Consider the following 57,300-nt stretch of genomic DNA (forward strand, 5'->3'; position numbering starts at 1 on the left):
GACTGAAGGTTTGAACCCCACGGCGCGCGGGCAGGCAGTCGCCCGTCCGCGCGCCAGACGTTTTTCGCGCTGGACAAGCCGTACACAACAAGTCGCGCGAGTGTGCGATGCGCGTGCCGCGCCGGTTGGCCAGACCAGGCCGGCAGCGCATTGAAGCGGTGTGCACGGCGGCGTGTGCCACGTTGCCGCGCCACATCATCGATTACTTCAATTGTCTGTAACTCATAGGATGACTAAGCGAATTGCAGTTGTGACAGGTGGAATGGGCGGCCTCGGCGAGGCAATCAGCATCAAGTTGCACGATGCGGGCTACCAGGTGGTCGTCACGTATTCGCCGAACAACACTGGCGCTGACCGCTGGTTGACCGAGATGCATGCCGCGGGCCGCGAGTTCCGCGCCTATCCGGTGGATGTGGCCGACCACGACTCGTGCCAGCAATGCGTGGAGAAGATCGTGCAGGACGTCGGCCCGATCGACGTGCTGGTGAACAATGCGGGCATCACGCGCGACATGACGTTCCGCAAGCTCGACAAGGTCAACTGGGACGCGGTGATCCGCACCAACCTCGACTCCGTGTTCAACATGACCAAGCCGGTTTGCGAAGGGATGGTCGAGCGCGGCTGGGGCCGGATCGTCAACATCTCGTCGGTGAACGGCTCGAAGGGCTCGGTCGGCCAGACCAACTACGCGGCCGCGAAGGCCGGCATGCACGGCTTCACGAAGTCGCTCGCGCTCGAAGTCGCGCGCAAGGGCGTCACGGTGAACACGGTGTCGCCGGGCTACCTCGCGACGAAGATGGTGACGGCGATCCCGCAGGAAGTCCTCGACACGAAGATCCTGCCGCAAATCCCGGCCGGCCGGCTCGGCAAGCCCGAGGAAGTCGCGGGCCTCGTCGCGTACCTGTGCTCGGAAGAGGCGGGCTTCGTGACGGGCTCCAACATCGCGATCAACGGCGGCCAGCACATGCATTGACGCGCGGCGGCCCGGGCGGCATTCGCGCGCGCCCGGGCCGTGCTCCCGCAGTATCCCGCGCCGGGGCAGCGTGCACGCGCGTTGCGCCGGCCGCGCATTCCGGAGGCGGCATGGGTGATACCTGGATGGGACTCGCGATCGGCGGATCGGCGCTGGGCGTCGCACTGACGATGACGATCGTGCTCCATTGGCTCGAGCGGCGCCGTGCGCGCCTGCTGCGGGACTTCGATCATCGCGACTGCTGGCTCGCGGCATACGGCAAGCGCGCCGCGAGCGGCGCGGTGCGGCGGGACCGGCGCGCGCGAGGCGGCCGGCGATGACGGTTGCCGCGTCGCGGCAGGGCGGCGCGGCGGAGTGACCGGAGTGACGATCAGCGGAAGCCGCGTACGGCATCCCGCTTTCGCCCGCCTCGTCGTCGTTCGTCGACGCTGACGCCGACGCCGACGCCGATGCGCGGTCGGGCGTGCGCGACACCGCTCACGAGCGCAGGAACGTCCCGCACACGCAGTCCGTCGCCCGTAATCAATCGCTCTTGCTGTCCTTGTGGAACACCCGCTTGGTCGTGCGCTTGGTGGCGTCCCAGCCTTCGCGCGACGCATGCGCGACGCCGTGGCCGACCGTCTTCGCGGCGCTGGCGGTGGCATGGCCGAAGCTGCGCGCAGCTTCGCCGGTCTTGTGCGCGGCTTCCTTCGAATCGCGCTTGATGTCCTGCTTCACTTCGGACATGTCCGCGTGCGCGATCGGGCTGATCAGCGCAAGAATGAACGCGGTGCAAATGAACTGACGACCTTTCACGACCTGATTCCCATAACAGTATTCAACGAGGATCCGCACGGCCGGCAGGCGGCGGACGAAGCGCGCCGGCCGCCGATGCGTCGAGCATCACCGCGGCGCGGCCGGTCAGCAGCACGCGCTCGCCGCAGCGGAGCGTGAAGCCGTACAGCACGGAGTTGCCGTCGCCGCTCAGGCGTTCGGCTTCGACGGTCAGCGGCAGGTCCGGCATATCGCTCGCGTCGAGACGATCGACGAACGCGTCGACGCTGCGCACGCTCGCGAGATAGCCGACGCGCGGGCGGTCCTGCGGCGCGCCGAGCAGCGCGCCATGCACGGCCATTGCCTGCGCCGCGTATTCGATTCCGCAGACCGACGCAAGCCGGCCCTGCGAGCGCAGCGGATTGTGCGGATCGCGGTGGCTCGTCGCCGTGCAGCGGATCCGCACAGCGTCCCACGTGTCGACCGTATCGAGCACGCACATTGCGCCGCCGTGCGGAATGTGCGCGGCGATCCATGCGTGGTCGAGCGGCGGCGCGAGGGTGCCCGTGGCCGTCATCGCGCGTGCTCCGCGACGGGTTCCGCGATGTGTTCCGCCATTGCGACGTCGACCTGCACCCGCGTATCCGCCAGATAGTCGAGCACGACGCTGGCCGAACGTCGCGCAGCGAGCGCGTCGAGCAGCGGCAGCGCGCGCGCGGCCGGATTGCCGACGCGCAACGCTTCGAGTTCGGGCGACGCGAGCGTCGTTGCGGGGGCGTCGGTGAGCTGCACGTCGATGCGTGCGAGCGACGACGTGCGCGAATCCGGCCCAAGCACCGGCGCGAGCACGATCGCGACGCCGAACGCGTCGACGATCGGCCGCGCCGCGTGCAGCGGTTCAGGATAGTCGGTGTCGTAGGCGATCAGCAGGCTCGGCACGCGATCGACCGCGACCTGGCACAGGCTTTCGAGCAGACCCGCGGCAAAGCTGCCGTCGTGCGCGCACAGCACGTTCGACGTCGCCATCGCGCGGGTCGCGATGCTCCAGTAGCCGGCCGGCGCGTTGTGCACGGAATTGTGGAAGCGCGTCGGCGACAGGTGCCGATCGTCGCTCGCGAGGGTTTCGCAGATCGCGTGGCAGTTGTGGCCGTCGCCGCCGGATGCGCTGAACACGGTTGCGAGCGTCGCCGCATCGCGCCCGCTCGCGGCCACTGCCTCGTGGCCGGCCGCGAGCGCGACGCGCACGACCGGGCCCGTGCGGCGCCGCTCGGCCGACGGCAGGCCGACGGGCGGCGGCAGCACGGTGCGCGCGTGCGCATAGGCCGTGCGGCCCGCGAGCACGTCGGCCGCGTCGGGCCAGTCGCTCAATCCCGGCCCGATCAGGCCGATGCTTTCGATGTAGGCAGTGAGTCTCATGGCGTCGGTCAGCGGTGCGCGCGGTCGGCGCGGCCGAAAATCAGGCTGCAATTCGTGCCGCCGAAGCCGAACGAATTGGTGAGGACGGTGCGCACGCGGGCATCGCGGCTCGCGAGCACGTAGTCGAGCGCGAGCGCCGGATCGGGATGCGTGGTGTTGACGCCGGCCGGCACGAACTGCTCGCGCAGCGCGAGTGCGGCGACGACCGCCTCGAGCGCGCCCGCGGCGCCGAGCGTGTGCCCGGTCGCGCCCTTCGTCGAGCTGCACGGCGTGCGGTCGAACAGCGCGTCGACCGCGCGGCTCTCGGCCGCGTCGTTGCTCGGCGTCGCGGTGCCGTGCAGGTTGAGGTAGTCGATGTCGCCCGCGCCGAGGCCGGCCGAGGCGAGCGCCTGCTCGATCGCGACGCGCGCGCCGAGCCCTTCAGGATGCGGCGACGACATGTGATGCGCGTCGCTCGATTCGCCGAGGCCGAGCAGCAGGATCGCGTCGTCGTCGAGCGCGGCGGGCGATGCGGGCGCGCGCTCGACAAGCGCGAACGCCGCGGCCTCGCCGATCGAGATGCCGTCGCGCGCGACATCGAACGGCCGGCACGGCCGGCGCGACAGCAGTTCGAGCGAGTTGAAGCCGTACAGCGTCGTCAGGCACAGCGAATCGACGCCGCCGACGACGGCTGCGTCGATCAGGCCCGCCTCGATCATGCGGCGCGCGGAGCCGAACACCTTCGCGCCGGACGAGCACGCGGACGAGATCGCCATCGCCGGGCCGCGCAGCGCGAAATACGCGCGCACGAACGCGGCCGGCGAATACGGGTTGTGCGTGTGCGCGTAGCGGAAGTTGGCAGGCAGCGCGCCGCTGTCCGGATCGCGGCGCTGGTAGGCGCGCTCGGTCTCGAGGATGCCGGCCGTGCTCGTGCCGATGAACACGCCGACGCGCGCCGCGCCGTAGCGGGACACGGCCGCCGCGACGCGCTCGCCGAAGCCGTCCTGCATGAGGCCGAGCTGCGCGAGGCGGTTGTTGCGGCATTCGAAATCGGCGAGGTCGGTGCGCACGGGCTGCGCGTCGACGCCATGCACGGCGCCGATCCACGTATCGAGGTCCGCGCGCTCGAAGTCGCACGGCGCGAGGCCGCCGCGGGCATTGCGCAGCGCGTCGAGCGTCGCGTCGAGGCCGCGGCCGATGCAGCTGGTGGCGGTGAAGTGCGAGATCAGCAGTGGTTTCACGAGGGTCGAATCCGGTGGCCGGAGCGGGCGCCGCAGCGGAGCTGGACGGGCGCGCCGATCGTGCTCAAATTTTATCAAACGGGTGATCCTGGACGGCCGGCTGGCCGACCGGCGCCCCGGGCGGCTCTGGCGCGAGCGCGGCGCGCAGCGTGGTCCAGCGCAGTTGCGCGTCGGCGGCCGCGCGCAACACCGCCGGCAGCACGTCGAGCACGACCGGCTCGCCGCGCGCATCGCGCGCCGCATGGCCGTCGTGGACGAGCAGGATGTCGCGCGGCGCGAGCCCCTGCAGCAGGCGGCGCGCGACCGTGCCCGCGTCGCGCGCACGCGTGTCGAAACCGCGCCGCGTCCAGGTCGCGAGCTGCAGGCCGAGTTCGCACAGCACCGGTTCGAGAAACGGATTGCGCAGGCCCGCGGGCGCGCGGAAGAACAGCGGACGCGTGCCGCTGATCTCGGTCAGCGTCTGCTGCGCGGCCGCGATCTCGCGCCGCAATGCGGCGGGCCCCGACAGCGAGAACGTATGCCGGTGCCGCTGGCTGTGGTTCTCGACCGCATGGCCGCGCGCGACGATCGCTTCGATCCACTGCGGGTGTCGGCGCGCGAGGTCGCCGATGCAGAAGAACGTCGCGTGCGCGTCGTACCGATCGAGCAGGTCGAGCACGCGCGGCGTGACGTCAGGATCCGGGCCGTCGTCGATCGTCAGCGCGATCCGGCGGCCCGCGCCGGCCGGCAGGCGGGTCCAGTTCGGGCCGAGCAGCGCGCTCTTCGGCCACAGGCCCGCCGCCGTCAGCGCGAGATGCGACGCGATCACGCCGCCGACGGCCCACGGCCACGCGGCCGGCTGCGCGACGACGGCGGCGGCCGCGCCCGCGTGCAGCGCGGCTGCGCCCGCGATCAGCGGCGTCGGCTTCCAGCGGCGCGCGTCGCCAGGTTGCCGCTGCGGCGGCGGAACGGATGACGGTGCGTTCATGCGTGGCCTCCGTGCGGACGATCGCCGGGCGCTGCGGCGGCCTGCGGGGCGAGGATCGCCGCGAACGCGAGTGCGAGGATCGCGCCCGGGCCGACGGTCAGCCCGAAGGTTTCGAGGAGCGGCACGCGCGACAGCGCGAGCAGGCCGAAACCGGCGACCGTCGCGAGGTTCGCGATCAGCAGCGACACGAGCGTGTACGGTGTGACGGACTGCGCGTCGCCGCGCTTGCAGAAGAACAGCGCATAGTTCGAGCCGACCGCGACGATCAGCAGCATCCCGACCAGGTGCAGGATCGTCAGCTCCACGCCGGCGAGCGCGAAGCCCGCGGCGACGACCAGCACGGCCGCGACGAGCGGCGCGAGCGCGCGCACGACGCGGCGCGGCGAGCGCAGCGCGATCAGCAGCAGCACGGCGATCGCCGCGAAGCCCGCGAGCGACAGCCGGATGTCTTCGTGCACATAGTTCACGTAAAGGCGGTCGGCCTCGGCCTTCATGTCGACGAAGAGGGCGTCGGGCACGCCCGCGCGTGCGACGGCGGTGCGGATCGGCGCCGCGTCGAGCCCCTTCGCGGGCTGCGCGGCGTCCGGCGCACGCAGCGCCAGCATCGCGCTCCAGCGGCCCGCGCGCTCGGTCAGCAGCGCATCGACGGCGAGTGCCATCGACGTGCCGCGCAGGTCCGCGCGCGTCAGCAGCGGCGCGTGGCGCGCGGTGTCGACATCGGCGATGAACGGCGCGAACAGGTCGGGCTTCACCGCGATCGGCTGGTTCGCGACGGCGTTGCGCATCCGCGCGGCGAGCACGTCCGCGTCCGGCAGGCTCGCCTGCCGCGCGCGTTGCGCGGCATCGCTCGGCAGGAAGCGTGCGGGGCTGTCGAAGCCCGCGAGCGCACCGCTGTCGACGAGCGGCTGCAGTTGCGCGGCGACTTTCTCCGCGCCTTCGAGCGCCGCCTGCTCGGTCGCTGCGGAAATCACGACGAGGTAGCGCACGTCGGGCGCACCGACGTCGGCGCGCAGCCGCGCGTCGAGCGCCTGCGCGCGCGCCGGCACCGGGCTCAGCGCGGCGAGCTCGCGGCTCCACAAGCCGTCGGCGTGCAGCGCGAGCGTCGCGCACGCGGCGGCCACGAGCGCCGCCAGCGGCCAGCGCAGCCGCGGCGCGGCGCCCGCCGCACGCGCGAGCACCGCGCCGATGCGCGACACGTCGCGGATCGCGACATGGTCGCCGCGCAGATGCGGCAGCACGAAGCGCGTGACAAGCGCGGCAGCCGTCAGCCCGGCGATCGAATACAGCCCGAGTTGCACGAGGCCCGGGAATCCGGAGAACAGCATCGACGCGAAACCGCACACGGACGTCAGCACGCCGAGGCGGATCGTCGGCCAGTACGCGGCGACCCACGCGCGCGTCGCATCGGCCGGGCGCGCGGCGCCGCGCGGGCCGGCCTGCGCCGATTGCACGAACAGGTAGATCGAGTAGTCGACCGCTTCACCGATCAGCGTCGTGCCAAAGCCGAGCGTCAGGCCGTGAACCGTGCCGAACGCGACGCTGACCGCCGCGATCCCGGCCGCGACGCCCGACAGCACCGGCAACAGCCCGAGCGCGAGCGTGCGCGGCGAGCGGTACAGCGTCAGCAGCAGCGCGACGATCAGCACGACGCTCGCCGTCGACAGCCGCTCGACGTCGTGCCGGATCGTGTCGCGTGTGTCGACCGAGAACACGCCGGGGCCCGTCATGGCGAGCGAGTACGCGGCCGCGTTCGGCACCGCGTGCGTCGCGGCGGCGAACGCGCTGCGCACCGCGTCGATCGCGCGCGCCTGTGCGTCGGTGTCGGAGCCGGCGGCGGCCGTCTGCGCGACGAGCACCGCGCGCGCGCCGTCGCGCGATGCCCACACGCCGTCGCGCACCGCCGGTTGCGCGCTGCTGTCGAGCTGGCCGACGAGCGCGGAGACTTCGCCCGTCGGGTCGCGCGGCAGCATCGCCTTCGCGACGAGGCCCGCGGACGAGCCCAGCAGATCGAGGCTGTCGCCGAGCGCGCCGTGCAGGCCGTCGGCGGTGAAGCGCTGCGGCGTCACGGCCGGGCTCAGCAGGTAGCGGTGGTCGAACACGAACTGCTGGTCGCGCGCATCGTTGGCGGCTTCGCCGTTGTTGACCGCCGCGAACTGCGGGTCCGCACGCAGCGTGCCGGCGATGCGCCGCGACAGCGCCGCGCGCGTCGCCGCATCGCCGCCGTCGATCGCGACGAGGATCAGCCGCGACACGAGGCCGTCGCGTAGCTGGTCGACGAGCACGCGCTGCCCGGCGCTCGGCGAGCGCGGCAGGAACGCGGACAGGTCGGCCGTGAAACTCGCGCGGCCGATCGCGAACCCGCACGCGAGCAGGCCGAGCAGCCACACGAGCACCGCGCGCCGCTGCAACACGTGCAGGCCGCGGGCGACGGGCGCGGGCCGGGTGCGTTCGTCCATCAGTTCGCCGGAACGGGTTGCAGCCGCATCAGCGAATGGTCGCCGTCGGCCTGGCGGATCGCGACGCTGCGCAATACGTCGCGCGTGCCGTCGAGGGTGATCGTGCTGACCACTTTCAGCATCCGCGTGTCGAGCGGCGTGAGCGTCAGCGTCCAGTCGTCGCCGCGCCCCGTCAGCGCGACCTTGTACACCTGTTCCAGCGCGAAGCGGTTGCCGGCGAGCGTCGCGCGGATACTGTCGATGAACGCGCCGAGTTCCGGATAGCGGGCGAGCGCGAGCGTGTATTTGCGGTTGTTGCGCTCGACGGTCAGCATGTCGCCGTCGACGACGAGATGTTCGGGCTTCGGGCTCAGCGTGTGCTTCTCGAGATGATCGGGCGCGACGAACACGAGCTCGCCGGACGATTCGAGCGGCTGCGCGGCGATCGACAGGTACTTCGTCTCGGTGAACGTCGCGCGCCCGGACTTGTGCTGCGCGAGCGTCGCCATCAGCGTGTCGAGGTTCCAGGTCGAACCCGTGTCGGCCGCGTGCGCGGGCGCGGCCAGCGCGACCGTGGCGGCGGCAGCGGCAATCGCGAGCGTGCGGACGGCGCGGCGCAGCGCGAGCGGGAAATGACGAAGGGGGCGAAGGGCGGTCATGCGTCAGAGGTCCCTCGTGGCGGACAGGTCGGCGCACGCGGGCGCATCGGCGCGGCGCGCGGCGGCGGCCTCGCCGCCCTGCCAGAAATCGAAATAGTTGAACCAGTTGTACGGCGCCGCGCGGCAGTACTTGTCGAGCAGCGCGACGTAGCGCGCGAGCGCGGCGTCGACGGCCGCCGCGCGGGCATCGCGCCGCACGTCGGAGAAGTCGGCGAGCGGCTCGAAGTGCACATCGTAGCGGTTGCCGTCGCGATAGAGGCCCGTCATGAAGATCACCGGGCGCCGCAGCATCGCGGCCATGTACAGCGGCCCGAGCGGGAACGCGGCGTGCGCGCCGAGAAACGGCAGCCGCCGCAGCGACGCGGCCGCGTCGTCGAGCAGCGTGCGGTCGGCGAGCATGCCGACCATGCAGTTCGCGTCGAGGCGCTCGCGCACCTTCAGCATCGAGTCGACCTGCCCGAGGCCGATCACTTCCGGCTTCGCGGCGGGATTCACGGCGGCAAGCGTCGCGTTGATCTTGCGCGCGTTCTCTTCATACATCGTGACGACAACGCGCAGGTCCGGCTGCGTGCGGCCGAGCGCGCGCACGACCTCGAAGCTGCCGAGGTGCGCCCCCATCAGGAAAGCGCCGCGGCCGCCGGCAAGCGCGTCGTCGACGAGCGTCTCGCCGTGCAGGCGGATGTCGAACAGGTCGAAGCGTTCGTTCATCAGGTAGATGCGGTCGTGGATCGTCGCCGCGAACGTGAACACGTGCCGGTACACGTCGCGCCACCGCGCGGGGCGGCCGAGCACGCGGCCCAGGTAGTCGCGCGACGCGGCGCACGCGGCCGGCGAGAACAGCACGAAATACGCGGCGACGAGATGCAGCACGGCGCGCGCGCGCCGCCGCCCGAAGCGCAGCGAGATCCACGTCATCGCGCGCAGCAACCCGGCGTTGCTGCGTTCCTGGCGTTTGGCCCATGCGGTGCGCTTCATGGCTGCACGGCATCCTGCGCGGCCGGCGGCGCGGACAGCACGCCGGTCGCGACGTCGCGGCGGCCGGCGCGCACCGTGAAGCGGATCGCGCCGCTCGCCGCCGCATCGAGTGCGAGATCGAGCGGCTCGCCGGGCGCGACCGGGCTCAGGAATTTCGCGGAGCCGAGCCGCCACGCGTGCAGCGGGCGGTTCAGCGCCGCGCCGATCGCGTTGATCGCATGGTCGAGCAGCACGACGCCGGGCACGATCGGATGGCCGGGGAAGTGGCCGGGCAGCGCCGGGTGATCGGCGGGGATCGTGAACGCGAGCGTGCCGGGATCGCCGGCATCGCGGCCGGACGCCGGCGGCGCGATGGCAGCGGCGGCAGTAACGGCGGTATCGGTGGCATGGGCGGCCGCAGCCTCGCGCGCGTGCTGCGCGACGAGCGCGGCGAGCACGTCGCGCGGCAGCTTGCCGGTTTCATTGCGCGGCAGCGCGTCCACGAACACGAGCGGGCGCGGGATGAACGCCGGATCGATCCGCTCGCGCAGCGCGCGCTGCAGGTCCGCCGCCGCGAGCGTCGGCGCGACGACGAGCGCGACGAGGCGCGTGACCGGTTCGAAGCCTGCCGAGTCGAACGCCGGCGCGGTGTCGTCGGGCATGAAGAACACGCCGTCCGCGACACCGGGAATCGCGTTGAGCTGATGGTTCAGGTACGCGAGCGACGTGCGCTTGCCGGCGATGTTGATGAGGTCCGCCTTGCGGCCGTGCAGCAGGAAGCGGCCGTCGCCGAGCAGCTCGAGCGCGTCGCCCATCGGTACGGGCGTCTCGACGTGTCCGCCGGACACCCAGACCGTCGGCCCGCTGTCGTCATCGGCGGGGTTGTCGCGGTCGTCGCGTGCATCGAGGCGGATCTCCGGAAACAGTTCCCACGTCGCGCCCTGCGACGTGCGGCGCGTCGCGATCTGGCCGGTCTCGGTGCTGCCGTAGATCTCGACGAGCGGCGCGCCGAGCGCGGCCTCCGCTTCGCATGCGAGCTTTTCCGCGAGCGGCGCGGTTGCCGACAGCACGAGCGCCGCGCGCGGCAGCGCGTGACCGGCAGACAGCAGCGCGCGCAGGTGGATCGGCGACGTGACGAGCACGCGCGGCTCCGGGACGGCCGCCAGTTCGTCGCGGATGTCGCTCGGGTAGAACGGCTGGCGGTTGCTGAACGCGAGCCCGCCGATCAGCGCGAGCAGCACGGTCGACTCGAAGCCGTACATGTGCTGCGCGGGCACCGTGCCGATCAGCGTGAGCGCACGGCCGTCGAGCAGCCCGAGGCGGTCGGCCGCCGCGCGCACGCAGCCGACCAGGAAGCCCCAGGTCTTGCGGTGCGGCACGGGCGCGCCGGTCGAGCCGGACGTGAACACGTAGGCCATGATCCGCGCCGCGTCGATTTGCGGCACCACGAACGGCGCGTCGTCCGAATCATCGCCGGGCCCGGCGTCCGGATACGCGAAGCGCGGCAGGTCGATCGCGCAGTCGGGCGCATCGTGCAGGCAGAACGCGTCGGGGGCGAACGTCGCGAGCTGGCGGACCATTTCAGGCGTGTGCGTCGACGGCAGCAGGCTGACCTTGCCGGCGACGAGCGCCGCGCACAGGCTGACGGTGAAGCGGTAGCGGTCGCGGCACACGTTGAACACGTGGCCGCCCGCGGGCAGCGCGGCGGCGACGCGGGCGACGTCGGCGAGAAACGCACGCACGGTGACGGGCGTGCCGTCACGCCAGGCGATCGTCTGGTCCGGCGACGAATGGAATACCAGCGGGTAAGTCGGCATAAATCGGCAAAAACGTAAACGGAAGCCGGCGCGGCCGCGATGCGGCGCCGCGCCGGCCGTGAATTCATTGTGAGGCCTGCGAGGCTTGTGGGGCCTGTGTTGTCGCGCGGTACGCACGCACCGCGTCGACCATGCGCGACCGCGGTTCGTGCGGCAGCGCGAAGCGCCGGCACGCATGCTCGGCGGCGAACATCACGCCGACGAGCGGCAGCGACAGGTAGTTCGCGAACGTCGACCATGCGACGATCGACGCGGTCGCGAACATCAGCGTCGACACGGCGGCGATCGCGACGAAGAACAGCGTCCATGCGACCGTGATCTGCCGCGTGTAGCGCGCGACGGCCGGCGTGACGGTGCCGTGGATCATCGCCGCGAAGCGCGTGCACAGCGGCACCTGGCCCGCCGCGAGCGTGCGGCCGAACAGCAGCGCCATCGCGAGGTTGAAGCTCAGGTGCTCCAGATACAGGCCCCATTCGAAATGCTGCGCGAGCGGCGCGCGCGCGGCCCACAGCGCCGCGGCGGCAAGCGCCCACGCGGGGACGAGCCAGCCGCGCCGCGGCGAGCGCAGCGCCGCGCCGAGCGCGAGCAACAGCGGCGGCACGAGCGCCATCGCGAGCCCGAAGCCGTGCGCGCCGGGCGTCGCGGCCGCGTAATGCGCGCCGGCCTGGTAGGCGACCACCGCGCCGAGCGCGGCGGCGCCGCGCGCGATGTGCTGCGGCGCGCTCATCGGCAGCCTCCGGGCGCCCGGCGCAGCCGGCCGTCACGCGTGGCGGCCGCATCGCGGCAGCGGACGGGCGGGCGGACCGGAACGGGAAAAACGGGCTGGCGCGGCATGGCTGGATACGTGGAAGCGAGTCGTGGGGCCCGACGCGGTCGTCGGGCTGTCAATCATCAGATGAATGGCGGCCGGAACGCACGTCCGGGCCGGCTTTCGTGCACGCACATTTTAGGGCCCCGGCCGCGGGTGTTCCGGACAGGCGGCGGCGGGTTTTGTAACCGATTGTATGGTGCCGCACACACGGTTCCACGGGGCCGATTCATAGCCATCCAAAGCGGCTCAAGCGTCTCGTGCGTTCGCGTCCCAAAATGGGCGCCGCCGCGTGCCCTGACGTCTGTAACCCTTTCGCGGTATACGTCCCGATACCCATCGTCTAGAATCCGCGTAACTTTTACCAAACGATCCCCAAATAACGCGGGCGGGGTAGCCGGAAGACGCCGGAGGGACGGAAGAATTTGCATGCGCCGCGCGTGCGCGTGACTGCCGTTTCCGGGCGCCTCCCGATGCCGTGAGGTGCCTGCTTGCAAGCATGATGAACGCACTGGAACAAGAGCTCGCCACCCTGATCGTCGGCGAACTGAATCTCGAAGACGTCCCGCTCGACACAGTGACCGCCGAGACGCCGCTGTATGGGGAAGGTTTCGGGCTCGACTCCATCGACATCCTCGAAATCGCGCTGCTGATCTCGAAGAAGTACGGCTTCGAGCTGCGCTCGGACAACCCCGACAACCAGAAGATCTTTGCGACGCTCGGCGCGCTTGCCGCCTACGTCGCCGCGCATCGCGCGAAGTGACGGCGTCGCGCGCGGACGCGGTCCGGCACGCACGGCGCGCCGGCGCGGCACGCGCCCGATGACGACGGCGCACGGCGGCGGTCGCGTTTTCGCCGACGCATCGATCAATGTGGAACGCGCATGGAGGGAGCTATTCGATGCGAGCGCTCGTGACGGGCGGCAGCGGTGCACTCGGGCAGGCGATCTGCGCGGCACTGGCGCAGGCCGGCCATGAAGTGTGGGTGCACGCGAACCGCCATCTCGCGCAGGCGGAGGCGGTCGCGCAGCGGATCGTCGCGGCAGGCGGCACCGCGCACGCGATCGCGTTCGACGTGACCGACGCCGACATGACGGGCGCAGCGCTGGCGCGGCTCGTCGACGACGCACCGGTGCAGATTCTCGTCAACAACGCGGGCATTCACGACGACGCGCCGATGGCCGGCATGTCGCGGCAGCAATGGCACAGCGTGATCGACGTGACGCTCAACGGCTTCTTCAATGTCACGCAGCCGCTGTTGCTGCCGATGATCCGCACGCGCCGCGGGCGGATCGTCAACATCGCGTCGGTCGCGGGCGTGACCGGCAACCGCGGGCAGGTCAACTACGCGGCCGCGAAAGCGGGGCTGATCGGCGCGACGAAGTCGCTGTCGCTGGAGCTCGCGTCGCGCGGCATCACCGTGAATGCGGTCGCGCCGGGCATCATCGAATCGCCGATGGCCGAGCACGTGTTTCCCGCCGATCGCATCAAGCAGCTCGTGCCCGCGCAGCGCGCAGGCCGTCCCGACGAAGTCGCGGGGATGGTCGCGTATCTGGTGTCCGATGCGGCGGCCTATGTGACGGGGCAGGTGCTGTCCGTCAACGGCGGGCTCGCATGACGGCGCGCATGTCGGCGACAGCCGATCGCACCGCGACGTCGTCGAACTTCGCGGCATCCTGAGGAAATCGAAGTGTCTGTGCATCCTGTCGACGCCGAACGGCGCCCGTCATCCATGTCGTCCGCGCCGGAACCGGTCATGCCCGAGTCGGGGGCAAGCGCGCCTGCTGCATCCGGAATGACCGCATCCCGATCGATCCCCCCTGAATCGGCCGCGCCGCTCACGAACGGCGGCCACCGTGCGCTCGGGCTCGTCCAGATGAGCGCTGCGCGGCTCGGCGCATGGCTGCGCGATGCCGATGCGCACGGCGACGCATTCGCGCGCGAATTTCCGGGCGCATTGGGCGCCGTGTGCATCGGCGCGGCCGCTGCCGATGCGCTCGCACAGGCGCTGGCCGACGCCGTGCCCGATCTGCCGCTCGCACCGGTGCAGATGACGCTGCTCGCGCCCGGCGCCGCGCCTGTCGCGCGCGATGACGCCGCCGTCTGCGAAATCTGGCACTGCGACGCGCGCGACCTGCGCAGCGTGCGCCGTGGCCCGCTGCACTACCGCTACAGCGAAGCGGCGGGGCTCGTGTTCGGCAGCATCGTCGTGCAGGAGACGGCCGACGCGCACCCGGACGGCGGCGGTACGCCGCTCGAGCGCGCGACGCACGACGCGTACCACGCGCTGTTCGACGTGCTCGACACGCTCGGGATGCCGCATCCGCTGCGGATCTGGAACACCGTGCCCGCGATCAACGCGGAGCAGTTCGGCATCGAGCGTTATCGTCAGTTCAATATCGGCCGCCAGCGCGCGTTCGACGCGTGCCGCCGCGCGCTGACGGGCGGCGTGCCGGCCGCGTGCGCGCTCGGCTCGGTCGCGCCTGTCGCGGGCGACGGCCCGCCGGGCGCGCCGCTCGCGATCCATTTCCTCGCGAGCCGCACGCCGGCCGATCCGGTCGAGAATCCGCGCCAGGTCAGCGCGTATCACTATCCGGCGCAATACGGCCCGCGCGCGCCGACGTTCGCGCGCGCGGCGGTCTGGACGGACGCCGCCGCCGCGCCGGTGCTGTTCGTGTCGGGAACCGCGAGCATCGTCGGGCACCGCACCGTGCACCCCGGCGACGTCGTCGCGCAAACGCGCGAGACGATCGCGAATATCGCCGCCGTGCTCGAGCAGGCCGCGCGGCAAGGGCACGACCCGTTTACGCTCGCCGACCTGACCTACCGCGTCTACGTGCGCGACGCCGCCGACGTCGACAATGCGGCCGCGATCGATCGCGTGCTGCGCGATGCGGCCGGCGCCGACGTGCGGCCGCTGTTCGTGCAGGCGGACGTCTGCCGCGCCGACCTGCTGGTCGAAATCGAGGCAAGCGCGGGCCACGCGGTGGAGCGGCTGTCGTGAAGCGCGAGGGCCTGACGATCCGCGAACCGTCGCCGCGCACGGGCGGCATCGACGAAGCATGCCGCCGGTCGCCGGCAGGTCATAAACTTTTGTCAGGATCACCGTCTCCGCAATCGGCCGTTCCCATGTCCACGCCTCGCGCCTCGTCCACCCATCTCGTGCTGATTCCGAGCTACAACCCGGGCTGCAAGGTCGATGCGACCGTGCGCAGCGCGCGTGCGCAGTGGAATCCGGTGTGGGTCGTCGTCGACGGCAGCACCGATGGCAGCACCGAGCGCCTGCAGGCGATGGCCAAGGGCGACCCCGGGCTGCGCGTGATCGTGCTGCCCGAAAACCGCGGCAAGGGCGCCGCCGTGCTCGCGGGGCTCGACGAGGCCGCCGCGTGCGGTTTCACGCACGTGCTGACGATGGATTCCGACGGCCAGCATCCGGCCAACCTGATTCCTGCGTTCATGGCCAGGTCGCAGGCGGCGCCCGACGCGATGGTGCTCGGTCTGCCGAAGTTCGACGCGGACGCGCCGCAGTTGCGCGTGCAGGGGCGGCGGCTGTCGAACGTCTGGGCCGACGTCGAGACACTGTGGGCCGGCATCGGCGATTCGCTGTACGGCTTTCGCGTGTATCCGGTCGCGCCGCTCGCCGCGATCATGCATCGCCAGCTCTGGATGCGCGGCTTCGACTTCGATCCGGAGGCCGCCGTGCGGCTGTGCTGGGCCGGCGTGCGCCCGATCCGCATCGAAGCGCCCGTGCGCTACTTCGGCGCGAACGAGGGCGGCGTGTCGCACTTCCATTACGGCCGCGACAACGCGCTGCTCACGTGGATGCATCTGCGGCTCGTCGCCGGCTTCGTGGTGCGGCTGCCGATGCTGGTCGCGCGGCGGCTGACCCGGCGCGGCGGGCAGACGGCCTGACGGGCAGACGAGCAGACGGCCTGACCTTCACCGCAGTTGATCCAGATCGTCTTTCCCCCGCATTTCCGATGCCTAGAATCCAGTTGCGCGCGACGCGGCTGCGGCGATGCCGTCGCAATGGCGCGTGCGCAACCGCCCGCGCGCAGGCAATCCCGACAACGTTCATTCGTCAGGGGGAATCGTCATGGCGACTTATGTGGTTCTCGCGAACTTCACGGACCAGGGCATCCGCACGATCAAGAGCACCCGCCAGCGCGCGGGGCAGGTTGCGGAAATGGCCCGGACTTTCGGCTGTGAAATGAAGGAGGTGTTCTGGACGCTCGGCGCATTCGATATCGTCACGATCATCGACGCGCCGGACGAGCAGAGTCTCACCGCCTTCGGCTTCGCGCTCGGCTCGGCCGGCAATGTCCGCACGCAGACGCTGCGCGCGTTCACGAGCGCCGAGGTCGGAGAAATCATCGCGAAGATGTAGCGCGCGAGCGGCGATCCTGCGCGCATGCCCGTTCCGCTCGCCGACGCACGCGTGCGTCGATGCGGCAGGCGATTTCGCGACATGCGCGCTCTTTTCCTTTCTTCCGGCGCCGCGCGTCGCGGCGTGTCGTCGTCGCGGGAGCCCGGCATCCGTCACGATACGCATCGCGTGCGTACAGTCCCGACTTGCTTTCACCCGATTACTGACTAAGGTTGAATGACGGTCAAAGGGCCGGAAGGGGTGACAGCCCGCGTCGCGCATGGGACGTGTCGCAGACCGGATGTCGCATCGCGCATTCCGCATGTGCGGGCGACACGTTTGTCCTGATCCCCGCAACGGCGGCGCGCCCGCCGGCGACGCGATCCGTCGCCGGAGCGGATGCGTGCGCCTCGGCGGCATCACTTCACCGAGCCGCGCCGCATCGACGGACGCCCCGTCAGGCTTCGCACCCTCGCGGAGGCGAGTCATGAGCACGGTCGCGCGTTTTCATGTCGACTACACGCAGTATCTGGGGCCAGACGGCAAGCCGGTGCAGCCGTTGCCCGAATTCGCGCAGGATCCCGCGGCGCTGCTGCCGCTCTATCGCGCAATGGTGCTGACGCGCGCGTTCGACGCGAAGGCCGTCGCGCTGCAGCGCACCGGCAAGCTCGGCACGTTCGCGTCGTCGGTCGGGCAGGAGGCGATCGGCGTCGGCGTCGCGAGCGCGATGCAGACGGACGACGTGCTGTTTCCGTCGTACCGCGACCATGCGGCACAACTGCTGCGCGGCGTCACGATGGCAGAGAGCCTGCTGTACTGGGGCGGCGACGAGCGCGGCAGCGATTTCCAGGTCGCGCGCCACGACTTCCCGAACTGCGTGCCGATCGGCACCCAGGTGTGCCACGCGGCCGGCGCCGCCTATGCGTTCATGCTGCGCCGCGAGCCGCGCGTCGCGGTGACGATCTTCGGCGACGGCGGCACGTCGAAGGGCGACTTCTACGAAGCGATGAACATCGCGGGCGCCTGGCAGGCGCCGCTCGTGCTCGTCGTCAACGACAACCAGTGGGCGATTTCGGTGCCGCGCACGCGGCAGACCGCCGCGCAGACGCTCGCGCAGAAGGCGATCGCGGCGGGCATCGACGGCCGGCAGGTCGACGGCAACGACGTGATCGCGGTGCGCCAGGTGATGCTCGAGGCGCTCGACAAGGCGCGCCGCGGCGGCGGCCCGACGCTCGTCGAGGCGCTCAGCTACCGGCTCGGCGATCACACGACTGCCGACGACGCGACGCGCTATCGCGATGCCGACACTGTCGCGCAGCAATGGGAGCGCGAACCGCTGATCCGGCTGCGCACCTATCTGACGCAGATGAAAGTGTGGGACAAGGAGCAGGACACAGCCCTCGGCAAGGTGTGCTACGCGCAGGTCGAGGCGGCCGTGCAGGAATACCTGGCGGTCGCGCCGCCCGATACGTCGGCGATGTTCGACCATCTGTACGCGACGCTGCCGCAGGCGCTGCGCGAACAGCTCGATACGGCGCTCGCGTTCGCGCCCGTCGCGGGGAACCATCATGGCTGACCTGAACCTGGTCGAAGCGGTCAATCGCGCGCTCGCGTTCGAGCTCGCGAACGATCCGTCGGTCGTCCTGCTTGGCGAGGATATCGGCGTCAACGGCGGCGTGTTCCGCGCGACCGTCGACCTGCAGTCGCGCTTCGGCGCGGAGCGCGTGATCGACACGCCGCTGGCGGAAGCGGGCATCGCGGGCACCGCGATCGGGATGGCCGCGATGGGGCTGCGGCCCGTCGCCGAGATCCAGTTCACGGGCTTCATCTATCCGGTCATCGACCACGTGCTCAATCACGCGGCGCGGCTGCGGCACCGCACGCGCGGCCGGCTGTCGTGCCCGCTCGTGATCCGCTCGCCGTGCGGCGGCGGGATCCACGCGCCCGAGCATCACTCCGAAAGCCCCGAGGCGCTGTTCGCGCATATTCCCGGGCTGCGCGTCGTGATGCCGTCGTCGCCCGCGCGCGCGTACGGGCTGCTGCTCGCCGCGATCCGCGATCCGGACCCGGTGATCTTCCTCGAGCCGACGCGCCTGTACCGGCTGTTCCGGCAGCCGGTCGAGGACGACGGCGAAGCGCTGCCGCTCGACACCTGCTTCACGTTGCGCGACGGCGGCGATGTCACGCTCGTGAGCTGGGGCGCGGCGCTGCAGGAAGTGCAGGCGGCCGCCGACCGCCTCGCGCAGGACGGCGTGATGGCCGACGTGATCGACGTGGCGACGCTGAAGCCGCTCGACACCGACACGATCCTCGCGTCGGTCGCGAAGACGGGCCGCTGCGTGATCGTGCACGAGGCGCCGCGCACCGCGGGCCTCGGCGCGGAAATCGCCGCGACCATCGCCGAGCGCGGGCTGTACTCGCTGCTCGCGCCGGTGCAGCGCGTGACGGGCTACGACGTCGTCGTGCCGCTGTTCCGGCTTGAAAACCAATACCTGCCGAGCGTGGAGCGGATCGTCAGCGCGGTCAGGAAGACGCTGGAGGCGTCGTGACCATGAAGATCTTCAAACTGCCGGATCTCGGCGAAGGGCTGCAGGAAGCGGAAATCGTCGAATGGCACGTGAAGACGGGCGACACGGTCGATACCGACCAGCCGCTGCTGTCGGTCGAGACCGCGAAGGCGATCGTCGACATCCCGTCGCCGCAGGCGGGCCGCATCACGAAGCTGTTCGGACAGGCGGGCGACCTCGTGCATCTCGGCGCGCCGCTCGTCGCGTTCGAAGGCGAGGGCGGCGACGCGGACGCGGGCACCGTCGTCGGCAAGGTCGAAGTCGGCGCGCAGGTCGTGCACGAAGCGCCGGCGGTGCTCGGTGGCGGGGTGGGCGGCGGCATCGGCGGCATCGGTGGCGCGGGCGGGATCAAGGCGATGCCCGCGGTGCGCGCGCTCGCGCGCAAGCTCGACGTCGATCTCGCGATGGTCACGCCGTCGGGCGCGGACGGCGTGATTACCGCGGCGGACGTGCAGCGCGTCGCGAAGGTGCTGGCCGAGGTCGGGCCGCCGGAAGTGCTGCGCGGCGTGCGGCGCGCGATGGCGCAGAACATGGCGCGCGCGCAGAGCGAGGTCGCGGCGGCGACGGTGATCGACGACGCCGACATCCACGCATGGGCGCCGCACACCGACGTGACGATCCGGCTGATCCGCGCGCTCGTCGCCGGCTGCCGCGCGGAGCCGGGGCTCAACGCGTGGTACGAGGGGCACACGGGGCGGCGGCACGTGCTCGCGAAGATCGACGTCGGCATCGCGGTCGACCTGCCCGAAGGGCTGTTCGTGCCGGTGCTGCGCGATGTTGCGCATCGCGACGCCGCGGATCTGCGCGCCGGGCTCGACCGGATGCGCGACGACATCCGCGCGCGCAAGATTCCGCCGGAAGAGATGCGCGGCAACACGATCACGCTGTCGAACTTCGGGATGATCGCCGGCAAGTACGCGGCGCCCGTCGTCGTGCCGCCGACGGTCGCGATCCTCGGCGCGGGGCGCATCCACGACGGCGTCGTGCCGGTCGCCGGCGTGGCCGCCGTGCACCGGATCCTGCCGCTCAGCCTGACGTTCGACCATCGCGTCGTCACGGGCGGCGAGGCCGCGCGGTTTCTCGCGGCGGCAATGGCGGATCTTCAGGCGGCGGAGTAGGTGCGCGCTTCAGGACATTCGAATGCGGTGTCAATCGTAGCGTCAATCACGACGTCAATCACCGCGGCATGTGCGCGGTATTCGCGGCGACGTGTTTTCAATCTGTAACGGTGTTGTGTGCCCGGCGATCGAATGCAGTCCCGGGCGATACAAGTTGCACGAACGCCAGTAACCGGCACCGGTCCGCATCCGTTTCCAGACGGGCAATGCGCGCCCGCGCATGCACGAATTCGCCCGCGTTGACATGTCTCATCTTTCTGACGATCGCATCCCGACAGTGATTGGATGCATTTTTGTTTTCAATTCAGCCATTAATTTAATCGGGTTAAGTAATCGATGTGTCATGCAATGTAAATGGCTGGTAATTTTCCGCCGACTTATGCAAAATCGCCGCTCCAATTAGAACCACCGAGGGGTCACAAATGCATTTGAAGAAAGCGGTTGCAGCATGTGGTGTCGCGTTCCTGCTGAGCGCGTGCGGCGGGGTGCAGAGCCTCGACGCGAACAGCCTGACGTCGGCGGGCTCGAGCCTGATGAAGGCGGCGACGCTGTCGGACAGCGACATCGTCACGCTGTCGAACGACTCGTGCAAGGCGAGCGATGCCCAATCGAAGATCGCGCCGGCGAACAGCGCGTACTCGAAGCGCCTGACGAAGGTGATGAAGGGCTTCGGCGACCTGACGCTGAACGGCCAGAAGGTCAACTACAAGGTCTACGTGACCAAGGACGTCAACGCGTGGGCGATGGGTAACGGCTGCGTGCGCGTGTACAGCGGCCTGATGGACATGATGAACGACGACGAGCTGCGCGGCGTGATCGGCCACGAGATGGGCCACGTCGCACTCGGCCACTCGAAGAAGGCGATGCAGACCGCGTACGCGGTGAGCGCGGCACGCACCGCGGCCGGCGCGGCGTCGCCGGGTGTTGCGGCGCTGACGAACTCGCAGCTCGGCGACATCACCGAGAAGTTCATCAACGCGCAGTTCTCGCAAACGCAGGAAAGCGCGGCGGACGACTACTCGTTCGACCTGCTCAAGCAGAAGGGCATGAACCAGAAGGGCCTCGTGACCGCGTTCCAGAAGCTCGCGCAGCTGGACGGCGGCCAGAGCTCGATGATGAGCTCGCACCCGTCGTCGGCGAGCCGCGCGCAGCACATCCAGGATCGCATCGCCAAGGGGAGCTGATGCAGCGGACGCAGCTGATCGAGTCGGTGGCGGCTTTCAGCCGACCGTAACGACAACGCGCCGGCTGCACCGGCGCGTCAGGCTGCATACGAACCCCACGTTCTCCGGAGCGTGGGGTTTTATTTTTTTCGGGCGCCGGCGGGAACGACGCATCGAACGCATGGATGCAGACGCGCGAGCCGATTTGCGCGCCGTCGTGGCGCGCGATCGGCATGCGCGCCGCTTACGGCACCATCCCCGGCAGCACGTACGCCTGCGCGAGCGTGATCAGCCCGACGATCACCGCGAACAGCACGCTGTGCCGGACCGTGAAGCGGAACAGCTCCGACTCCTTGCCGACCAGGCCCGTTGCCGCGCAGGCGACCGCGATCGACTGCGGCGAGATCATCTTCGCGGTCACGCCGCCGGTCGTGTTCGCCGCGACGACGAGCGTCTCGGGCAAGCCGAGCTGGTGCGCGGTCGCCTGCTGCAGCGAGCAGAAGAGCGCGTTCGACGACGTATCGGAGCCGGTCAGGAACACGCCGAGCCAGCCGAGGAACGGCGAGAAGAACGGGAACGCGGCGCCGGTGCCGGCGAGCAGCAGCGCGAGCGTCGACGACATCCCCGAGTAGTTCGCGACGAACGCGAACGCGAGCACGAAGCCGATCGACAGGATCGGGCGCGTGAGTTCCTTCAGCGTTTCGCCGAACGTGACGAGCGCATCGCGCGGCTTCATCCGCAGCAGCAGCATCGAGATCAGCGCGGTCACGAGGATCGCGCTGCCGACGGCCGAGATCAGGTCGATCTTCAGCACCGCGTCGAGCGCCTTCGGCGTCGCGACGATCGGCGCGGTCTTCACGACGAGCTGGTCGAGCGCCGGCACGTTGAACTTCAGCACGGTCGCGGCGAGTGCGCCGTGCGGGCCGAACAGCGCCTTGAACGGCGCGAGGCTCCAGACGGTGACGACGCCCGTCAGGATCAGGAACGGCGACCATGCGCGCACCGTCTGCGCGAGCGTGTACGGCGACGCCTGGCGGCTCGCCGACGGGCCGCTGCCGAAGCCGCCGCCGAAGCCCGCGAGCGCCGCGGCGCCGCCGCCCGACGCGACCGTGCCGCGGGCCTTCTCCTTCGCGCTGCTCGGCTGCCAGACCTTCAGGAACGCGGCGAGCGTGACGAGGCTGACGAGCGACGACGTGATGTCCGGCAGCTCGGGCCCGATGTGGTTCGACGTGAAGTACTGGGTGATCGCGAAGCTGCCGCCGGCGACGAGCGCGGCCGGCCACGTCTGCCGCACGCCGCGCAGCCCGTCCATCATGAACACGAGCCAGAACGGCACGGCGAGTGACAGCAGCGGCAGCTGGCGGCCCGCCATCGCGCCGATGTGGAACGCGTCGATGCCGGTGACCTGCCCCGCGACGATAATCGGGATGCCCATCGCGCCGAACGCGACCGGCGCCGTGTTCGCGATCAGGCACAGCCCGGCCGCGTGCAGCGGCCGGAAGCCGAGGCCGACGAGCAGCGCCGCGGTGATCGCGACCGGCGCGCCGAAGCCCGCCGCGCCTTCGAGGAACGCGCCGAACGAGAAGCCGATCAGCAGCATCTGCAGCCGCTGGTCGTCGGTGATCGACAGCACCGACGCGCGGATGATGTCGAACTGCCCGGTCTTCACGACGATCTTGTACAGGAACACCGCGGCGACGATGATCCACGCGATCGGCCAGATGCCGTACGCGAAGCCGAAGCCGGCTGCCGCGAGTGCCTGCGGCACCGGCATCCGGTACGCGAGGATCGCGACGCCGAGCGACAGCAGCAGCGTGATCGCGGCGGCGATATGCCCCTTCAGCCGCAAGCCGGCGAGCGCGACGAAAAAGAAGATGATCGGGATCGCGGCGACGAACGCCGACAGCCCGAGGCTGCCGAGCGGGGTGTAGATCTGATGCCAGGCCTGCATGGTTGTCTCCTCCATATGTGTCTATCGGTACAGGTCAAAAAGCGGGGGCGCTATTCGGGCTGGCCGCGTGCGCGCAGCAGGTCGGCGAGGCTGCGCGGCGCCGGCTCGAGCGGCGTGCGGTGCTGTGTCCAGCCCATCTGCTGCGCGGGCGCGAGCGCACGCAGGCGCGTCGCGGCCCAGCGGAACGCGCGGTACGCGCGCGGGTGCGCGAACGCGCCGGACCAGAAGCGCCACGCGAGGTCTTCCGCGCGGTTGTAGTTCGCGCCCTGGCCGCGCAGCGGATGTGCGACCGGCTCGTCGGGCTTGCGGTTCGCCTCGGTGCGCAGCCGCACCAGCAGCTGCGGGATCGGAATGCGCACCGGACAGACTTCGCCGCACGCGCCGCACAGCGTCGACGCGGTCGGCAGGTCGGCGGTCGCGTCGAGGCCGAGCAGGTGCGGCGAGATGATCTTGCCGATCGGCCCCGGATACGTCGTTCCGTACGCGTGGCCGCCGATCCGCGTGTAGACGGGGCAATGGTTCATGCACGCGCCGCAGCGGATGCATTGCAGCGTCGCGCGCAATTGCTCGTCCGCGTATGCCTGCGTGCGGCCGTTGTCGAGCAGCACGAGATGCAGGTCGCGCGGACCGTCGCGCTCGCCGTCGCGGCGCGGGCCCGAGATCAGGTTGAAGTAGGTCGTGATCGCCTGGCCGGTGGCCGAGCGCGTCAAGAGGCTCGACAGCGGCACGATGTGCTCGAGCTTCGCGACGACCTTTTCGATGCCCATGATCGCGATGTGCGTGTCGGGCACCGTCGTCGACAGGCGGCCGTTGCCCTCGTTCTCGACGAGCCATAGCGTGCCCGTGTCGGCTGCCGCGAAGTTCACGCCCGACAGGCCGATGTCCGCGTCGACGAACGCCTGGCGCAGCGCGCGCCGGCCCGTCTGGATCAGCGCGTCGACGTCTTCCGTGTACTGCGCGCCCGGGATGTGCGCTTCGAACAGTTCGGCGATGTCGCCGCGCGTCTTGTGGATCGCCGGCATCACGATGTGCGACGGCTTCTCGCCGGCGAGCTGGACGATGTACTCGCCCATGTCGGACTCGATGCAGTCGACGCCGCGCTCGGCGAGGTAATGGTTCAGCTCGATTTCCTCGCTCGCCATCGACTTGCCCTTGATCACGCGGCGCGCCTTCTTCGCGTGCGCGATGCCGAGCACGATCTTGTTCGCGTCGTCGGCGGTTTCTGCCCAGTGCACGTGCACACCGGCTTCGGTCAGCTTCGCGTCGAGCTGCTCGAGCAGCGCGGGCAGCCGCGCGAGCGCGTGCTGCCGCACCGCTTCGCCGAGATCGCGCAGCTGCTGCAGCTCGGCGTCGTCGGGGAACTGGACCGCGCGCTTGTGTTGCAGGAAGTCCATCGCGCCGCGAAAGCTCCGGCGCAGCTTCGGATCGTCGAGCGCGGCGTGCGCACGCGCCTTGAAGTCGCCGGTGGCGACGAAATGCACGGTCTGTTCGCTCATCGCGTCGTTACCTCTGCGTCGGTGTGTTCCGTGACGATCACGACCCACAGGCGGCGCGGGCCGTGCGCGCCGTAGGCGAGCGTCTGCTGGATGTCGGAGGTTTTCGACGGCCCCGACACCAGCACGAGGTTGGTCGGCATGCCCGCGTGCCAGCGCTCCGCGTGAACGGCCGCGTGCAGGTCCGCGTGCAGCGTGTCGGCGTGGACGAGCGCGACATGCAGCGGCGGCACCAGCGACACGGTGCGCGGCGTGCCGGCGTCGGGCGCGAGCACGAGCGTGCCGGTCGCCGCGATGCCCGAACGCGCGATCGTGAAGCCCGCGTCGATCGTGTCGAACAGCTCGGCCTTCCACGCGTCGATCGGCCGGTCGAACGGCACCGTCGCGACGGCGTCGGGCAGCGCGCGGGCGAGCGCCGCGGATTCGGCGCGGGCCGGATCGAGCAGCAGCCGGCGTACGCCTGCCGCCGCGAGCCGCTTGGCGAGCTGCGCGGGCCACGACGCGGCATCCGCGCACCAGACGTCCGCGTGCGATGCGGCGAGCGCGGCCTGCATCGCCAGTGCGAGCGTGTGCGGGTTGGCCGTAGTCGTGTCGCGCCGCGCCGCGTAGTGCGTGTCGATGCGTGCGTCGAGCGCGTGCAGTGCGGACAACGCGCCGGCCGGCGGGGTGCCGTGCGTGCCGAGTGTGTCGGCCGGCGTGGCGGCGCGCAGCCGCGCGAGGATCGAGGCGCGTGCGCTCATTGTTCGTCTCCGCGCAACGACGCGGCGCCGGCGGTGCGGCGCCACAGGAAGCTCGCCAGATGCTCGACCGGCAGCGGTGCGCCGGCCTTCGCCGCCGCGTGCCCGATGTTCAGCAGGCAGCCGCAGTCGGCCGACACGAGCCGGTCGCAGCCGGTCGCGCAGGCCGACGCGACCTTGTCGCGCACCATCGCGCCTGAGATGTCGGGATGCTTCAGCGAGAACGTGCCGCCGAAGCCGCAGCATTCGGATTCGCGTTCGTGTTCGATGCGGGTCACGCCGGGCAGCGCGTCGACGAGCGCGACGCCGTGCGCGCGCGTGCCCATTTCGCGGCGCGCGGCGCACGACGTGTGCAGGACCACGCGCTCGTCCGGCTGCATGACGGTAGCGGGGGCAGCGACGGCATCGAGCCGCGCGCCGAGCACGTGGACGAGGAATTCGGCGAGTTCGTACACGCGTTCGGCGATCGCGCCGGCCTTCGGGCCGTTGACGGGATCGTCGGCGAACAGCGCCGGCCAATGGTGCCGCATCATCCCGGCGCACGACCCGGACGGGACGATCACGGGCCACGGTTCGGCGAACAGGTCGAGCTGCGCGGCCGCGACGCGGCGCGCTTCGTCGGGATTGCCGCTGCTGTACGCCGGCTGGCCGCAGCAGCTCTGGCCGCGAGGATAGTGGACGGTCAGACCCTCGCGCTCCAGGAGCCGCACCGCGTCGAGCCCGGCTTCGGGGACGAACAGGTCGACCAGGCAGGTCGCGAACAGATAGACGTCCGCGGGCGCGGCCGGAGGGTACTGCCTTTCGTTCATGTCTCGCTCCAGGGGGACGGCGCCCGGCACGCGGGACGGCGATTTCGCTGCATAATTCCCGCGACGGCGCCGCAGCTCAAATTGGTTGGGCCAATCGGCGCCCGGGGGCGGCGCAAGGCCGATATCGGCGCGAACGGCCCCAATATTCTGGAGACCCGACGATGGCAGCGATGACGGCCCGCGGCCGGACCGAAGTGGTGATGCGCAAGATCGAGACGGCGCTGCTCGACGGCACGTGGCCGGCCGGCGCGCGCCTGCCGGCCGAGCGGGTGCTCGCGCAGCAGTACGGCGTCGCGCGCAACACGATCCGCGAGGCGACCCAGCGGCTCGTCGCGCGCGGGCTGCTGCAGAGCCGGCGCGGCGCGGGCGTGTACGTGACGGACCAGTTGCGCGCAGGCGTCGCGTCGCCGTGGGGTCAGCTCGTCGCCGACCATCCGGCGCTGCGCGACGACATCCTCGAGTTCCGCCGCGTGCTGGAAGGCGCGACCGCGTACTTCGCCGCGCTGCGCGCCGACGCGAACGACCGTCGCCGGATCCGCGCGCTGCTGCGCGAACTCGAGATCGCGCACGTGAACGACGACAAGGCGGTCGAGGTCGCGACCGACTCGAAGCTGCACGAGGCGATCGCGCTCGCGTCGCACAACACGATGTTCCTGCACCTGCATACGAGCGTGATCGGCATGCTGCGCGAGCACATCTCGATCAACGTCACGGGGATGACCGAGCACGACGACGACGCGTCGGACCAGTTGCTGCGTCAGCACCGGATCGTCTGCGACGCGATTTGCGCGCATCGCCCCGAGGAGGCGCGCACCGCGATGCAGACGCACATCGACTACGTGCGCAGCCATTTCGAGCGAAGCGACGCGGGCTGAGATTGGTCGGACCACGGCGGCCGGCGCGGCGTGCGGCGGCCGTTTCCGCGTGCGGTTTGCCCGGCTCGCCGGCGCATGGACGACGGGCGGGCCGCTCGCGCCCGATCGGTACGGCGAGTCGCACTGGCGCCGCCACGGCAGAGGGGCGGCTGGCCCGCCCGCCGGCCGTCGGGCTCGCGCGCCCGTCCGCTGCGTGGACGAATCGGTAAATGCCGCGATTCCTGCGGCCCCGGAATGGTGATATGGTTGTGTGTACAACGATCTTCGGATCGAGACGGTTGCTGCCGGATCCGCCGCGTGCGACGCGCGGCCCGCCCGGTGGCGTTACGCAATGCGCCGGTCCGCAATTCCGCCGGCGCCAGGAGACGAAGTGCGATGCCGCCGCGGCGCGGCCCCGCACGCGCCCGCTCAACCGGAGCCCCCGCATGCATCACGTACCGAACCAGCCGTTTTCCCGTCCCGCCCGCTTTTCCGAGGCCGAGTGGCAGGCGCGCGTGCAGCTCGCGGCCGCGTACCGCATCTTCGACCATCTCGGCTGGACCGAGCTGATCTACAACCACATCTCGCTGCGCGTGCCGGACGCCGACGGCCATTTCCTGATCAATCCGTTCGGCCTGCACTACAGTGAGGTGTGCGCGTCGAACCTCGTCAAGATCGACATCGACGGCAACGTGATCGGGCATTCCGACTGGCCGATCAATCCGGCCGGCTTCACGTTCCACAGCGCGATCCATGCGGCCTTGCCCGATGCGCACTGCGTGATGCACGTGCATACGACGCCTGCAATGGCCGTGTGCTGTTCGCGCGACGGCCTGTCGTTCTCGAACTTCTATGCGGCGCAGCTGTACGGCAAGGTCGCGTATCACGACTTCGAGGGGATCACCGTGCATCTCGACGAAGGCCGGCGCATCGTCGCGAGCGCGGGCGGGCGGCCCGTGCTGCTGCTGCGCAATCACGGGCCCGTCACGATCGGACGCACGCTCGCCGAGACGTTCTCGCTGATGTGGCTGCTCAATCGCGCGTGCGAAGTGCAGGTCGCGACGCACGCGATCGGCGACGCGCTGCCGATCGCGCCGCCGGTGCTCGAAGCGTGCGTGCGCGATTCGCTGAACTTCGATCCGAAGCATGGCGCGGGGCAGGATGCGTTCGACGCGCTGCAGCGCATTGTCGACCGCATCGATCCGGGCTACCGGAGCTGATGCGTCGGACGCTCGCCGTCGGCGTGCTGGTGCGGATCAGATGCGGCGCGGGCAACGATCATGATTCGTTCTGCTTGGCGTCTGGCCGGATGTGGCAGATGAAGCCGTTCGCGAGAGGAAGCGGACAGGCCGCGGCCTGCCTGCATCGCGCACCGGCCACGTGCAGTACGCAAAAAAAACGCGGCCGGGCGGCCGCGTGAATACTCGCAGACTCCTTCGGACGAAGGAAACAAGCAACTGTGAGACGAAGTGTAGCGAAAGGCCGCGCGCGGATTCAGGCGTCCGGCTGCAAAGGTCTGTTCCTCGTTGCGTCAGGCTGGCATGAACAATTTGCCGGGGCGTACATCGCGGGGCATGCCGATCGGCTCGCCGTTCGCCATTGTCCGAACGGTCAACGTGCTGCCTGATCGGTGGCGATCGACTAACATGGGCGATGCGTCCCCAACAGGGTGGCGTCCAAAGTCGTCAACGTTGTACAAGGAGATCACATGCCGAAGCTGCGTTTCCTCCAGGTCGCGTTACTTGCGGGCGTGCTCGCCGCCGGCAGCGCCGCCGCCGAAACGGTCCACCTGTCCGCGAACCTGCAGCCGTCGAGCGAGGTGCCGCCCACCACCAGCCACGGTTCGGGCAACGTCGATGCGACTTACGACACGGCCAGTCACACGCTGCAATGGTCGATCACCTACAAGGACCTGACCGGCCCGGCCACCGCCGCGCATTTCCACGGACCGGCGCCCGTCGGGCAGAACGCCGGCGTGCAGGTGCCGATTCCGAAGGCTGGCCTCGCGAGCCCGATCAAGGGCTCGAAGGAGCTGAGCGATTCGCAGGTGACGGACCTGATGGCCGGCAAGTGGTACTTCAATGTCCACACGAAGGAACATCCGTCCGGCGAGATCCGCGGACAGGTGCTGCCGGCCGGCTGAAGCGTTTGATATAGCGGCTCCGTTCGAGCGGCACGGCAGCGATCGCACGTGTGGCAGCGGTATGCGCCGATGATGCCGGAGTCGCGGCAGGCGCTCGACCGGGCGGCGGCGTTCCTGCACCGCATGGCGGTCGAGCGTGCGGTTCAGCGCGCCGGCGAGGCGTCGATCGCCTGATAGGCGGCCTTGACGGCCGCGGTGCCGTACTTGCGCTCGAGCCGGCGCACGGTGAAGTGGCCGTGCGCCATCTGCTGGAAGTGATCGATGAACAGCGTGTTGACGGTCGCGCCGAGCACCGCGCCGATCGCGGGGATCGACTTGGCCGCCATCTGCTCGGTCACCTGCACCGAAAAGCGCGACGCGACGGTCTGCACGAGCCTGAACACGGCGGCCGAGCCGTGCGCGGCGATTCCCTTCGTCGTGATGTCCGACGACGCCTTCGAGATTGCCTGCGCGAGCGCGCCGCGCAGCACGAAGTAGCCGAGATCGGCTTCCTCTTCCTTCTTGTCCGGGTTGCCGCCCATTCCGAGCACGGCGAGGCACTGCAGCTGCGTGTCGACCGACGTCAGGTCCTCGCCCTCGCTGCGCGCGATGTCGCATACCGAGCGGAAGATCAGCGTCGTCGTCACCGGCAGCTCGACCGGCAGCGCGACGAAGCCGAACGCGCCGCCCGCGGCGCCCGTGGTCGCGACCGCGAGCTTGTGCAGCAGGTTGCTCGGCTTGTCGTGCATGTCGTGCGCGTCGGCGTCCGCGGCCGGCGGCTTGCCGAGCGTGCGCAGCGCGAGGTTCAGGCACTTGCGCAGCGCGAGCTGGGTCGCGTCGTTGATCTTGCCGGTCGCGAAATCCGGCAGCCTGCCGATCATCTTCTCGACCGGTGCACCGAGCAGGCGCGTCAGCTTCAGTGTCAGCGACGGGCTTTCCAGCACCTGCTTCGCGCGCCGCAGCGCATCCCGGTCGTCTTCCGAAAGCGTCGTCGCAACGCCGATTGAAATCGGTTCCATCTTTCTCCCTCGCAGCCTGGGCCGAAATGCCGGCCGCCAGCTAGGTTACCGCACCCATGATAGAATTTTCAGATTGTTTGACTCGTCAAAAGTTGCGCCAACAAAAAATGGCCGTCCACACCGCTGCCCACCATTCGAGCGGGCAAGTCCTGCCGTTCCGTGAATCGCTGCTCGCGATGATCGGCATCTCGTTCGTGACGATGCTCGTCGCGCTCGACCAGACCGTCGTCGGCACCGCGCTGCCGACCATCGTCGCCGAACTGAAAGGATTCGACCTGTATGCGTGGGTCGCGACGTCCTACCTGCTGAGCTCGGTGATCACCGTGCCGATCTTCGGGCGGCTCGGTGACTATTACGGGCGCAAGCCGTTCGTGATCGTGTCGATCGTGCTGTTCACCGGCGCGTCGGTGCTGTGCGGGATGGCCAACGACATGCTGTACCTCGTGCTCGCGCGCGGCCTGCAGGGCATCGGCGGCGGGATGCTGGTCGGCACCGCGTTCGCGTGCATTCCGGACCTGTTTCCCGATTCCGTCGTGCGGCTGCGCTGGCAGGTGCTGATGAGCTCGGCGTTCGGCATCGCGAACGCGATCGGGCCGTCGCTCGGCGGCGTGCTGACGCAGTCGTTCGGCTGGCGCTCGGTGTTCTACGTGAACCTGCCGATCGGCCTGCTGTCGCTGCTGTTCGTGTGGCGCTACCTGCCGCACTTGCGGCAAGTCGAGCACAAGGAGAAGATGCGGCTCGACTGGCCGGGCGCGATCCTGATCGCGCTGTCGCTCGGCGCGCTGCAGCTGTTCGTCGAATGGCTGCCGAAACACGGGATCGCGGGCTGGCCGTCGCTGCTGCTCGTCATCGCGCTCGCCGCCGGCATCGGGCTGTGGCACTGGGAGAAGCGCTGCGCACAGCCGATTCTTCCGTTCGACATGTTCGGCAACCGCGCGTTGTCCGCGCTGTTCGTGCTCGCGATCCTCGCGGGCTTCTCGATGTTCTCGCTGCTGTTCTACGCGCCGCTGCTGTTCCAGGGCGGTTTCGGGATGTCGCCGAAGGAGGCCGGGCTCGTGATCACGCCGCTCGTCGTGTTCATCACGATCGGCAGCATCATGAACGGCCGCGTCGTGACCCGCATCCGCAACCCGAACGCGATGCTGCACGTCGGCTTCGTGCTGTTCGCGATCACGTGCGTCGGTGTCGTCGTGTCGACCCACGACACGCCGCGCTGGATCCTGATGGCGCTGATGGTCGCGGGCGGCGTCGGCCTCGGCTTCGTGCTGCCGAACCTGACGGTGTTCGCGCAGCAGACCGCCGGGCGCGAGCATCTCGGCATCGCGACCGCGCTGCTGCAGTCGCTGCGGATGGTCGGCGGGATGGTCGGCACCGCGCTGACGGGCACGCTCGTCAACCAGATGTATGCGGGTGGCGTGCGCGACGCGCTCGCGGCCGACCATGCGATGCAGTGGCGCGCGCAGCTCGCCGATCCGCAGATCCTGATCGACCGCGCGGCGCAAGGCGGTCTCGTCGCCGAGCTCACGCGCGCCGGGCATAATGGCGCGCTGCTGCTGGAGGCGGCCCGCGAATCGCTCGTCAGCGCGATTCACCTGGGCGTCGCGGTGGCAGCCGTGGTGGCCGTGGTGTCGGTGTGGCAATGCCGCCGGGTGCCGCCGATCGCGCTGCGGCGCAAGATTGAACCGCACGTCGCGGCAGATTGAACGAACGAAGGAACAGATTCAGCGCATGGAAGAACAGGACCGCGTCGCGATCTTGCAGCAATTCGGACGCACGTATCGCGCGTTCTTGACCGCGTTCGAAGCGCAAGTCGGCCAGCCGATGCCGCGCTGGCGCATCATGGTCGCACTCCGCTCGATGGATGGGCACTCGTCGCAGAAGCGGCTCGTCGAATTGCTGCGGATCGACCCGGGCGCGCTCACGCGCCAGCTGAAGGCGCTCGACGCGCTCGGCTGGATCGAGCGCGAATCCGACGCGCGCGACAATCGGGTGACCAACGTGACGCTGACCGCCGCCGGCCACGCGGTGTTCGATGCGTGCCTGCCGCGCCGCAAGGCGTTTCTCGACCAGACGATGGCGCAGTTGCCGGACGACGTATTGAACGCGTTGTCGGGCGCGCTCGCGATGCTGGAGGCGCGGATCGCCGAAGTCGGCACGCAGCCGGCGGCGCGCTGAGCGGGCAGGGCGGGTCGTCAAGCACCGCCGGTTGCCGGTCCGGCTTCGAACCTTGCGCCGGCAGCTTGCGCCGGCTTCACGATCCGCGCCCGGCGAGCGGGCCGCACGGGCCCGCCACCGTCATCGAAGCGCGTTACAGCTCGATGCGCGTGCCGAGCAGCGCGAGGAACTGCGCGAGCCACGCCGGATGCGCAGGCCACGCGGGTGCGGTGACGAACGGCGCATCGGTGACGGCCGAATCGACCGGGATGTCCGCATATTCGCCGCCCGCGAGCTTCACTTCGGGCGCGCAGGCCGGGTAGGCCGAGATGCGCTTGCCGCGGATCACGTCGGCGGCCGCGAGCAGCTGCGCCGCATGGCAGATCGCCGCGATCGGCTTGCCCGCTGCCGCGAACGCGCGCACGAGCGCGATCACCTTCGGATCGAGACGCAGGTATTCGGGCGCGCGGCCGCCCGCGATCGCGAGCGCGTCGTAACGCGCCGCGTCGACGTCGTCGAACGCCGCATTCAGCGTGAACTGGTGGCCCGGCTTCTCGGTGTAGGTCTGGTCGCCTTCGAAGTCGTGGATCGCGGTCTTGATCTTGTCGCCCGCCCGCTTGCCGGGGCAGACCGCGTCGACATGGTGGCCGACGGCCTGCAGCGCCTGGAACGGCACCATCGTTTCGTAGTCTTCGGCGAAATCGCCGGTCAGGAACAGGATCTTCTTCGCGGCCATGGCTTTCTCCCGTGTTGGCCCGAGCCGGCGCTTCAGCGCGTGCCCGGGGTCCATGCATAGTTGAAGGGTGGGTCAGGACGAAAGCGCAGTGTACTCCGACGAATCGACGCCGGTATGACGACGGCCGTCCCGTTGCGGGACGGCCGTTGCGTGGTCGTCGTGCGGCCGGTGTGCGCCCGTTGCCGGCGTGAGCGCACGCCGGGCGCCGGACGGCCGTCGCATATCAGAAGAACGTCTCGATCACTTCCTTCACGCGGAACTGCGGATCGAGGACGAGCAGCTGGCGCCACTTGTCGAATGTCAGGCACGGGTGCGAGATGTCGAACGCGACCATGTCGCCGACCTTCACGTCCGCGCCGGGCGGGATCTGCAGGTACGCGTGCTGGTCCATCAGGCCGGTGATCGCCCAGCCTTCGCTTGCGGCGACGTCGCGCGGCGCGGTGTCGCGACCCGGGCGGAAATGGCGGGCCGGCTCGGGCAGGCCCGCGTCGAACGCCGAATCGCGCTTGCCGAGCGCGACGATCGCGCGGTCCGGCTCCGGAATCGACTGCACGTACGCCCACAGCTGCAGCGCGGGCAGCAGGCCTTCGCCCATCTTGCGCGCGATCGGGTTGCGCGCGAATACATCCGTCTGCGCCTTCTTGTAGATACCGACGTCGTGCGTCAGGTAGCAGCCCGGACGCAGCACCACCTCCGCGAAGCCCGCATCGGACGCCTTCGCGAATTCCTCCGCCACCACGTCGTACCATGCCGAGCCCGCGCCGGACAGGATCGCAGGCGTGCGCGCGAAGCGGCCGGCTGCCGCGAGCTCGCGCGTCAGCGCGACCGCTCCCTGCAGGAACGCGCGGATCTCGCCCTCTTCCTTCAGCACGCCTTCGTAGAGTTCGATCCCGGCCAGCTTCAGCGTGTCCGGGTAACGCGCGAGCGCGGCGAGCACCGCTTCGCGCTGCGCGTCGTCGCGCACGCCGGCGCGGCCGCCCGGCACGCCGAGCTCGATCAGCACGTTGAGCGACTTCTTCGCGTCGCCGAAGAAGCGGCCGAGCTGGTCGACGCCTTCGACGGAATCGACGAGGCAGAAGAACTCGAACTCGGGATCCGCGAGCAGCGCCGCGATGATCGCCATGTTGTGACGGCCGACCAGCTGGTTCGCGAGCAGCACGCGCCGCACGCCGCCGTGGTACGCGGCCTGCGTCTGGTGCGCGGTCGCGAGCGTGATGCCCCACGCGCCGGCGTCGAGTTGGCGGCGGAACAGCTGCGGCGCCATCGTCGTCTTGCCGTGCGGCGCGAACTTGACGCCGTACTGCTGGACGAACGCCTGCATCCATTTCAGGTTGTGTTCGATGCGATCCTCGTACAGCACCGCGGCCGGCAGGCTGACGTCTTCCGCGAGCAGGTTCCACTCGAGGCGGCCAGCGTCCGCGAGCGGCACGCTCGCGCTCGGCAGATTGCCGAGGCCCTTGCCGAACGGATCGATCGTCGCTTCCTGATAGTTTGTAACTTTCATGTCATCCCGCTCCATCTCGGATATGTATTGCATCGAAGTTGACATGCAGATGGTACAGAAAGTAGCATCGGCACGGTAATGTTATTTAGTAACATGGTGCGCCGCAGCGCGTGCTGCAACCCGCGCCACAACTCATTCAGCAGATGAATACGCCCGCCGCCCCGTCTTCCGTTCCGCCGGCTGCAGAGCCTGTCGCCGCGCTGCCGGCCGTCGACATCGTCGCCCGGATCGCCGAATGCGCGCCCGAGTTGCGCGACGCCGAGCGCAAGGTGGCCGCGTTCATCCTCGCCGATCTCGTGCGCGCCGCGCACGCGAGCATCGGCACGCTCGCGCGCGACGCGGAAGTGAGCATCGCGACGGTCACACGCTTCGCGAAGGCGGTCGGCTGTCGCGACGTGCGCGAACTGAAGCTGCTCGTCGCGCAGGCGGCGGCCGTCGGCCAGCGTTTCCTCGCGCCGTCGGATGCTGCGCGCGCGGACGACGCGAACCCCGCGTCGATGGTCTACGACGAAATTCAGGTCGCGCTCGCGCACAACCACCAGCTGCTGCGCCACACGTCGTTCGACGCGGCCGCCGATCGGCTCGCCGGCGCGAAGATGATCTACGTGTACGGGCAGGGCGGCGGGTCGACCGCGCTCGCCGACGAGTTGCGCTTCCGTCTCGTGCGCTTCGGCCGGCCGGTCTCGAGCTACCAGGACAGCGTGCTGCAGCGGATGGTGTCGGCGACGCTGTCGAAGGACGATGTCGTCGTCGCGTTGTCGGTGAGCGGGCGCGTGCCCGAGCTGCTCGACAGCTGTGCGCTCGCGAAGCGCTACGGCGCGACGCTGATCGCGGTCACCGCGCCGGCGTCGCCGCTCGCGCAGCTTGCCGACCACCTGATTCCGGTCGTCGCGTTCGAGACCGATTTCATTTTCAAACCGTCGACATCGCGCTACGCGATGATGATGGCCATCGACGTGCTCGTCACCGGCGTCGCGCTGCGGCTCGGCGACGGGTGCCGGGAATCGCTGCGCCGGATCAAGCATGCGCTCGATGCGCACCGCGGCGGCGGAGACCGTCAACCGCTAGGAGACTGACCATGCATTCGCATCCCGAAGCTGCCGATACGCTGATCGTCGGCGCGCTGCTGTACGACGGCACCGGCGCGCCGCCCGTCACGCGCGACGTCGCGATCCGCAACGGCATGATCGCGGCGATCGGCAACCTGTCGAACTGGCTGGCCGAGGAGATCGTCGAGGCGAACGGCCGTGCGCTCGCGCCGGGCTTCGTCGACGTGCACACGCACGACGACACCCACGTGATCGGCTCGCCGCAGATGCTGCCGAAGATCACGCAGGGCGTGACGACCGTGATCGTCGGCAACTGCGGGATCAGCGCGTCGCCGGTTACGCTCGCGGGCGATCCGCCCGATCCGATGAACCTGCTCGGCGATCGCGGCGCGTTCCAGTACCCGAGCTTCGCCGATTACGTCGCGGCGGTGAACGACGCGCGGCCGGCCGTCAACGTCGCCGCGCTCGTCGGCCACACCGCGCTGCGCAACAACCAGATGGACCGCCTCGACCGCGCGGCGACCGGTGCCGAAATCGCCGGCATGCGCGCGCAGCTCGAGGAAGCGCTCGCGCACGGCGCGCTCGGGCTGTCGTCGGGCCTCGCGTACGGCTCCGCGTTCGCGGCGCCGCCAGAAGAGGTGATGGCGCTCGCCGAGCCGCTCGCTAACGCGGGCGCGCTGTATACGACGCACATGCGCACCGAGTTCGACGCGATCCTCGACGCGATGGACGAGGCGTATCGCGTCGGCCGCCACGCGCGGGTGCCGGTCGTGATCTCGCACCTGAAATGCGCGGGCCCGTCGAACTGGGGCCGCAGCACCGAGGTGCTCGCGTCGCTCGAGGGCGCGCGCCGCTACCAGCCGGTCGGCTGCGACTGCTATCCGTACAGCCGCAGCTCGTCGACGCTCGACCTCAAGCAGGTGACGGGCGACATCGACATCACGATCACGTGGTCGGAGCCGCACCCGGAAGTCGCGGGCAAGCTGCTGAAGACGATCGCGGCCGAGTGGGGCGTCACCGAGCAGGAAGCCGCGCAGCGGATCCGGCCTGCTGGCGCCGTCTACCACAACATGTCCGAGGACGATGTGCGCCGGATCCTGTCGCATCCGGCGACGATGGTTGGCTCGGACGGCCTGCCGAACGATCCGCTGCCGCACCCGCGGCTGTGGGGCGCGTTCCCGCGCGTGCTCGGGCACTACGCGCGTGACACGGGCCTGCTGCCGCTCGAGGAGGCGATCCGCAAGATGACGTCGCTGTCCGCGCGCCGCTTCGGCCTCGCCGGGCGCGGCGAAGTGCACGTCGGCTATCACGCCGATCTGGTGCTGTTCGATCCCGACCGCGTGATCGATGCGGCGACGTTCGATAAGCCGCAGCAGCCCGCGCACGGCATCGACGCGGTGTGGGTCAACGGCGTGCTGACCTACCGCGACGGCCAGCCGACCGGCGAACGTGCGGGCGGCTTCGTCGCGCGCGGCGCACGCGCGCAGGCGAGCGCCGACGCCGCGTTCTGACGCGCGGCCCACGGCAGGCTCAACCCCGGCTCAACCCGGGCTCAACCCGGGCTCAACCCGGGCTCAACCCGGGCTCAACCCGGGCTCAACCCGGGCTCAACTTCCGCGCGCGCCGTGACGGGCGCGCGCATCTGCAACCGAAACAGGAGTGAAACGATGAAGCGATATGGCGTAGGCGAAGCGAAGGGCACGGGCGGCCAGGTGATGCCGTTTGCGCGTGCGGTCGAAGCCGACGGCTGGCTGTACGTGTCGGGCCAGACGCCGATGGTGAACGGCGAAGTGGTCGAAGGCGGGATCGTCACGCAGTCGAAGCAGACGATCGAGAACGTGATCGCGATCCTGAAGGAAGCCGGCTACGGCCTCGAGCACGTCGTGCGCTGCGGCGTGTGGCTCGACGACGCGCGCGATTTCGCGTCGTTCAACAAGGTGTTCGTGTCGTACTTCGGCGAGCATCCGCCGGCACGCGCGTGCGTGCAGTCGAGCATGGTGATCGACTGCAAGGTCGAGGTCGACTGCATCGCGTACAAGGCGCCGGCGAAGTAACGCGGCGAGGGCGAATTGTTGTGCAGCGGGGCCGGCGCATTGATGTGCGCCGGCCCCGTTGCGTTGAGGCGCTATCGATGGATTTCTTGTCGGGTGTCCTTGGTGCTGGAATTTAGCATTCTGTAACAAAACCGTTCCGAGCAGTGGGGAGGGCGCGACGCTTTCGTTGGGCGGGAAAAGCCGAGGTTGGGATGTTGTTCAAGAACAGCGTCGACAATTTTGGATAAACCAGATCCGGGACCGCATTGTATGGTCTGGTCACGCAAAGGATTCTCTGAATAAATCAGATCGTGACCAACAAGCCCGCACCGAACAAGGCATCACCAACTCCCGAGACCGCCATTGCCAGCCTGAAGCAATCGCTGTTTGCCTTTCCTTTCCTGCGTAAAGGACAAAGCAAATTCGAGACGTCTTCACTATTTACCGACGAGCATGAGATTTACCGACTGCTTGCAGAGGGCGAGCCGACCGGCACGTATCTCGTCAGCCGCAAGGGCATGTGGCACGGCGGGATTCACGTCACGGAGGCGGGCGCGGGGCAGGCCCTGGATCTCGATGCGGGACTGCGCTGCATTGCCGACGGCGTGCTGATCGCGTTTCGCATCAACAAGACCTATCCGGTAAGCGAGATCGCATCGGCCGGTAGCAAAGCGCCGGTTCAGGCACCGTACAGTACCGGTTTTGCACTGGTGCGGCACACGATGGAATTTCCGCGGGGCAAGACGCTGACTTTCTACAGCCTGTACATTCACCTGATGTCCCACGAGGACTACGCGAACTTCCCGAGGCGGGACAAGCCGGCATACTGGTCAAGGCAGTGGCAGGTGACGCGGCATGCTCAGGACAAGCCGACGCCAAGCCGTGGCGGGCAGGTGTCGGATCCGGCTCAGCAGGGGCTGCGGGTTCGCAAAAGTCATCCCCGCGGCGAAGCTATCGGTATTCTTCCGCAGGGAGCGAGCGTCAGCATCGGTAAGAGGGAGAAAGGTTGGGGCGAGGTGACAGACCTGCATGGCGCGTCGCCATATCCGGCCGAGGCGGGCGGCTACGTCGAGCCGTCCCGTGCCGTCGGCGGTTGGGTTTATCTCGGTCAGGAAAATGGCGGGCCGGTTATTCAGGAAGTAATCCCCGACTCGATTTTCGATAGGGTGATCGTGACAACGACCTCGCAAAAAGCAGAGGGTATCCCGATCAAGGCGGGCGAACTGATCGGCCACCTCGGTCGATACGACTCGCTGAACCAATGCACGTCCGGAACCCGGATGGCGCACATCGAGGTGTTTTGCGACGACAGCATCCAGGCGTATCTCGAACAGGGGAGGGCATGGGTCAACGAGCACGGTCCGCACAAGGAGGACTGGACGGCACTGGGCTTGCCATCCGAGCCGACGATTCTGCGAATCGCGCCGGGTACGGTGCTGTATCAACGTACCGAGAATAAGAAGAAGTTCATCCCGGGCGCTGACTCGCAGTTGAGAAAGACGGGCGCCGTTCAGGTGTATTCGCTCGCCGAACTGGCACGTGACCCTAATCGGCGGATCCCCGAGCCGCATCCGAATCCCGATCCGGGTTACCCGGTGAACTGGTGGCACGTTGACGGCGTGAATGCGCAAGGTCAAGTGATCGACGGTTGGGTGTGTGACTTCAACCACCCGAGCGGCCGAGTGACGCGGGAATTCACGCAGAAGTGGATCGACTTCGAGTGTCTTGCGGATGCCCATGATTCAGCGCATACGATCTTTGCGACAACCCAGAAGTGGGTTGAGTATGCGAGCGGCGCCAATGTTGCCAACCTCGCCTCGTGCTCGAAGCTCAGCCCTTTGATGCTCAAGGTGTATGACGCCCTGTTCACGAAAGGCAATGGCAAGCAGGCGGCTGATGAACTATGCACGCTGTCGCAGACTGAGCGTGGCGGGGATCAGTGGCTGATGCAGGCTGCGTCTCGGCTGATCGTCAAACATGAAAGCGAGTGGGCGAACCCGTCGAAATGGAAGCAGTTGATCGCTGAGTTGGAAAAGCATACGGGACCAAAGCCACAACACGAGGAAGAGCGGAAGCGGATCGAGGCGCTCGCGTGGTGGGATGAGGTGAAGGCCGGCATCGCGGATTTCCCTGCGCCGGATGTTTTTCACATCCACCCCATTGGATTAGCCGCAAACTTCCAATTTGGAAGCCAGTTGATCACCCTCGCTATGCTGATGGCGGTCGAGCCATCGAATTCGATTGAGTACTATCAAAGTATTTTGCCCCATCTAAATAAATATGCCTCGACCTATCAGGTTAACAAACCAAAAAGGATTGCGCATTTCCTTTCTCAATCTGCGCACGAAAGTCATTTGCGAGCTACCGAGGAAGGATTGAGCTACAAGCCCCAAGGCATGCGAAAGATGTTTGGATGCAAGGGCGGTAAAAGGTACTACGATGAAAAATGTGACGACTGTCAACACGGTCGTCTGAGAGACAAGCTTTGGGATCAAGAGGCACATTATGCTCATAACCCAGAACACCTCGCGAATTATGTGTATGCGAACCGAATGGGCAACGGTGATGAAGATAGTGGCGATGGATACAGATATCGTGGGCGCGGATTTATACAAGTGACTGGTAAGGACGGGTATCAGTCGTTTCAAAACGAGCATAATCGACGATCCCCTGATGATCAGCAGGACTTTGTCGAGAATCCCGATCTGGTTGCGTCTCGATTGGAATATGCTGTCGAATCCGCTTTCGTCTTCTGGGCAAGAAAAAATCTAAATTTGACCTCTGATAACGGAACTGTCAGCGCCGTGACTCAGATCGTAAACGGCGGGCAGACTGGATATGATGATCGGCGTGGTCGCTACAATAAGGTGGCGCCTCTCTTGGGCCTTTCGACGGAGTAATCCATGAGCGTTTGTCGAGTGATTTTGGCTTCAATCATTGGCCTCGCCACAGTAGTGACTGCACGCGCCGAAGGATTGTGCGCCACAAAAGAGACAGTAATCTTCAACTGCGAGTTTAAAAATTCTGTTTCGTCGCTGTGTCAGTCATTAGAGGGTGGGGCCCTGATCTATCGAAATGGGGTTGATGGAAGAATAAATTTGAAGATTTCTGATGGTAAAAATGATGTGTTCTTCTTTTCGAATACGCCCTATGCGGGTGGTGGGGAGGCTCATATTCGATTTTCTCGATCAGGCTACACATATTATTTGTATGACAAGACCGTTAAAGGCGATGAGGGCCCGGTTTTTTCTGCTGGAATTGTAATATATAAAGGAGGGAAAAAAATTTCCAGCTTTGCGTGCATTAACGATGCATCAATACGTGCGGGCGCGTATCAATCAATTTCCAGGGAGAAGTATCGATCAATTGGTGCTCAGTAAGTTGGCGCAATTTGAAAATATGAATAAATCTGGATTATGGTCTGAAAAATGAGGCGGCGCGAAATGGTGGTTCGGAATTGTTTATGGTGGTCGCGTTCTTGCTCGGATTTGCGTCGAGTGGGTATGGGGTGGCGGCCTCAAATCCGAAGTGCAGCACCTTGCCATCCGGTAAGGTGCGGTGAATGACAAGAACGAAGTACCGACAACTACAGCCCGAAGAGCGCATGCGCATCGAGGTTTGGAGGGCAGGGAACGTCAGCCGGTGGGCCATTTTGGCGTGCCGGCCGCCCGCCGTTACTGCCGTGCCGTCCGTGCGTTGTCCGGCATCGGCTGGTTGTAGTTGGTGCGGAACGGGTTGATGTCGAGGCCGCCGCGGCGCGTATAGCGCGCGTAGACCGCGAGCTTCACCGGTTTGCAGGCATGCAGGATGTCGACGAAGATGCGCTCGACGCACTGCTCGTGAAAGCCCGTGTGATTGCGGAACGAGATGATGTAGCGCAGCAGCCCCGCATGGTCGATCTGCGGCCCGACGTAGTGGATCTGCACGCTGCCCCAGTCGGGCTGGCCCGTGACCGGGCAGTTCGACTTCAGCAGGTCGGACACGAGCGTCTCTTCGACCGGCGCCTCGTCGTGCGCGGCGGTGAGCAGCGACGGATCGGGTTCGTAGATGTCCGTATCGAGGTCGAGCCGGTCGAGCGACAGCCCGTCGAGCTCGTCCATCTCGAGCTTGCGGAAGTCGTGCGGCGACACGAGCTGCACCGAGACGCTCGCGCCGCACGCGGCCGATACGTCGCGCTTGAGCGCGTCGCGCACGGCGTCGACGGACGCGAACTGCGTTTGCGCGAACGAGCCGAGATACAGCTTGAACGACTTCGATTCGACGATGTTCGGCGATTCGGCCGGCACGTAGAAGGTCGCGACCGCGACCTGCGGCTTGCCGCGCGCATTGAGCCACGACAGCTCGTATGCATTCCAGATGTCGGTGCCGAAGAACGGCAGCACCGACGTGATGCCGATCTGCGCGCGCGCGCCGGCGCGCGGGATCGGGAACAGCAGCGACGCGTCGTACTGGTTCGCGTAGACGGTCGCCTTGCCGAGCGGGGAGTGTTCGGGATTCATGGTGCGTAACGGTTACGACAGGAACAGACGGTAGGCCGGATTGCCGCTTTCTTCGACGTACGGATAGCCGAGCGCCGCGAGGAAGCGCTCGAATTCGGCGCGGTCGGCAGGCGGTACCTGCAGGCCGACGAGGATCGAGCTGTAGTCCGCGCCCTGGTTGCGGTAGTGGAACAGGCTGATGTTCCAGTCGGGCGCCATCGACGACAGGAACTTCATCAGCGCGCCCGGGCGCTCCGGGAATTCGAAGCGGAACAGCCGCTCGTCGAGCGCGAGCGGCGAGCGGCCGCCGACCATGTAGCGGATGTGCTCCTTCGACAGCTCGTCGTGCGTCAGGTCGACGGTCTGGAAGCCGTGCGACTCGAAGTTCGCGGCGATTTCCGCGGATTCGCCGCGGCGCTTGATCTGCACACCGACGAAGATGTGCGCAGACTGCGCATCGGCGATCCGGTAGTTGAACTCGGTGACGTTGCGGTCGCCGACGAGCGAGCAGAAGCGCTTGAAGCTGCCGCGCTCCTCGGGGATCGTCACCGCGAACACCGCTTCGCGCGCCTCGCCGACCTCGGCGCGCTCGGCGACGAAGCGCATCCGGTCGAAGTTCATGTTCGCGCCGGACGTGATCGCGACGAGCGCCTGGTTCTCGATCCCTTCGCGTTCCGCGTAGAGCTTCGCGCCCGCGACCGCCAGCGCGCCGGACGGTTCGAGCACGCTGCGGGTGTCCTGGAACACGTCCTTGATCGCCGCGCACAGCGCATCGGTGTCGACGGTCACGACGCCGTCGAGGAATTCGCGGCACAGCCGGAAGGTTTCCTCGCCGACGAGCTTCACCGCGGTGCCGTCCGCGAACAGGCCGACCTCGGTCAGCTCGACGCGCTCGCCGGCCTTCAGCGACTGCGCCATCGCGCACGAATCCTCGGCCTGCACGCCGATCACCTTGATCTCCGGGCGCACGGCCTTCACGTACGCGGCCACGCCGGACGCGAGACCGCCGCCGCCGATCGGCACGAAGATCGCGTGGATCGGGCCCTGGTGCTGGCGCAGGATCTCCATCGCGATGGTGCCCTGGCCGGCGATCACGTAAGGATCGTCGAACGGGTGGACGAACGTGAGGCCGCGCTCTTCCTGCACCTTGACCGCGTGCGCGTACGCGTCGCTGTACGACTCGCCGGCCTGGATCACCTCGACGCCCGGGCCGCCGTGTGCGCGCACCGCGTCCACTTTCACCTGCGGCGTCGTGACCGGTACGACGATCACCGCCTTGACGCCCATGCGCGCCGCCGAGAACGCGACGCCCTGCGCGTGGTTGCCCGCCGATGCCGTAATCACGCCGCGCGCGAGCGCGTCGGCCGGAATGTGCGCCATCTTGTTGTACGCGCCGCGCAGCTTGAACGAGAACACCGGCTGGTTGTCCTCGCGCTTCAGGTACACGGGGTTGCGCAGCCGGGCCGACAGGTTGCGGGCCGGTTCGAGTTCCGTCTCGATCGCGACGTCATAGACGCGCGCGGTGAGGATTTTCTTCAGGTAATCGTGGGATGCCATGGGCGCTCGCGTGCAGTGCGGGGTAGGACGCAAAGGATCAATGATAGCGCCTGCACCGCTTCCGGGCACGGCCTGTGCGTCGCGCGGGTTGCCGGGTGGGCGGCGGCCGGCCGGTCGCCGCGGTTGCCGGGGTTGCCGATGCGCGCCGCGCGAGCCCGGCAGGCGCGCTTAACCGGCTGGTTACCGACCGGCCGGACGGCGAATCGGGGCCCGAAACCGCTTCGGGCCCCGGCCGGCGGGCCTTTCGGCGATATCCCCACAACGCGTCCGATGCCTCACGCGATGCCCGATCATGGGTTAGAATTCCGTTTTGAATCAAGGATCGGAAGATGCAGAGGCACCCTCGGATCGCCCAATTGAAGCCGTCGCCGCGCGCAGCCAGCCCCGCGGCGGAACGGCATGCGCGCCGCGCACGATCGTGCTGACGGCTCCGAGTGCCACCAGGTGTCGACGCGGAGTTGCGCTTCAGCGCGCGCCCCGGTCCCACGCAGAGCAGATGCGTACCTGGTAACAGAACAGATTTCCCCAAGATAGCGCCCACGCGCTTGCCGACGCCCCTGTCCGGTGTATCGGCCCTCCGAGTCGTCCGAACATGAACGCACCACAAGTTTTCGATCCGCATGGCGCGGCCGCCGCTGTCGCCGCCGACCCCGCACCCCGTCTGCGTGAGATTCCGTACAACTACACCTCGTTCTCCGACCGCGAGATCGTGATCCGCCTGCTCGGCGAGGAAGCCTGGGCCGTGCTCGACGAGCTGCGCGCCGAGCGCCGCACGGGCCGCTCGGCCCGGATGCTGTACGAGGTGCTGGGCGACATCTGGGTCGTGCGCCGCAACCCGTACCTGCAGGACGACCTGCTCGACAACCCGAAGCGCCGCGCACTGCTGATCGAGGCGCTGAACCACCGCCTCGGCGAGATCGAGAAGCGCCGCCGCGCTGACCTCACCGAACACCAGGACGACGCAACGGCCCGCGAGCGCGCGACGCGCGTCGGGATGCTCGAGGCCGCCGCGCAGCGTGCGGTCAACGAATTCGCCGACGAATTCGACAAGATGGCCGAGCTGCGCCGCCGTGCGACCAAGGCGCTCGGCCGCTGCACGCAGAAGGACAACATCCGCTTCGACGGCCTGTCGCGCGTGTCCCACGTGACCGACGCGACCGACTGGCGCGTCGAATACCCGTTCGTCGTGCTGACGCCGGATACCGAAGCCGAGATCGCGGGCCTCGTGAAGGCCTGCTTCGAGCTCGGCCTGACCGTGATCCCGCGCGGCGGCGGCACCGGCTACACGGGCGGCGCGGTGCCGCTCACGCCGTTCTCCGCGGTGATCAACACCGAGAAGCTCGAGCAGCTCGGCGCGGTCGAGCTGACCGAGCTGCCGGGCGTCGCGCACAAGGTGGCGACGATCTTCTCGGGCGCGGGCGTCGTCACGCGCCGCGTGACCGAGGCGGCCGAAGCGGCCGGCTACGTGTTCGCGGTCGACCCGACGTCGCTCGACGCCTCCTGCATCGGCGGCAACGTCGCGATGAACGCGGGCGGCAAGAAGGCCGTGCTGTGGGGCACCGCGCTCGACAACCTCGCCTGGTGGCGGATGGTCGACCCGGACGGCAACTGGCTCGAAGTGACGCGCCATGAGCACAACCAGGGCAAGATCCACGACATTCCGGTCGCGCGTTTCGAGCTGAAGTGGTTCGACGGCGCGTATGCGCCGGGCGAGAAGCTGCTGAAGAGCGAGATGCTCGAGATCGAAGGCCGCCGGTTCCGCAAGGAAGGCCTCGGCAAGGACGTCACCGACAAGTTCCTCGCGGGCCTGCCGGGCGTGCAGAAGGAAGGCTGCGACGGGCTCATCACGTCCGCGCGCTGGGTGCTGCACAAGATGCCCGCGCACACGCGCACCGTCTGCCTCGAATTCTTCGGCCAGGCGCGCGAGGCGATCCCGAGCATCGTCGAGATCAAGGACTACCTGTTCGAGACGTCGAAGCATGGCGGCGCGATTCTCGCGGGCCTCGAGCACCTCGACGAGCGCTACCTGCGCGCGGTCGGCTACGCGACGAAGAGCAAGCGCAACGCGTTCCCGAAGATGGTGCTGATCGGCGACATCGTCGGCGACGACGCGGACGCGGTCGCGCACGCAACGTCCGAAGTCGTGCGGATGGCGAACGGCAAGAGCGGCGAAGGCTTCGTCGCGGTGAGCGCGGAGGCCCGCAAGCGCTTCTGGCTCGACCGCAGCCGCACGGCCGCGATCGCGAAGCACACCAATGCGTTCAAGATCAACGAGGACGTCGTCATCCCGCTGAACCGGATGGGCGAGTACACCGACGGCATCGAGCGGATCAACATCGAGCTGTCGCTGAAGAACAAGCTGCAGCTCGTCGATGCGCTGGAGGCGTTCTTCACGAACGGCAACCTGCCGCTCGGCAAGACCGACGACGCGAACGAGATCCCGAGCGCCGAGCTGCTGGAAGACCGCGTGCAGCAGGCGCTCGAGCTGCTCAAGCGCGTGCGTGCGCGCTGGGAATTCGTGCGCGACCGGCTCGACATGCCGCTGCGCGAGGCGCAGCACTATCTCGTCGGGCTCGGCTACGAGGCGTTCGCCGAGAAGTTCGCGGACCGCGTCGACCAGCAGCCGGGCGTGAACGTGTTCCATGTCACGCAGGACCGCACGGTGCGGATCTCGTGGAAGCAGGAGATCCGCGCGGAGCTGCGCGCGATCTTCAACGGCGGCGCGTTCGAGCCGATCCTCGACGAGGCGCAGGCGATCCACAAGCAGGTGCTGCGCGGCCGCGTGTTCGTCGCGCTGCACATGCACGCGGGCGACGGCAACGTCCACACCAACCTGCCGGTCAACTCCGACAACTACGAGATGCTGCAGGACGCCCACGCGGCGGTCGCGCGCATCATGACGCTCGCGCGCTCGCTCGACGGCGTGATCTCCGGCGAGCACGGGATCGGCATCACGAAGCTCGAGTTCCTGACCGACGACGAAATGGCCGATTTCCGCGCGTACAAGCAGCGCGTCGATCCGAACGGCCGTTTCAACAAGGGCAAGCTGCTCGACGGCGCGGACCTGCGCAACGCGTACACGCCGAGCTTCGGGCTGATGGGCTACGAATCGCTGATCATGCAGCAGTCCGACATCGGCGCGATCGCCGATTCGGTGAAGGACTGCCTGCGCTGCGGCAAGTGCAAGCCGGTGTGCGCGACCCACGTGCCGCGCGCGAACCTGCTGTACAGCCCGCGCAACAAGATCCTCGCGACGTCGCTGCTGATCGAGGCGTTCCTGTACGAGGAGCAGACCCGCCGCGGCGTGTCGATCAAGCACTGGGACGAGTTCAACGACGTGGCCGACCACTGCACGGTGTGCCACAAGTGCGCGACGCCGTGCCCGGTGAAGATCGACTTCGGCGACGTGACGATGAACATGCGCAACCTGTTGCGCAAGATGGGCAAGAAGAAGTTCAACCCGGGCCAGGCCGCGGGCATGTTCTTCCTGAACGCGACCAATCCGCAGACGATCAACGCCGCGCGCGGCGTGATGATGGGCTTCGGCTACAAGGCGCAGCGCGTCGCGAACGACCTGCTGAAGAAGGTGACGTCGAAGCAGACCGCGCATCCGCCGGCGACGACCGGCAAGCCGCCCGTCGTCGAGCAGGTGATCCACTTCGTCAACAAGAAGATGCCGGGCAACCTGCCGAAGAAGACGGCGCGCGCGCTGCTCGACATCGAGGACAACAAGATCGTGCCGATCATCCGCAACCCGAAGGAGACGACCGTCGATTCGGAAGCGGTGTTCTACTTCCCGGGCTGCGGCTCCGAGCGCCTGTTCTCTCAGGTCGGGCTGGCCACGCAGGCGATGCTGTGGGAAGCGGGCGTGCAGACCGTGCTGCCGCCGGGCTACCTGTGCTGCGGCTATCCGCAGCGCGGTGCCGGCCAGTACGACAAGGCCGAGAAGATCGTCACCGACAACCGCGTGCTGTTCCACCGGGTCGCGAACACGCTGAACTACCTCGACATCAAGACGGTGGTCGTGTCGTGCGGCACCTGCTACGACCAGCTCGCCGGGTATGAATTCGACAAGATCTTCCCCGGCTGCCGGATCATCGACATCCACGAGTTCCTGCTCGAGAAGGGGATGAAGCTCGACGGCGTGAAGGGCACGCGCTACATGTATCACGACCCGTGCCACACGCCGATCAAGACGATGGATCCGGTCAAGCTCGTCAACGAGCTGATGGGCGCCGAGAAGGACGGCTACAAGATCGAGAAGAACGAACGCTGCTGCGGCGAGTCGGGCACGCTCGCGGTCACACGTCCGGACATATCGACGCAGGTCCGCTTCCGCAAGGAAGAGGAGATCCGCAAGGGTGCGGCCAAGCTGCGCAGCATCCCGGTCGTCGCGGGCGATGCGCCGGCGCCGGCCGGGAATGGCGGCGCGGACGTGAAGATCCTGACGAGCTGCCCGTCGTGCCTGCAGGGCCTGTCGCGCTACAACGAGGACGCGAACATCGAGGCCGACTACGTCGTCGTCGAGATCGCGCGCCAGGTGCTCGGCGAGAACTGGATGGCCGACTATGTCGCACGTGCAAACAATGGCGGGATCGAGCGCGTGCTGGTCTAATGCGGGCTTGACCAGCGATGCATGGGACCGGGGAAGCGTCGAAGCGCCCGCTCCGGTCGGCCTTGCACGGGATGAGAGCAAGCGCTGAAGCGCTTACTCTCATCGACACAGGGGAGCGACAATGGATTGCGTGTTTTGCCGTGAAGACGGTGGCGAGCTGCTCTGGCAGGACGACGCGCTGCGCGTCGTCCTCGCGACGGGCGAGCACGACTACCCGGGCTTCTGCCGGGTGATCTGGGGCGCGCACGTCGCCGAGTTCTCCGATCTCGGCGAGGCCGAGCGCACCCGCGTGATGGACGTCGTCTGCGCAGTCGAGCGCGCGGTGCGGCGCGTGATGCAGCCGAACAAGGTGAACCTCGCGAGCCTCGGCAACGTGGTGCCGCACGTGCACTGGCACGTGATCCCGCGCTTCTCGAACGACGCGCATTTCCCGCAGCCCGTCTGGGCGCCGCGGCAGCGCAGCGTGTCCGAGGCGCTGTTGCGCCAACGCGCCGCGCAGGCGTCGCTGCTGCACAATGCGGTGCGCGAAGAGATTCAACGACTGACCGATTCGAGGCAGCCATGAGCGGTTTGACTTCCACGACCCCGATTCCGTCGGGCGTCGTCGTGCACGCGGTGTCGCGCGTGCTCGAATTGCAGTATCCGAACGGCGAGAACTACCGGATCCCGTTCGAGCTGATGCGCGTCTATTCGCCGTCGGCCGAGGTGCGCGGCCACGGGCCGGGGCAGGAAACCCTGCAGACCGGCAAGCGCGACGTGTCGATCACCGCGCTCGAGGGCGTCGGCAACTACGCGCTGCAGCCGACCTTCTCCGACGGCCATTCGACCGGCATCTACTCGTGGGACCTGCTGTACGAGCTGGCCACGCACCAGGATGCGCTATGGCGCGACTATTTCGACAAACTGAAGGCGGCGGGCGTCGATCGCGATGCCCCGATGCCGGCGGCGGGCACGCCGCACGGCCACTGCCACTGAACGACGGCGCCGGCTCTCGGCGCCGTCTTGCCTTTATACTGAGGATCAACGCGATGAGCAAAACCCACTTCGGCTTCGAAAGCGTCGAGGAAAACGAAAAAGCGAAGAAAGTGGCGGGCGTGTTCCATTCGGTCGCGAGCAACTACGATCTGATGAACGACCTGATGTCGGCGGGCATGCACCGCGCGTGGAAAGCATTCACGATCGCGCAGGCGAATGTGCGCCCCGGCTACAAGGTGCTCGACATCGCGGCCGGCACAGGCGACCTGACCAAGGCGTTCGCGAAGGCCGCCGGGCCGACGGGCGAGGTCTGGCACACCGACATCAACGAATCGATGCTGCGGGTCGGCCGTGACCGCCTGCTCGACAAGGGCGTCGTGACCCCGTCGCTGCTGTGCGACGCCGAGAAAATTCCGTTTCCGGACAACTACTTCGACGTGGTCACGGTTGCGTTCGGGCTGCGCAACATGACCCACAAGGACGCCGCGATCGCCGAGATGCGCCGCGTCACGAAGCCGGGCGGGCGCGTGATGGTGCTCGAATTCTCGAAAGTCTGGGAGCCGCTGAAAAAAGCGTACGATCTGTATTCTTTCAAAGTATTACCGTGGCTTGGCGACAAGTTCGCGAAAGATGCCGACAGTTACAGGTATCTTGCTGAATCTATCCGGATGCACCCCGACCAGGACACGCTGAAGACGATGATGGAACAAGCGGGCCTCGATGCCGTCAAATATTACAATTTGTCAGGTGGCGTGGTAGCGTTACACCTCGGAACCAAGTACTAAGGGGTTCTTTCCATACATTCGTCTTACATCTGGAGATGCTGATGTCCCAATCGCGTTCGTTGTTCAACCGTAGCAAGCCGTCGAAGCCGTGGGCTCGACGGCTCGGCACGCTGCTGATGGTCGGCCTGCTGACGGCCGGCACGTTCGCATCGCTCGACGCGGAAGCCAAGCGGATGGGCGGCGGGCGCAGCATCGGCCGCCAGTCCTCCACCGTCACGCAGCGTCAGGCCACGCCGCCCGCGCAGCAGCCGATGCAGCAGGCCGCGCCGTCGCAGGCGCAGCGCGCGCAGCCGGCCGCGCCGGCGCCCGCCGCGCAGCCGAACCGCTCGCGCTGGCTCGGGCCGATCGCCGGCCTCGCGGCCGGTCTCGGCATCGCGGCGCTGCTGTCGCACTTCGGCCTCGGCGAGGCGTTCGCCGGGATGATGTCGAACCTGATCGTGATCGCGCTGCTCGCGATGATCGGCATCTGGGTAATCCGCAAGATCATGAACCGCCGCCGCACGAACGAGCCGGCGTACTCGGTGGGCAGTTCGGCGTCGGCGTCGGGCGGCTACGCGCAAGGCCAGTCGTTCCAGTCCGGCAACGGCAGCAGCTACGCGAACGAGGCGCAGAGCGTGTTCGGCGGCGGCGCGGCGGCAGGCGTGGCGGCGGGCGCGGCGGCAGCGCCGCTGCAGGTGCCGGCCGGCTTCGACACGGAAGCGTTCCTGCGCAGCGCGAAGGTCTCCTTCGTGCGGCTGCAGGCCGCGTGGGACCAGGGCAACCTGGCCGACATCCGCGAGTTTACGACGCCGGAAATGTTCGCCGAGATCAAGATCGACCTCGACTCGCGCGGCAGCGAAGCGAACCAGACCGACGTCGTGCAGCTCGACGCCGAGCTGGTCGCGATCGAGGACCGCGGCATCGAGCAGTCGGCGAGCGTCCGCTTCCACGGCCTGATCCGCGAATCGGCGAGTGCGCCGGCCGCACCGTTCGACGAAGTCTGGAACCTGTCGAAGTCGGGCGGTCAGGGCTGGTTGCTCGCGGGCATCCAGCAGCTCAATACGCATTGAGCGCCGGGCGGCGGCGCGGTCCTCTGGCCGGGCCGCCGCGGACAGCGCCGCTGCGACCGCTTGCCGCTCGGGCGTGCGGTCGGACGCGGGCCTCAGCCGATCCGACGTTACAATAGAAACCCGCGTGGGCGTCCGGCCCGCGCGGGTTTTTTCTTTCCCAGCCCGATGACCTTTGCCGCCAAGCCTTTTGCAGCTGCTGTCAATCATCTGCTCGCGCGTGAATCCTGGGCGCGTGACCGCCTGATTCCCTACGCGGGCAAGACCGCCCGACTCGATGTGCCGCCCGTGACGCTCACGCTGCTGGTGCAGCCGGACGGCTATCTCTGCGCCGTCGATGCGCAGGACGCGCAACAGGTCGACGTATCGATCGCGCTCGCCGGCGACACGGTCGCCACGTTCCTGCAGGGCGGGCAAGCGGCCGTGATGAAGCACGTGAAGATCGAGGGCGACGCGGAGTTCGCGACGCAGATCGCGAAGCTCGCCGAGCATCTGCGCTGGGAACCGGAAGAAGATCTCGCGAAGCTGGTCGGCGACGCGGCGGCGCACCGGATCGCGACGGTCGTGCGCGACGCCGGCGCGCGCGCGCGCCGCACCGGCCGCAATGTGCTCGATTCGCTTGCCGAGTATTGGCTCGACGAGAATCCGCAAGTCGTCCGGCGTGCATCGCTCGCGGACTTCGACGCCGAACTGGCGCGCGCGCGGGACGCGCTCGCCCGGGTCGAGAAGCGGGTCGAGCGACTCGAACAAAAAAACGGCGTGCGCACGGGCGGCAGCCCGCGCGGCACGCACTGAGGGCCGCCGGGCATGCGTATTTTCCGTTTCATCAAGATTCTCTACACCGTCATCCGCTTCGGCCTCGACGAGGTGATGCTGTCCCGGATCGACGACCGGCGCGTGAAGCTGCTGCTGCGCATCACGACGATCGGCCGCCGCTACTCCGATCCGCCCGCCGTGCGGCTGCGCCGCGCGCTCGAGAGCCTCGGCCCGATCTTCGTGAAGTTCGGCCAGGTACTGTCGACGCGCCGCGACCTGCTGTCGGTCGATTTCGCGAACGAACTCGCGAAGCTGCAGGACCAGGTGCCGCCGTTCGATTCGACGGTCGCGATCTCGATCATCGAGAAGTCGCTCGGCGCGCCGGTCGACGAGCTGTTCGACGAATTCGAGCGCGAGCCGGTCGCGAGCGCGTCGATCGCACAGGTGCATTTCGCGAAACTCAAGCTGGGCACGCACGCGGGCAAGGCGGTCGCAGTGAAGGTGCTGCGGCCGAACATGCTGGGCGTGATCGATTCCGATCTCGCGCTGATGCGCGACATCGCGATATGGACCGAGCGCGTGTGGGCCGACGGCCGGCGCCTGAAGCCGCGCGAAGTCGTCGCCGAATTCGACAAGTACCTGCACGACGAGCTGGACCTGATGCGCGAGGCGGCGAACGGCAGCCAGCTGCGCCGCAACTTCGCGGGCCTCGACCTCCTGCTCGTGCCGGAGATGTTCTGGGATTTCTCGACGTCGACCGTGCTCGTGATGGAGCGCATGTCCGGCGTGCCGATCAGCCAGGTCGAGACGCTGCGCACAGCGGGCGTCGACATCAAGAAGCTCGCGCGCGAAGGCGTCGAGATCTTCTTCACGCAGGTGTTCCGCGACGGTTTCTTCCATGCGGACATGCACCCCGGCAACATCCAGGTGAGCCTCGATCCGAACACCTTCGGCCGCTATGTCGCGCTCGATTTCGGGATCGTCGGCGCGCTGTCCGATTTCGACAAGAACTACCTCGCGCAGAACTTCCTTGCGTTCTTCAAGCGCGACTACCATCGCGTCGCGACGCTCCACCTCGAGTCGGGCTGGGTGCCGCCGGACACGCGCGTCGAGGAGCTCGAAAGCGCGATTCGCGCGGTGTGCGAGCCGTATTTCGACCGAGCGCTGAAGGACATCTCGCTCGGCCAGGTGCTGATGCGCCTGTTCTCGACGTCGCGCCGCTTCAACGTCGAGATCCAGCCGCAGCTCGTGCTGTTGCAGAAAACGATGCTGAACGTCGAGGGGCTCGGCCGCTCGCTCGATCCGGAACTCGATCTGTGGAAAACCGCGAAGCCGTATCTCGAGCGCTGGATGACCGAGCAGATCGGCCTGCGCGGCTGGTACGAGCGCTTCAAGGTCGAGGCGCCGCAGTGGAGCAAGACGCTGCCGCAGCTGCCGCGCCTGATCCACCATGCGATTGCCGCGCGCCACGACGCGCCGCGCGCCGCGAGCGAGGACCTGATGCGGCAGATCCTGGTCGAGCAGAAGCGCACCAACCGGCTGCTGCAGGCGCTGCTGATCTTTGGCCTGGCCGTGGGCGTCGGCGCGCTGGTCGCGCGCGTGCTGCTCGCGCTGGCCTACGGCACCTGACCGAAACCAAGGAGGCACGGCGATGTCCGACCCGACCCGCGAGAATGCACCGGCCGCGCCGAGCGCTGCGGATTTTTCGACGCGCGACCCGGGCGACGCGTCGTTCTGGGATGAGCGCTTCGCGCGCGGCGTGACGCCGTGGGAATTCGGCGGCGTGCCCGACGGCTTTCGCGCGTTCGCGAGCCGGCGCGACGCATGCGCGGTGCTGATTCCCGGCTGCGGCAGCGCGCAGGAAGCGGGGTGGCTCGCGCAGGCCGGCTGGCCCGTGCGCGCGATCGATTTTGCCGCGCAGGCGGTCGCGGCCGCGCAGGCGCAGCTCGGTGCGCACGCGGGCGTGGTCGAGCAGGCCGATTTCTTCGCGTATCGGCCGCCGTTCGACGTGCAGTGGGTGTACGAGCGTGCCTTCTTGTGCGCGCTGCCGCCCGCCCGGCGTGCCGACTACGCGGCGAAGATGGCCGAGCTGCTGCCCGCGGGTGCGCTGCTCGCCGGCTACTTCTTCGTGATGGACAAGCTGAAAGGGCCGCCGTTCGGCATCGACCGCGCGGAACTCGACGCGCTGCTCGGGTCGAACTTCGAGCTGATCGAGGATCTGCCGGTCGCCGATTCGCTGCCCGTGTTCGAGGGGCGCGAGCGCTGGCTCACGTGGCGCCGCCGTTGACGCCGGCACGTCGCGGCGGTTGCCGGGGCGCGTCGGGGTTTCGGCTATAATTCAAGGTTTTGCAAGCCGTTTCCAGTTTCTGCGGGAAAAATATCATGCCGATCTACGCCTATCGATGCGAAGCGTGCGGTTTCGCGAAGGATGTGCTCCAGAAGATGAGCGACGCGCCGCTGTCGCAGTGTCCCGAATGCGGGAAGGATGCATTTCGCAAGCAGGTCACTGCCGCGGGCTTCCAGTTGAAGGGCTCGGGTTGGTATGTCACCGATTTCCGTGGCGGCTCGGGCGGCACCAGCGCGCCGGCCACTGCGTCGGGCGATGCGGCGGCGCCGGCTGCTGCACCGGCGGCCGGAGCGTCGTCCGGATCGGACGGCGCGGCGAGCGCCGCACCGGCGGCGGCCACGCCTGCGCCGGCCGCGACGCCCGCTGCAACCAGTTGACTGTCGCGGCCCTGCCGGGCCGCGCTCACGCCGCGCCACCGGTGCGGCACATTGACGGCAGATGATGAAAAAGACGACCCTGAAATCGGTGTTTCTGACCGGCCTGCTGGTTCTCGTCCCGCTCGCGATCACGCTGTGGGTGCTCGGCCTCATCATCGGCACGATGGACCAGACGCTGCTCCTGCTGCCGGAATCGTGGCAGCCGGAGCGGGTGCTCGGCTTCCACCTGCCGGGGATCGGCGCGGTGCTGACGCTCGCGTTCATCTTCGTCGTCGGGCTCGCGACGCAGAACTTCATCGGCCAGAAGCTCGTCACGTGGTGGAACGCGGTCGTGCGTCACATCCCGGTCGTCGGGCCGATCTACACGAGCGTCAAGCAGGTGTCGGACACGCTGCTGTCGAGCAGCGGCAATGCGTTCCGCAAGGCGCTCCTGATCGAGTACCCGCGCCGCGGCTCGTATACGATCGCGTTCCTGACCGGCACGCCCGGCGGCGACGTGCTCAATCATCTGACGGAAGAATACGTGAGCGTGTATATCCCGACGACGCCGAACCCGACGTCCGGCTTCTTCCTGATGCTGCCGAAAAGCGAAGTCATCGAACTCGACATGTCGGTCGATGCCGCGCTGAAGTACATCGTCTCGATGGGCGTGGTGGCGCCCCCGGCGCCGGCCCCGGCGCCCGCCCGCCGCCCCGTCGAGCCGCCGCTGTAAATCATTGCCCGGGCCGCGCGTTGCGGCGCCCGTTGATCAAACCGAACGAAAGCAAACATCATGTCGATGCGAACTGAATACTGCGGTCTCGTGACCGAACACCTGCTGGGCCAAACCGTGTCGCTGTGCGGCTGGGTGCAGCGCCGCCGCGACCACGGCGGTGTGATCTTCATCGACCTGCGCGATCGTGAAGGCCTCGTGCAGGTCGTGTGCGATCCGGACCGCGCGGAGATGTTCGCGACTGCCGAAGGCGTGCGCAACGAGTTCTGCGTCCAGGTGAAGGGCCTCGTGCGCAACCGCCCGGAAGGCACGGTCAACGCGGGCCTGAAGAGCGGCAAGATCGAAGTGCTGTGCCACGAGCTGAACGTGCTGAACGCGTCGGTCACGCCGCCGTTCCAGCTCGACGACGACAACCTGTCGGAAACGACGCGCCTCACGCATCGCGTGCTCGACCTGCGCCGTCCGCAGATGCAGCACAACCTGCGCCTGCGCTACCGCGTCGCGATCGAGGCGCGCAAGTACCTCGACGGGCAGGGCTTCATCGACATCGAGACGCCGATGCTGACGAAGAGCACGCCGGAAGGCGCGCGCGACTACCTCGTGCCGTCGCGCGTGAACGCGGGCCAGTTCTTCGCGCTGCCGCAGTCGCCGCAGCTGTTCAAGCAACTGCTGATGGTCGCGAACTTCGACCGCTACTACCAGATCACCAAGTGCTTCCGCGACGAGGACCTGCGTGCCGACCGCCAGCCGGAATTCACGCAGATCGACTGCGAGACGTCGTTCCTCGGCGAGCAGGAAATCCGCGACCTGTTCGAGGACATGATCCGTCACATCTTCAAGACGACGATCGACGTCGAGCTGGATGCGACGTTCCCGGTCATGCCGTACTCGGAAGCGATGGCGCGTTTCGGCTCGGACAAGCCGGACCTGCGCGTGAAGCTCGAGTTCACCGAGCTGACCGACGCGATGAAGGACGTCGACTTCAAGGTGTTCAGCACGCCGGCCAACGCGAAGGACGGCCGCGTCGCGGCGCTGCGCGTGCCGAAGGGCGCCGAGCTGTCGCGCGGCGACATCGACGGCTACACGGAATTCGTGCGCATCTACGGCGCGAAGGGCCTCGCGTGGATCAAGGTCAACGAGAAGGCGAAGGGCCGTGACGGCCTGCAGAGCCCGATCGTCAAGAACCTGCACGACGCGTCGATCGCGGCGATCCTCGAGCGCACCGGCGCTGAAGACGGCGACATCATCTTCTTCGCGGCCGACCGCGCGAAGGTCGTCAACGACAGCCTCGGCGCGCTGCGCCTGAAGATCGGCCACTCGGAGTTCGGCAAGACGAACGGCCTCGTCGAGGCGGGCTGGAAGCCGCTGTGGGTCGTCGACTTCCCGATGTTCGAATACGACGACGAGGATGCGCGGTACGTCGCCGCGCACCACCCGTTCACGAGCCCGAAGGACGAGCATCTCGCGTACCTCGAGACGGACCCGGGCCGCTGCCTCGCGAAGGCGTACGACATGGTGCTGAACGGCTGGGAAATCGGCGGCGGCTCGGTGCGTATCCACCGCGAGGAAGTGCAGAGCAAGGTGTTCCGTGCGCTGAAGATCGGTGCCGAAGAGGCGCAGGCGAAGTTCGGCTTCCTGCTGGACGCGCTGCAATACGGCGCGCCGCCGCACGGCGGCATCGCGTTCGGTCTCGACCGCATCGTCACGATGATGGCGGGCGCCGATTCGATCCGCGACGTGATCGCGTTCCCGAAAACCCAGCGTGCGCAGGACTTGCTCACGCAGGCGCCGAGCCCGGTCGACGAGCGGCAGCTCCGCGAACTGCACATCCGTCTGCGTCAGCCGGAGCAGCCGAAGGCGTAACGCGCTTTCGCATCCGTTCGTGTGTGCGGCGACGCGCACACGACGCAACGAAAAAGGCGCCGTGGTGCGCCTTTTTCGCTTTTTGCGGTACAGTCGCAGCACCTGCCGTGCTG

At 68.2% G+C, this 57,300-nt stretch carries 51 protein-coding genes; 32 read left to right on the forward strand and 19 right to left on the reverse strand.

The genetic code is table 11. From position 1 onward, the window contains the following. Positions 1-229 precede the first annotated feature (229 nt). Entirely contained in the window at positions 230-973 is a 744-nt protein-coding gene (gene phbB / locus ACV229_RS34765; RefSeq protein ID WP_448087603.1) for an acetoacetyl-CoA reductase, read from the forward strand. A 110-nt stretch (positions 974-1,083) separates the two neighbouring features. Next, the gene (locus ACV229_RS34770; RefSeq protein ID WP_448087604.1) at positions 1,084-1,293 is read left to right on the forward strand and encodes a hypothetical protein; all 210 of its coding nucleotides are present in this window, start codon (positions 1,084-1,086) and stop codon (positions 1,291-1,293) included. 202 nt (positions 1,294-1,495) lie between these two features. Here the strand turns inward: ACV229_RS34770 and ACV229_RS34775 are convergent, their stop codons facing one another. From ACV229_RS34775 to ACV229_RS34820, 10 genes are all read right to left on the reverse strand, one after another. Further along, entirely contained in the window at positions 1,496-1,768 is a 273-nt protein-coding gene (locus tag ACV229_RS34775) for a hypothetical protein (RefSeq protein ID WP_448087605.1), read from the reverse strand. A gap of 22 nt (positions 1,769-1,790) precedes the next feature. Next, complete coding sequence (locus ACV229_RS34780) at positions 1,791-2,303, reverse strand: hotdog family protein (protein WP_448087606.1); 513 nt, start codon at positions 2,301-2,303, stop codon at positions 1,791-1,793. Then, the gene (locus ACV229_RS34785) at positions 2,300-3,142 is read right to left on the reverse strand and encodes a beta-ketoacyl synthase chain length factor (RefSeq protein ID WP_448087607.1); all 843 of its coding nucleotides are present in this window, start codon (positions 3,140-3,142) and stop codon (positions 2,300-2,302) included. The genes ACV229_RS34780 and ACV229_RS34785 overlap by 4 nt, the downstream gene beginning before the upstream one ends. Positions 3,143-3,150: 8 nt before the next feature. Then, positions 3,151-4,362 carry a beta-ketoacyl-[acyl-carrier-protein] synthase family protein gene (locus ACV229_RS34790; protein ID WP_448087608.1) on the reverse strand — a complete coding sequence of 404 codons (1,212 nt, stop codon included), beginning with the start codon at positions 4,360-4,362 and terminating at the stop codon, positions 3,151-3,153. Between the two features lie 64 nt (positions 4,363-4,426). Further along, positions 4,427-5,329, reverse strand: a complete 903-nt coding sequence (locus tag ACV229_RS34795) for a polysaccharide deacetylase family protein (RefSeq protein ID WP_448087609.1) — start codon at positions 5,327-5,329, stop codon at positions 4,427-4,429. Next, entirely contained in the window at positions 5,326-7,785 is a 2,460-nt protein-coding gene (locus ACV229_RS34800) for an MMPL family transporter (RefSeq protein ID WP_448087610.1), read from the reverse strand. The genes ACV229_RS34795 and ACV229_RS34800 overlap by 4 nt, the downstream gene beginning before the upstream one ends. Next, on the reverse strand, positions 7,785-8,423 hold the full coding sequence (locus ACV229_RS34805; protein WP_448087611.1) for an outer membrane lipoprotein carrier protein LolA: 639 nt from the start codon (positions 8,421-8,423) through the stop codon (positions 7,785-7,787). Before ACV229_RS34805 ends, ACV229_RS34800 begins: the two co-directional genes overlap by 1 nt. Before the next feature lie 3 nt (positions 8,424-8,426). After that, positions 8,427-9,398 (reverse strand): LpxL/LpxP family acyltransferase, encoded by a 972-nt coding sequence (locus tag ACV229_RS34810; protein WP_448087612.1) that lies wholly within the window; start codon positions 9,396-9,398, stop codon positions 8,427-8,429. Beyond that, positions 9,395-11,194 carry an AMP-binding protein gene (locus tag ACV229_RS34815; RefSeq protein WP_448087613.1) on the reverse strand — a complete coding sequence of 600 codons (1,800 nt, stop codon included), beginning with the start codon at positions 11,192-11,194 and terminating at the stop codon, positions 9,395-9,397. The genes ACV229_RS34810 and ACV229_RS34815 overlap by 4 nt, the downstream gene beginning before the upstream one ends. Before the next feature lie 64 nt (positions 11,195-11,258). Next, on the reverse strand, positions 11,259-11,921 hold the full coding sequence (locus tag ACV229_RS34820) for a hypothetical protein (RefSeq protein ID WP_448087614.1): 663 nt from the start codon (positions 11,919-11,921) through the stop codon (positions 11,259-11,261). 580 nt (positions 11,922-12,501) lie between these two features. Between ACV229_RS34820 and ACV229_RS34825 the strand changes: the two genes are divergently transcribed. The 9 genes from ACV229_RS34825 to loiP all read left to right on the forward strand — a co-directional run bounded on the left by ACV229_RS34825 (position 12,502) and on the right by loiP (position 21,236). Further along, positions 12,502-12,765: a phosphopantetheine-binding protein gene (locus ACV229_RS34825; RefSeq protein ID WP_448087615.1), complete on the forward strand. Its 264-nt coding sequence runs from the start codon at positions 12,502-12,504 to the stop codon at positions 12,763-12,765. 137 nt (positions 12,766-12,902) lie between these two features. Continuing rightward, entirely contained in the window at positions 12,903-13,619 is a 717-nt protein-coding gene (fabG, locus tag ACV229_RS34830) for a 3-oxoacyl-ACP reductase FabG (protein WP_448087616.1), read from the forward strand. 114 nt (positions 13,620-13,733) lie between these two features. Then, a complete protein-coding gene (locus ACV229_RS34835) occupies positions 13,734-15,005 on the forward strand; it encodes a chorismate transformation enzyme, FkbO/Hyg5 family (protein ID WP_448087668.1) in 1,272 nt (423 codons plus the stop codon). A gap of 125 nt (positions 15,006-15,130) precedes the next feature. After that, positions 15,131-15,913 carry a glycosyltransferase family 2 protein gene (locus ACV229_RS34840; RefSeq protein ID WP_448087617.1) on the forward strand — a complete coding sequence of 261 codons (783 nt, stop codon included), beginning with the start codon at positions 15,131-15,133 and terminating at the stop codon, positions 15,911-15,913. A 184-nt stretch (positions 15,914-16,097) separates the two neighbouring features. Then, positions 16,098-16,388, forward strand: a complete 291-nt coding sequence (locus ACV229_RS34845; protein WP_124598079.1) for a GYD domain-containing protein — start codon at positions 16,098-16,100, stop codon at positions 16,386-16,388. A 466-nt stretch (positions 16,389-16,854) separates the two neighbouring features. Beyond that, complete coding sequence (pdhA, locus tag ACV229_RS34850) at positions 16,855-17,943, forward strand: pyruvate dehydrogenase (acetyl-transferring) E1 component subunit alpha (RefSeq protein WP_448087618.1); 1,089 nt, start codon at positions 16,855-16,857, stop codon at positions 17,941-17,943. Beyond that, positions 17,936-18,916, forward strand: a complete 981-nt coding sequence (locus ACV229_RS34855; RefSeq protein ID WP_448087619.1) for an alpha-ketoacid dehydrogenase subunit beta — start codon at positions 17,936-17,938, stop codon at positions 18,914-18,916. The genes pdhA and ACV229_RS34855 overlap by 8 nt, the downstream gene beginning before the upstream one ends. A gap of 2 nt (positions 18,917-18,918) precedes the next feature. After that, a complete protein-coding gene (locus tag ACV229_RS34860; protein WP_448087620.1) occupies positions 18,919-20,052 on the forward strand; it encodes a dihydrolipoamide acetyltransferase family protein in 1,134 nt (377 codons plus the stop codon). A gap of 422 nt (positions 20,053-20,474) precedes the next feature. Next, complete coding sequence (loiP, locus tag ACV229_RS34865; RefSeq protein WP_448087621.1) at positions 20,475-21,236, forward strand: metalloprotease LoiP; 762 nt, start codon at positions 20,475-20,477, stop codon at positions 21,234-21,236. Positions 21,237-21,459: 223 nt separating this feature from the next. Here the strand turns inward: loiP and ACV229_RS34870 are convergent, their stop codons facing one another. The 4 genes from ACV229_RS34870 to ACV229_RS34885 are packed head-to-tail and all read right to left on the reverse strand — an operon-like array spanning position 21,460 to position 26,205. Then, complete coding sequence (locus ACV229_RS34870) at positions 21,460-23,166, reverse strand: lactate permease LctP family transporter (protein WP_448087622.1); 1,707 nt, start codon at positions 23,164-23,166, stop codon at positions 21,460-21,462. A gap of 50 nt (positions 23,167-23,216) precedes the next feature. After that, positions 23,217-24,662 (reverse strand): LutB/LldF family L-lactate oxidation iron-sulfur protein, encoded by a 1,446-nt coding sequence (locus tag ACV229_RS34875; protein WP_448087623.1) that lies wholly within the window; start codon positions 24,660-24,662, stop codon positions 23,217-23,219. Continuing rightward, entirely contained in the window at positions 24,659-25,399 is a 741-nt protein-coding gene (locus ACV229_RS34880) for a LutC/YkgG family protein (protein WP_448087624.1), read from the reverse strand. The genes ACV229_RS34875 and ACV229_RS34880 overlap by 4 nt, the downstream gene beginning before the upstream one ends. Next, entirely contained in the window at positions 25,396-26,205 is an 810-nt protein-coding gene (locus ACV229_RS34885) for a (Fe-S)-binding protein (protein WP_448087625.1), read from the reverse strand. Before ACV229_RS34885 ends, ACV229_RS34880 begins: the two co-directional genes overlap by 4 nt. A 161-nt stretch (positions 26,206-26,366) precedes the next feature. On the opposite strand from ACV229_RS34885, the gene ACV229_RS34890 reads away from it, so the two are divergent. From ACV229_RS34890 to ACV229_RS34900, 3 genes are all read left to right on the forward strand, one after another. Further along, on the forward strand, positions 26,367-27,080 hold the full coding sequence (locus ACV229_RS34890; RefSeq protein ID WP_448087626.1) for a FadR/GntR family transcriptional regulator: 714 nt from the start codon (positions 26,367-26,369) through the stop codon (positions 27,078-27,080). 425 nt (positions 27,081-27,505) lie between these two features. Continuing rightward, complete coding sequence (locus ACV229_RS34895; RefSeq protein ID WP_448087627.1) at positions 27,506-28,279, forward strand: class II aldolase/adducin family protein; 774 nt, start codon at positions 27,506-27,508, stop codon at positions 28,277-28,279. Between the two features lie 488 nt (positions 28,280-28,767). Then, a complete protein-coding gene (locus ACV229_RS34900; RefSeq protein ID WP_448087628.1) occupies positions 28,768-29,202 on the forward strand; it encodes a CHRD domain-containing protein in 435 nt (144 codons plus the stop codon). A gap of 143 nt (positions 29,203-29,345) precedes the next feature. Here ACV229_RS34900 and ACV229_RS34905 read toward each other — a convergent pair whose 3' ends face one another. Beyond that, complete coding sequence (locus ACV229_RS34905; RefSeq protein WP_448087629.1) at positions 29,346-30,200, reverse strand: EcsC family protein; 855 nt, start codon at positions 30,198-30,200, stop codon at positions 29,346-29,348. Between the two features lie 107 nt (positions 30,201-30,307). Here ACV229_RS34905 and ACV229_RS34910 point away from each other — a divergent pair, with 107 nt between their 5' ends. Then, positions 30,308-31,903, forward strand: a complete 1,596-nt coding sequence (locus ACV229_RS34910; RefSeq protein ID WP_448087630.1) for an MDR family MFS transporter — start codon at positions 30,308-30,310, stop codon at positions 31,901-31,903. Between the two features lie 25 nt (positions 31,904-31,928). Then, a complete protein-coding gene (locus ACV229_RS34915; protein WP_448087631.1) occupies positions 31,929-32,375 on the forward strand; it encodes a MarR family winged helix-turn-helix transcriptional regulator in 447 nt (148 codons plus the stop codon). Between the two features lie 133 nt (positions 32,376-32,508). On the opposite strand, the gene ACV229_RS34920 is transcribed toward ACV229_RS34915, so the two are convergent. Together ACV229_RS34920 and ACV229_RS34925 are read right to left on the reverse strand one after the other, a co-directional pair. Then, positions 32,509-33,090 carry a DJ-1/PfpI family protein gene (locus tag ACV229_RS34920; protein WP_448087632.1) on the reverse strand — a complete coding sequence of 194 codons (582 nt, stop codon included), beginning with the start codon at positions 33,088-33,090 and terminating at the stop codon, positions 32,509-32,511. Between the two features lie 223 nt (positions 33,091-33,313). Beyond that, positions 33,314-34,594: an amino acid deaminase gene (locus ACV229_RS34925; RefSeq protein WP_448087633.1), complete on the reverse strand. Its 1,281-nt coding sequence runs from the start codon at positions 34,592-34,594 to the stop codon at positions 33,314-33,316. A gap of 143 nt (positions 34,595-34,737) precedes the next feature. Between ACV229_RS34925 and ACV229_RS34930 the strand changes: the two genes are divergently transcribed. From ACV229_RS34930 to ACV229_RS34950, 5 genes are all read left to right on the forward strand, one after another. Further along, entirely contained in the window at positions 34,738-35,670 is a 933-nt protein-coding gene (locus ACV229_RS34930) for a MurR/RpiR family transcriptional regulator (protein ID WP_448087634.1), read from the forward strand. A gap of 2 nt (positions 35,671-35,672) precedes the next feature. After that, positions 35,673-37,154 (forward strand): N-acyl-D-amino-acid deacylase family protein, encoded by a 1,482-nt coding sequence (locus ACV229_RS34935; protein ID WP_448087635.1) that lies wholly within the window; start codon positions 35,673-35,675, stop codon positions 37,152-37,154. 156 nt (positions 37,155-37,310) lie between these two features. Beyond that, positions 37,311-37,697: a RidA family protein gene (locus ACV229_RS34940; protein WP_006751946.1), complete on the forward strand. Its 387-nt coding sequence runs from the start codon at positions 37,311-37,313 to the stop codon at positions 37,695-37,697. A gap of 290 nt (positions 37,698-37,987) precedes the next feature. Beyond that, positions 37,988-40,576 carry a glycoside hydrolase family 19 protein gene (locus tag ACV229_RS34945; RefSeq protein ID WP_448087636.1) on the forward strand — a complete coding sequence of 863 codons (2,589 nt, stop codon included), beginning with the start codon at positions 37,988-37,990 and terminating at the stop codon, positions 40,574-40,576. 3 nt (positions 40,577-40,579) lie between these two features. Further along, a complete protein-coding gene (locus tag ACV229_RS34950; RefSeq protein ID WP_448087637.1) occupies positions 40,580-41,056 on the forward strand; it encodes a hypothetical protein in 477 nt (158 codons plus the stop codon). A gap of 294 nt (positions 41,057-41,350) precedes the next feature. Here the strand turns inward: ACV229_RS34950 and queF are convergent, their stop codons facing one another. Next, entirely contained in the window at positions 41,351-42,175 is an 825-nt protein-coding gene (gene queF, locus ACV229_RS34955; RefSeq protein WP_448087638.1) for an NADPH-dependent 7-cyano-7-deazaguanine reductase QueF, read from the reverse strand. A gap of 12 nt (positions 42,176-42,187) precedes the next feature. After that, positions 42,188-43,711 (reverse strand): threonine ammonia-lyase, biosynthetic, encoded by a 1,524-nt coding sequence (gene ilvA / locus ACV229_RS34960; RefSeq protein ID WP_448087639.1) that lies wholly within the window; start codon positions 43,709-43,711, stop codon positions 42,188-42,190. 592 nt (positions 43,712-44,303) lie between these two features. Between ilvA and ACV229_RS34965 the strand changes: the two genes are divergently transcribed. From ACV229_RS34965 to aspS, 11 genes are all read left to right on the forward strand, one after another. Next, positions 44,304-48,326, forward strand: a complete 4,023-nt coding sequence (locus ACV229_RS34965; RefSeq protein ID WP_448087640.1) for a DUF3683 domain-containing protein — start codon at positions 44,304-44,306, stop codon at positions 48,324-48,326. 121 nt (positions 48,327-48,447) lie between these two features. Then, the gene (locus ACV229_RS34970) at positions 48,448-48,891 is read left to right on the forward strand and encodes an HIT family protein (protein WP_448087641.1); all 444 of its coding nucleotides are present in this window, start codon (positions 48,448-48,450) and stop codon (positions 48,889-48,891) included. Continuing rightward, positions 48,888-49,301 carry a gamma-butyrobetaine hydroxylase-like domain-containing protein gene (locus ACV229_RS34975; RefSeq protein WP_448077177.1) on the forward strand — a complete coding sequence of 138 codons (414 nt, stop codon included), beginning with the start codon at positions 48,888-48,890 and terminating at the stop codon, positions 49,299-49,301. The genes ACV229_RS34970 and ACV229_RS34975 overlap by 4 nt, the downstream gene beginning before the upstream one ends. 53 nt (positions 49,302-49,354) lie before the next feature. After that, the gene (gene ubiE, locus ACV229_RS34980; RefSeq protein WP_448087669.1) at positions 49,355-50,086 is read left to right on the forward strand and encodes a bifunctional demethylmenaquinone methyltransferase/2-methoxy-6-polyprenyl-1,4-benzoquinol methylase UbiE; all 732 of its coding nucleotides are present in this window, start codon (positions 49,355-49,357) and stop codon (positions 50,084-50,086) included. A gap of 41 nt (positions 50,087-50,127) precedes the next feature. Next, positions 50,128-51,135, forward strand: a complete 1,008-nt coding sequence (locus ACV229_RS34985) for a Tim44 domain-containing protein (RefSeq protein ID WP_448087642.1) — start codon at positions 50,128-50,130, stop codon at positions 51,133-51,135. A 165-nt stretch (positions 51,136-51,300) separates the two neighbouring features. Next, positions 51,301-51,927, forward strand: a complete 627-nt coding sequence (locus tag ACV229_RS34990; RefSeq protein ID WP_448077180.1) for a ubiquinone biosynthesis accessory factor UbiJ — start codon at positions 51,301-51,303, stop codon at positions 51,925-51,927. 12 nt (positions 51,928-51,939) lie between these two features. Continuing rightward, the gene (gene ubiB, locus ACV229_RS34995; protein ID WP_448087643.1) at positions 51,940-53,517 is read left to right on the forward strand and encodes a ubiquinone biosynthesis regulatory protein kinase UbiB; all 1,578 of its coding nucleotides are present in this window, start codon (positions 51,940-51,942) and stop codon (positions 53,515-53,517) included. Positions 53,518-53,539: 22 nt separating this feature from the next. Further along, entirely contained in the window at positions 53,540-54,175 is a 636-nt protein-coding gene (locus ACV229_RS35000; protein WP_448087644.1) for an SAM-dependent methyltransferase, read from the forward strand. 95 nt (positions 54,176-54,270) lie between these two features. Next, positions 54,271-54,612, forward strand: coding sequence for an FmdB family zinc ribbon protein (locus ACV229_RS35005; RefSeq protein ID WP_448087645.1), 342 nt, complete (start codon positions 54,271-54,273; stop codon positions 54,610-54,612). Between the two features lie 61 nt (positions 54,613-54,673). Continuing rightward, positions 54,674-55,324 (forward strand): DUF502 domain-containing protein, encoded by a 651-nt coding sequence (locus ACV229_RS35010; protein WP_175685210.1) that lies wholly within the window; start codon positions 54,674-54,676, stop codon positions 55,322-55,324. A gap of 60 nt (positions 55,325-55,384) precedes the next feature. Continuing rightward, on the forward strand, positions 55,385-57,187 hold the full coding sequence (aspS, locus tag ACV229_RS35015) for an aspartate--tRNA ligase (RefSeq protein WP_448087646.1): 1,803 nt from the start codon (positions 55,385-55,387) through the stop codon (positions 57,185-57,187). The last annotated feature ends 113 nt before the right edge of the window (positions 57,188-57,300 follow it).

Source organism: Burkholderia sp. MR1-5-21, from assembly GCF_053427715.1.

Coding starts and splice junctions, on each gene's coding strand:
- phbB (WP_448087603.1), top strand. CDS start 230: ATGACTAAGCGAATTGCAGTTGTGACAGGTGGAATGGGCGGCCTCGGC.
- ACV229_RS34770 (WP_448087604.1), top strand. CDS start 1,084: ATGGGTGATACCTGGATGGGACTCGCGATCGGCGGATCGGCGCTGGGC.
- ACV229_RS34780 (WP_448087606.1), bottom strand. CDS start 2,303: ATGACGGCCACGGGCACCCTCGCGCCGCCGCTCGACCACGCATGGATC.
- ACV229_RS34785 (WP_448087607.1), bottom strand. CDS start 3,142: ATGAGACTCACTGCCTACATCGAAAGCATCGGCCTGATCGGGCCGGGA.
- ACV229_RS34795 (WP_448087609.1), bottom strand. CDS start 5,329: ATGAACGCACCGTCATCCGTTCCGCCGCCGCAGCGGCAACCTGGCGAC.
- ACV229_RS34800 (WP_448087610.1), bottom strand. CDS start 7,785: ATGGACGAACGCACCCGGCCCGCGCCCGTCGCCCGCGGCCTGCACGTG.
- ACV229_RS34805 (WP_448087611.1), bottom strand. CDS start 8,423: ATGACCGCCCTTCGCCCCCTTCGTCATTTCCCGCTCGCGCTGCGCCGC.
- ACV229_RS34810 (WP_448087612.1), bottom strand. CDS start 9,398: ATGAAGCGCACCGCATGGGCCAAACGCCAGGAACGCAGCAACGCCGGG.
- ACV229_RS34815 (WP_448087613.1), bottom strand. CDS start 11,194: ATGCCGACTTACCCGCTGGTATTCCATTCGTCGCCGGACCAGACGATC.
- ACV229_RS34820 (WP_448087614.1), bottom strand. CDS start 11,921: ATGAGCGCGCCGCAGCACATCGCGCGCGGCGCCGCCGCGCTCGGCGCG.
- ACV229_RS34825 (WP_448087615.1), top strand. CDS start 12,502: ATGATGAACGCACTGGAACAAGAGCTCGCCACCCTGATCGTCGGCGAA.
- fabG (WP_448087616.1), top strand. CDS start 12,903: ATGCGAGCGCTCGTGACGGGCGGCAGCGGTGCACTCGGGCAGGCGATC.
- ACV229_RS34835 (WP_448087668.1), top strand. CDS start 13,734: ATGTCGTCCGCGCCGGAACCGGTCATGCCCGAGTCGGGGGCAAGCGCG.
- ACV229_RS34840 (WP_448087617.1), top strand. CDS start 15,131: ATGTCCACGCCTCGCGCCTCGTCCACCCATCTCGTGCTGATTCCGAGC.
- ACV229_RS34845 (WP_124598079.1), top strand. CDS start 16,098: ATGGCGACTTATGTGGTTCTCGCGAACTTCACGGACCAGGGCATCCGC.
- pdhA (WP_448087618.1), top strand. CDS start 16,855: ATGAGCACGGTCGCGCGTTTTCATGTCGACTACACGCAGTATCTGGGG.
- ACV229_RS34855 (WP_448087619.1), top strand. CDS start 17,936: ATGGCTGACCTGAACCTGGTCGAAGCGGTCAATCGCGCGCTCGCGTTC.
- ACV229_RS34860 (WP_448087620.1), top strand. CDS start 18,919: ATGAAGATCTTCAAACTGCCGGATCTCGGCGAAGGGCTGCAGGAAGCG.
- loiP (WP_448087621.1), top strand. CDS start 20,475: ATGCATTTGAAGAAAGCGGTTGCAGCATGTGGTGTCGCGTTCCTGCTG.
- ACV229_RS34870 (WP_448087622.1), bottom strand. CDS start 23,166: ATGCAGGCCTGGCATCAGATCTACACCCCGCTCGGCAGCCTCGGGCTG.
- ACV229_RS34875 (WP_448087623.1), bottom strand. CDS start 24,662: ATGAGCGAACAGACCGTGCATTTCGTCGCCACCGGCGACTTCAAGGCG.
- ACV229_RS34880 (WP_448087624.1), bottom strand. CDS start 25,399: ATGAGCGCACGCGCCTCGATCCTCGCGCGGCTGCGCGCCGCCACGCCG.
- ACV229_RS34885 (WP_448087625.1), bottom strand. CDS start 26,205: ATGAACGAAAGGCAGTACCCTCCGGCCGCGCCCGCGGACGTCTATCTG.
- ACV229_RS34890 (WP_448087626.1), top strand. CDS start 26,367: ATGGCAGCGATGACGGCCCGCGGCCGGACCGAAGTGGTGATGCGCAAG.
- ACV229_RS34895 (WP_448087627.1), top strand. CDS start 27,506: ATGCATCACGTACCGAACCAGCCGTTTTCCCGTCCCGCCCGCTTTTCC.
- ACV229_RS34900 (WP_448087628.1), top strand. CDS start 28,768: ATGCCGAAGCTGCGTTTCCTCCAGGTCGCGTTACTTGCGGGCGTGCTC.
- ACV229_RS34905 (WP_448087629.1), bottom strand. CDS start 30,200: ATGGAACCGATTTCAATCGGCGTTGCGACGACGCTTTCGGAAGACGAC.
- ACV229_RS34910 (WP_448087630.1), top strand. CDS start 30,308: ATGGCCGTCCACACCGCTGCCCACCATTCGAGCGGGCAAGTCCTGCCG.
- ACV229_RS34915 (WP_448087631.1), top strand. CDS start 31,929: ATGGAAGAACAGGACCGCGTCGCGATCTTGCAGCAATTCGGACGCACG.
- ACV229_RS34920 (WP_448087632.1), bottom strand. CDS start 33,090: ATGGCCGCGAAGAAGATCCTGTTCCTGACCGGCGATTTCGCCGAAGAC.
- ACV229_RS34925 (WP_448087633.1), bottom strand. CDS start 34,594: ATGAAAGTTACAAACTATCAGGAAGCGACGATCGATCCGTTCGGCAAG.
- ACV229_RS34930 (WP_448087634.1), top strand. CDS start 34,738: ATGAATACGCCCGCCGCCCCGTCTTCCGTTCCGCCGGCTGCAGAGCCT.
- ACV229_RS34935 (WP_448087635.1), top strand. CDS start 35,673: ATGCATTCGCATCCCGAAGCTGCCGATACGCTGATCGTCGGCGCGCTG.
- ACV229_RS34940 (WP_006751946.1), top strand. CDS start 37,311: ATGAAGCGATATGGCGTAGGCGAAGCGAAGGGCACGGGCGGCCAGGTG.
- ACV229_RS34950 (WP_448087637.1), top strand. CDS start 40,580: ATGAGCGTTTGTCGAGTGATTTTGGCTTCAATCATTGGCCTCGCCACA.
- queF (WP_448087638.1), bottom strand. CDS start 42,175: ATGAATCCCGAACACTCCCCGCTCGGCAAGGCGACCGTCTACGCGAAC.
- ilvA (WP_448087639.1), bottom strand. CDS start 43,711: ATGGCATCCCACGATTACCTGAAGAAAATCCTCACCGCGCGCGTCTAT.
- ACV229_RS34965 (WP_448087640.1), top strand. CDS start 44,304: ATGAACGCACCACAAGTTTTCGATCCGCATGGCGCGGCCGCCGCTGTC.
- ACV229_RS34970 (WP_448087641.1), top strand. CDS start 48,448: ATGGATTGCGTGTTTTGCCGTGAAGACGGTGGCGAGCTGCTCTGGCAG.
- ACV229_RS34975 (WP_448077177.1), top strand. CDS start 48,888: ATGAGCGGTTTGACTTCCACGACCCCGATTCCGTCGGGCGTCGTCGTG.
- ubiE (WP_448087669.1), top strand. CDS start 49,355: ATGAGCAAAACCCACTTCGGCTTCGAAAGCGTCGAGGAAAACGAAAAA.
- ACV229_RS34985 (WP_448087642.1), top strand. CDS start 50,128: ATGTCCCAATCGCGTTCGTTGTTCAACCGTAGCAAGCCGTCGAAGCCG.
- ACV229_RS34990 (WP_448077180.1), top strand. CDS start 51,301: ATGACCTTTGCCGCCAAGCCTTTTGCAGCTGCTGTCAATCATCTGCTC.
- ubiB (WP_448087643.1), top strand. CDS start 51,940: ATGCGTATTTTCCGTTTCATCAAGATTCTCTACACCGTCATCCGCTTC.
- ACV229_RS35000 (WP_448087644.1), top strand. CDS start 53,540: ATGTCCGACCCGACCCGCGAGAATGCACCGGCCGCGCCGAGCGCTGCG.
- ACV229_RS35005 (WP_448087645.1), top strand. CDS start 54,271: ATGCCGATCTACGCCTATCGATGCGAAGCGTGCGGTTTCGCGAAGGAT.
- ACV229_RS35010 (WP_175685210.1), top strand. CDS start 54,674: ATGATGAAAAAGACGACCCTGAAATCGGTGTTTCTGACCGGCCTGCTG.
- aspS (WP_448087646.1), top strand. CDS start 55,385: ATGTCGATGCGAACTGAATACTGCGGTCTCGTGACCGAACACCTGCTG.